Genomic DNA, 55,872 nt, shown 5'->3' on the forward strand with positions numbered 1-55,872 from the left:
CCACCCACGCGCCCGAGTAGCGCGAGAGCGCCCAGCCGTACAGGCCGAATTCGAGCATGTCCGCGATGTTCGACGGATTCACGACCGGCATATGCCACGACATCATCGCGAAGTCGCTCTGGTGCGGCATGGACGACGACACGCAGCCGTGATCGTCGCCGGCCACCACCAGCACGCCGCCATGCGGCGACGAGCCGTAGGCGTTGCCGTGCTTGAGCGCGTCGCCGGCGCGGTCCACGCCCGGGCCCTTGCCGTACCACATCGCGTACACGCCTTCGACGGTGCGCTCGGGGTCGGCTTCCACGCGCTGCGTGCCGAGCACGGCCGTGCCGCCCAGTTCCTCGTTGATGGCGGGCAGGAAGCGCACGTCGGCGGCTTCGAGCAGTTTCTTCGCCTTCCACGCCTGCTGGTCGACCATGCCGAGCGGCGAGCCGCGATAGCCGCTGATGAAGCCTGCCGTGTTCAGGCCATGCGCGCGGTCGAGCGCGCGCTGCATGAGCGGCAGACGGATCAACGCCTGCGTGCCGGTCAGGAAGATGCGGCCGCGCGTGGCGGTGAGGTTGTCGGTGAGCTTGTAATCGGCGAGAGGCGGCGTGTCGCCAAACGCGGGGCGCGCGGTCATTGGGGGAGTCTCCGTTTCTAGTGCATTCGCATGGCCCCGATCACAGAGCGGCGAAAGAGACTCTATTTTTTCTCGCCAATGACGGAAATTTTTTGCTAACTCTCCGGCGCTGCCGGTTATTCGCGCGAGAGCCTGCCCACGCCGGGCGAATTTGGAGAGAGATCTTCCCGGCCCCGGCGCGATCCCGTTTGCATCGGCCTTCGGGGAAGTCTGTCAGATCACGCGGGGCCCGAAGGCTCTCGCCCCGTCGAACGGCACGACATCGTGAAAGTGCGTGTAGTCCATCGTGCTCACGCCGTCCGCGTCGCTCATCAGGTCGACGTAGCGGTACTGCCAGCGGATCTGCCGGTCCGACCAGCTAAAGCGTGCCTGCATGGTCTGCGCGGTGGACTCGTCGGAGCCCTCGATCACGACATGGAGCGTGGCGTGCTGCTCGGCCAGCATCTCGGGCGTCGCGCCGTAAAGCGGGCTCGACTCGTCGATCACGTGCATGAGATTCCAGCCCAGTGTGAAGAGCGGATGCTGGTCGCGCACGAGCTTGAGGTCGTGAATGCGCCGCGCGCGAAAGCCGTCCGACGAGGTTTCGATGCGAATGAGCCGCAGCTTCGCCCCCGCTTCGGCGATCACGTTCTGACGCGCGTTGGCGGCGCGCACCATCAGCGTCATGCGGCCTTCGATGGGGTGCACCACCACCTGGCGCGCGAACATGATCTTCGCGCGCGGACGCGAGAAGCGCGCGAACACGAGACCCGTGGCCAAGGCGATGCCCGACATGCCGACGAAGATTTCAAGCGTGGCGACGATGTGCGCGTAGATCGTTTGCGGATGCATGTCGCCGTAGCCGACGGTCGCAAGCGTCTCCACGCTGAAGAAGAACGCGCCGAGAAAGCCCTTCGGGTACTGGTTGGCGATGGGCGCGGTGCCGAGCTGGTAGAGGCACGCGAACACGCCGTTCATGAACAGGAAGAGGGCCGCGAGCGAGGCGAAGAAGGTGGGCCAGCGCATGGTGAGCGCCGAGTGATAGAAGTCGCCCCAGGCCTGCGGCATGCCGTAGACGAGCACCTCGCGCGAGCCGACCATCAGTTTGCGCGGCGTGCCGCGCCGCGCTTTCTGCTTTGGTCCCGCAGGCGTTTCGGACGTGCAGGCGGCCATGTCCACACCCGGCGAATCCTGCGGCGCCGCCTCGGCTTGCTGGGCCGCTTCCTGGTTTGCGACGCGCTCCGGCGTTTCGGGCGTCATGGTGTTCCTGCGGTTCTGAATCGGGATAGGGAGCGTAGCCATGCCAAAGCGACGCGACAACGACGCGACACGTCAAGCGTACCGCAAGACGGTATGGGGGAAGCGATGCTGGGACGATGCGCTAGCGCCTCACGCCCGCAGCGCGGGCGGGAGTGAGCGTTAGTGGCGCGCGGCGCGCGTTGGGTTTACGGAAATCCGTGCGGCTTGGGAATGCCCGCGCCGTGTTCGATATCGGCGATAGCCTGGCGGCGTGCGGCGTCCACGGCTTGCGTGGGCGCGTCGAAGCCCGCGTTGCCGCCGACCGTGACCCACGGTTGCACGGCCTTGTCGCGATGCGTGATTTGATACTCGGCGTCCCAGCGAGCGCCCTGCAGTTCGAGCGGATGCACGTGGATGGCGTAGACGCCGTATAGAAAGAGCTGTTCGGACATGGCTAACCTCCTGTCGATCCGGAGTGAGCGCTTTAGCACTGACTCCGGTCCCATGCAGGGCTGTCGACCGCACACTACGCGGCCCCATGCAGAGCACCCCCGTCTCATCCAGCGCTGCCAGCCGTCCCTGGGCGGGCGCCGGCCTCAACGCGCGACCTACAGTTCGAGTTCGCCGAGAATGCGATGCGCCAGTGCCTTGGCTTCTTCGAGAGCCTCTTCCGGCGTGCCCGATGCGGCTTCGACTTCATACACCGCGTTTTCGAGTTCCTCGCCGTCGTCGCGCGCCAGGGAGACCAGGCCCTGGTACTGGCCGGCGTTCATGGGCCGTACTGAGGCGACGGCCGTGTAGATCCCCTTGGTGTAGCTGACGTCTTCCATAACGTGCTCCTCGTGGAAGGAAACCCCTCGACGGGCCGCTCGGATCGGGCCGCGCAGGGTGAAGCGCGCAAGTGTCGCGCCTCGCCCGCAACAAGAGGGAAATTCCATGCTAGCACGTTGCCCGCGCGGCTGCGGGACATGCAAATGACGGCGGCGCGGCGCTTTCGTGTCAGCGCCGCGCCGTGTCCTCGGCGTGTGCCTCGCAGTTCGCCTCGCAGTTCACCTTGCCGTGCGCCTTCAGTCGGCGAGCAGCGCGACGACTTCGTCGAGCGTCGGCGAATACGCGCCGGGCCGGCGGCACGCGGCCGCGCCCGCGGCGAGCGCGAAGCCGAGATGCTGGCGCCAGTTGCGCTGCGGCGTGCTCATGAGGCTGAACAGCAGGCCGCCGATGGAAGCGTCGCCCGCCCCCACCGTATCGGCCACTTCGACGCGCGGCGGCGCTGCCTCAATTACGTCGTTGCCCGCGTAGAGCGTGGCCGCCTGCGCGCCGCGCGTGACAAGCAGCGTGGCGGCCGGATTGAGCGCGCGCACGGCTTCGATGGCTTGCGCTTCGCTCTTGCCGGCGAACAGCATGCGCAGGTCTTCGTCGGAGACCTTGATGAGATCGGCGAGCGCGGCCATGCGGCGCAGGATCGGCTCGTAGCCGTGCGCCATGAGGTTGCGGTAGTTCGGATCGAAGCTGATCTTCACGCCGGCCGCGCGCAGTTCGGCGGCAAGCGTGGCGAGCGTTTCGCCGAGCGGCTGGCGCACGAGGCTGATGCAGCCGAAGTGCGCCCACTTCGCATGCGCGCGCCAGCCTTCAGGCAGCTTCGCGGGATCGAAGGCAAGGTCGGCGCTGTTGTCGCCGATGAAGTAGTACGCGGGCGGATGCGTCTGATGCACGATCGCGAGCAGCGGCGCGCGCTCCACGCGTTGCATGAAGCGCATGTCGAGCCCGGCGGCCACGCTTGCGTTCCAGAGCTCGTCAGAGAAGTTGTCCACGCCGAGCGCGCCCACGCTTGCCGTGGGCAGCCCGAGGCGCGCGACCGCGCGCGCAACGTTCCAGCCCGCGCCGCCAGGGTGCGCGCGCCAGTGCGAGTCCATGCCCGGCGCGCCCGGCGGCGAACTGTGCGGCGCGCCTTCGGGCGCAGGCGTGCGCACGAGATCGGTGAGGATGTCGCCGGCCGAGATGAAGGCCGGGAAGCCGGATGAGAAGTCCGGGCCGGTGCTGCAGGTGCTCATCGTCGTCTTCCTCTGTTTAGTTCTGGCCGCTTGTGCCCGTCATGCCGGCATCGGCGGCGGTCGCTTCCTCGCGGCCCACGACCGGCGCCATGCCGCGTCCGGGCAGCGCGTTCAGCGCTTCGTAGCACGCGCCCATGGTGTGATAGTCGGTCTTGCCCGCGGGGCTCTTCTCGTCACTGTACTTGCGGTTGTCGCAGGTGAGGATGCGATACCACGCACCGTAGCGATGATCGACGAAATTCGCCCAGCTGTAGCGCCAGATCTCGTCGTACCAGTCCCAGAAGCGCTCGTTGCCGGTGCGCTTGCCAAGCAGCGCAGCCGTGGCGAAGGTTTCCGCCTGCACCCAGAAGTACTTGTCGTGATCGCACACGGTGCCGTCCGGCCCGAAGCCGTAATAAAGGCCGCCGTGATCGTTGTCCCAGGCGTGCGCCATGGCGGCGTCGAAGAGCTCGATCGCGCGCGGCAGCAGCCAGGGCAGCGGGCGGTGACGCTCGAGCAGCAACAGCAGCTTCGCCCATTCCGTTTGATGGCCCGGCTGGAAGCCCCACGGGCGGAAGATATTCGAGCTGTCTTCCTCGTTGTAATGCCAGTCCACCGACCAGTCCGCGTGAAAGTGCTCCCACACGAGCCCTTGCGAGAGCTTCGCCTGGCGCAGCGTGATGTTCGACGCGACGCGCTCGGCGCGGTCGAGATACACGAGATGGCCCGTCGCCTCGTAGGCCGCGAGCAGCGCCTCGGTCGTGTGCATGTTGGCGTTCTGGCCGCGATAGCCCGAGACGATCCAGTCGGCGCTCGCCTCGTCCGCGTAGAGGCCCGCCGCGCCGTCCCAGAAGCGGTGTTCCATCAGATCGAAGGTCGCGCCGATCATCGGCCGCGCTTCCTCGATGCCGGCCATTGCCGCATGCGCGTACGCGAGCAGCACGAACGCGAGGCCGTAGCAGTGGCGCGTGGCGTCGAGCACGCGCTTCTTGCCGTCGCGCCAGTCGATCTCCCAGTCGTAGCCTTGCAGTTGCGGGTCCCAGTGGCCTTCGCGCAGGAACTGCAAGCCGTGGCGCGCGTATTCCAGGTGCTGCGGATCGCCGAACTCGCGATACGCCATCGCGTAGTTGAAGACGTAGCGGCAGCTGCTCACGAGGTGGCGCGAATGCGCGTTGTAGATCGAGCCGTCGTCGCGGAAGTAGTGGAAGAAGCCGCCCGACGGATCGAGCACGTTCGGCGCGTAGAAGCGCAGGGTGTCCTGCACGTGGCCGAGCAGGAAGCCGCGGTCGCGAAAGCTCGCGACGGCGGGCGCGGCAACGGGATGTGCGGTGGCGGAGGAGGCGGTGTCGGCGGTCGTCGTCATGGCGTTCTCTTCTGGCTTGGACGTGGCTTCAGCGTTGTTTCAACGTGTTTTCAGCGGAGCGCCTCAGGCGCTCTGCGGCGTGCTTGCAGTGTGACGGACAGCGTGCGCGGCGACGAGATTCGATGACGCCGCACCCAGGGTGCTCGCGCGCGCGACGAGCTGCACCGGCAAGCGGATCTCGCTCGTGGCAGGCGCTTCTTCGAGCAGCAGTTCGACGCCGCGCCGCCCGAGCGCTTCCTTGTCGACGGCGATCGTCGAGAGCGGCGGCGTGGCGTGCGTGGCGCCCGCGATATCGTCGAAACCGATGATCGCGATGTCCTCGGGCACGCGCAGGCCGTTGGCGAGGCACACGCGCATGGCGGCGAGCGCGGCGGCGTCGTTGTAGGCGAACAGGGCGTCGGGCGGCGGGCGCGGGGTTGGGTATCCGGCGCGCGCCGCATCGATCAGGCGCTGCATGGCGAGCGACGCGCCCGTGTCGGGGTCGAGGCCGCCGTCGATCGTCGTTTCGAGCGACGGGTCGAACAGCAGGCCCGCCTCGAAGAACGCGCGCCGGTAGCCGAGCGCGCGCTGCGCGATGCTGTAGTGCGCGAGCGACCCGCCGATGAACGCAATGCGCCGCCGCCCGAGTTCGAACAGATGCTGCATGGCGAGCGCGGCGCCCGCCGCATTGTCGATGTTCACCGAGCGCAGGCCAGGCGCCCACAGGTCGATCAGCACGAGCGGCCGCTGCAGCGCGACGAGCGCGGCGAGCATTTCCGGCTCGACGAAACCGGCCACGGCGATGGCGTCGGGCGCGTGCAGGCGCAACTGCTGGACGGTGTCGTCGGCGGGGCCGGCCGTGAGCAGCGCGGGCACGATGCCGTGTTCGCGGCAGGCGTCTTCCACGCCGTGCAGCACGTGCGAGAAGAACGGGCTTGCCGCGAAGTTGTTGTGCTGGCGATGGAGCAGGAAGGTGAGCCGGCGAATGCGCGGGCGCAGTTGCGCGCAGTCATAGCCGAGCGCGCGCGCGACTTCGACAATGCGTTCGCGCGTGGCTTCGGAAAGGCCTGGCTGGTTTTTCAACGCGCGCGACACGGTGCCGATCGACACGTTGGCGGCCTGCGCGACGTCACGAATGGTTGTCCCCATGGTTCCTGGCTTGCGGTGAACGCGGTGAGCGTTCCGGGAGTGGTCAGGTGTGCGGCGATTGTATAGTAAAAATTGGTCCAAAAAACCCGGATCTACGCCTCAAATTCCAGGTAAATACCAGTAAACAATGAAATAAACGCAAACTTGTGTGTTTAGTAAAAATAACTAAACGGTTGCGGGTACGGCGATTGCGGAAGCTCGGGCATTCACATTCGACGTACGGAGGCATCATGCTCGGCACCCTGCTTCTGGTCATTCTGATCCTGCTGCTCATTGGCGCGTTTCCAGCGTGGCCGCACAGCCGCTCGTGGGGCTACGCGCCTTCGGGCACGCTCGGCATCGTCGTTATCGTGGTGGTCGTGCTGGTGTTGATGGGGACGATCTAGCGACGGCGTAGCGGCGAGGAAACGAAAGCAGAACGGGCCGGCGCGCGGCATGAGCCGCGCGGCCGGCCCGCGCTTTTTTGGGGCTGCCACCGGGGAAAATTCCGGCCGTTATGACGCGTTGGCGCCTTCGCCTGCCGTCGGGCCAAGCGTGGGGAGGAGGTCGGCGCTCGTGCTGCCGTCGATCACAACGAGTCCGCTGGCTTCCTGTTTCGCGCGGCGCTTGGCGAGGGCCGCGAGCGAAGCGATGGCGTCGCTGCTGTGCTGCGCGCCTTCGCCCGGCGCGACGCGCACGCAGCCTATCGCCATCGTCACGAAGGTAAAGAAGGTCGCGTTGCCATAGCGATCCTCGCCGTGAATGCCGCCCGCGAGCCGGTCGCCCGGCGCGTAGAAGCGCTGCGCGCCTTCGTTGAACGCTTCGATCGCCTGGCGCGCGCGCTCGCGCCACGTCTCGCTCTGGAACAGGATCAGGAAGTCGTCGCCGCCCACATGGCCGAGGAAGTCGCGTGTGGGGTCGCAGGCGTCGGCGAGCACCGTCGCGGCGAACTTGAGCACCTCGTCGCCTTGCCAGTAGCCGTACTGATCGTTGAAGGGCTTGAACAGGTTCAGGTCGACGTAGCACGCGTGAAAGCCCGCGTCGTGCGAGAGCAGGCGCTCGATATGAGAGCTGATCGGAATGTTGCCCGGCAGGAAGGTGAGCGGATTCGCGTAACGCGCGGCCTGGATGCGCACCTCCGTCACCGCGCGCACGAGGCTTTCGCCCGTGCCGAGTCCGGCATAGCGGCCGTTGTCGGTGATCACGAAGCCATCGGCGAGATAGCGCTGGTCGTCGCTCGCGAGGAGCGTGGCCATCTGCTCGACGCTCATCGACTGCTCGATCAGCACCGGCTGCGCGTTGGCGAATTGCAGGCAGGCCTTTTTGCCGAACAGCTCGCGGTGGTAGGGCAGCGCATAGCGGTCCATGAACGCGCGCCGGTTGATGAGCGCAACGGGCGCTTCATCTTCCACCACGGCCACCGCGTGCAGATCGGGCTGGCCGCTGAACAGTTCGAGCACGTCGTTGTTGGTCGCGTGGCGCGGCAGCGCGGGCGCGCGCACGAGCATCTTGCTGGCGGGCGCGCCGCCGCCCGCGGGCTGCGTGGCGGCGCTGCGCGTGGCCTCGGGGAACACGGCGATATGGTCCGCGCGAATCGCCTCGCGCGCTTCGCGTGCGAGCACGCGCAGCGGCTCACCGTTGGGGCGGCCAAAGAAAAAGCCCTGGCCGCAGTCGATGCCCATGTCGCGCAGCACGATCAGGTCGGCGGCGTTCTCGATGCCCTCCGCCACGAGGCGCGCGCCGCTTGCCTGCGCGAAATGCTGCATGGCGCGCACGGCTTCGAACTTGAGCGCGTCGTGGGCGATGTCATGGATGAAGAAGCGGTCGATCTTCACGACGTCCGGCTGCAGCTGCACCCAGAGGTTCAGGCTCGCGTTGGCCGTGCCGTAGTCGTCGAGCGCGAACTGGGCGCCCGCCGCGCGCAACGTTTCGACCACGGGCGAGAAGTTGCGCAGGTCGTGGATGGCGCTCTGCTCGGTGAGTTCGATCACAAAGCGCGTCGGGTCGATCGGGCCGTCGAAGAGGGCGAGCGCGGCGTCGCCGGCAGCGGTGAGCTGGCGCAGCGCGTCGGCGCTGAAATTGAGGAACAGCTTGCCGGGGCAGTCGAGCCGGGCGAAGGTCTCGATGCAGGTGCGTGCTGCGGCGCGTTCGAGCGCGGCGGTGCAGTGTTCGTCGCCTGCGCGCGCGAAGAGGGCGGCGGGCGTTTCGAGCGGCGAGCCGGCCGGCCCGCGAATGAGGCCCTCGTAGCCGAGGATCGCGCCGCCGTCGAAATCGACGATGGGCTGGAAGACCGCGCGTAGCTGGCGCTGGGCGATCAGTGCCCCGACGCCGGGCGTGGCGTGATGGAGTGGCGCGCGAGCAGACGCAGACATGGACAGGCCAGAACGGGCGAAGACGTTGAACTTAACGGCATATCATCGGATGAATTAAATGAAATTTTGGTGACAGGGCAGCGAAGCCCACGTTTTGAACGTGTGGCGCATGCGGGCGGAGCGCGGGGGAGGGGCGGGAGGCAGAGATGGGTGCGCCGCGCACTGGCCGCGGCGTTTGCTGCAGCAGGGCGACGATTTCTCGCCGCCCTGAACGAAGAAGCGCAGAGGCGCTTACCGGCGCGCGGCCGTGGCAGTCGTCGTGCGCTCACCCGCGCCGGCGCGCGATTCATCGCCCGCGCTGGCGGCGCGCTCGGCGCTCATGTCGCGAGCGCCCCAGCGCTGGGCGAGCGCCGCGCACACCATGAGCTGGATCTGGTGGAACAGCATGAGCGGCAGCACGACCGCGCCCACGGCGTTCGAGGCGAAGATCACCTTCGCCATCGGCACGCCGGCCGCGAGGCTCTTTTTCGAGCCGCAGAAAATGATGGTGATCTGGTCGGCGCGCGAGAACCCGAGCTTCTTGCTCGTGTAAATCGTGATGCCAAGCGCGAGCGCGAGCAGCACCGCGTTCACGACGAGCAGCCCGCCGAGCGCGGCGAGCGGGATGTGATGCCAAAGCCCTTCGTTCACGGCCTCGGAAAATGCGCCGAACACCACGAGCAGGATCGAGCCCTGATCGACGAACTTGAGCACACCCTTGTTGCGCTCGATCCAGCGGCCGATCACCGGGCGCAGCAACTGGCCCGCCACGAACGGCACGAGCAGTTGCAGCACGATGTTCCACACGGTGTGCCAGGCCGAGCCGCCGCCCGCGTTCTGGTTCGTGACGATCAGGCTCACGAGCGCGGGCGTGACGAAGATCCCGATCAGGCTCGACGCCGAAGCGCTGCAAACGGCGGCGGGCACGTTGCCGCGCGCCATCGAGGTGAAGGCGATGGACGACTGCACCGTGGAAGGCAGCGTGCAGAGGAACAGCACGCCCGCGTAGAGCGCCGGGGTGACGAGCGGCGAAAGCACGGGCTTGAGCGCGAGCCCTAGCGCGGGAAAGAGCACGAAGGTGCTGAGCAGGACGACGATGTGCAGGCGCCAGTGCGTCGCACCGGCGACGATCGCCTCGCGCGAAAGCTTGGCGCCGTGCAGGAAGAACAGCAGGCCGACCGCTACATTGGTCAGCCAGTTGAAACCGGTGGCGGCCTGGCCGTGCACCGGGAACAGGCTCGCAAGAACCACCGTGCCGACAAGGCAAAGGGTGAAGTTATCGGGCAGGAATTTCGGACGTGCCATCGGACAATCTCTAGTGCGCGCCTGGGCGCTGGCTGCGCGCAATCGGTGTGCGTGCAACGAGTGAATCGGAACGCCTATTGTCGGCGCAAGCCGATTGAAAAAGCAAATTCATTTGAAGCATCGATTGATGACGGATACGCATGGATCGTCAAGATCGATGACTCCTTTATGCCGGATTCCTCATCGACGTGCGAGGAGCATTCGCGCGCCGCAAAAGTCGTCAGGAGTCCGCGCATTCTTCAGATGTTGAGCCCTTGCTCAAGCATCAAGCGGAGCGCTCCCCTGGCTGCCCGAAGAGCCTTGCCGGACGGCCTTCCCGGGCCGCGTCCGGAGCCAGAAAACCCAGCAGTAACATGGTGTTACAACCCTTCGGGCGGCATAACATCTTTTGGCTCGACACCCATTCGGCACGCCCATAAATTACCGTCAAAGGGACGCCCGGAATCGTTGTGGCGGCAATCGTTACGCGCTGCGCGGCGTGCGTCCCGGGACTGGCCCGCCATGGCCCGAGTGGCGGGTTGCCAAGCGCAAACGTCGGGCAGGCGAAACGTCACAATGCACGCAGGGTTGTCAAAACTGGGACAGTGGATCTTGGGGGCCGGATTAGCGGCCCTCGTTGCGCTCGCCCATGCTCAGCCCGGTTTTTCGGGGCACGGCGGCGGCGGCGGCTTTGCGCGCGCGCCTTCCATGCCCGCCATGCATTCGATGCCTGCCATGCATTCGATGCCCGCGCCGCGGGCCGGCATGTCGTGGGGCGGCGGCTACCACGGCGCTCCCGAGCGCGCCCGCGGCCCCGCCGCAGCGCCCATGCGCGTGGCCGATCAGGGCGGCCGCTATGAACGCGGCGGCAACCGTGCGCCGAACCAGTGGCAAGGGCAAGTCCAGCAACAGGCTCCCCGCCGCGACTACAGCTATGGCACGCCGTTCGGCGGCTACGGCGGCTATCCCCGCGGCAACCCCATCACGCCCGTGAGCGCGGAAACGCGCCAGGTGCCGCATCCGCCGGCGGACTCGCCGGTGCGCGCGGGCTCGATCCGCGAAGACGTTGCCCGGTACAACGAAGAGCGCGGCGGTACCTACCGGCCGTTCCCGCGCAACGGCGGCGAGGTCCCGCGCCCGCCCATGCCCTCGCCTTACCGCAATTGAGCGCTGCCCTCGCGGCCGCTTTCGCTTTCTCCCCGCCTCACGCTTTCTGCGCTTTTCTCCCGTTTTCTACCGTTGATTCGCTTCAGGCACTGACCTGCTAGCGCCGCCGAAACACGTCCAAAACAAGCCCGGTTTGTCCACGTTACGAAAACTGACGCGTGGATACCACACTTTTTTGGAAATCTCTCGTCATACAGATCCCTTTCGTCTGAAATCTCGCTTTCGTTTCGGCGGCGCGTCACCGGCAGCCCCCGCGCGTGCGGGAGCGCCCCGCTGGGCGCGGCCCGGCAGGCTGCGCGTCGCGGTGATGCAGCGCAGCGCAAGGCAGAGTCGACAGCGATTAAACAGGTCTTTTGGACGGCAAACTAATCCGCCCGATATACCGGCAATAACACCGTTTATTTTTGACCACATAAATGGTCCGCAAAGATGGATCCGCCCAGAACGGCCACGCCTGCGAACGACGAAAAAACAAAGCTTTGCGCGAGCGCCTCAGCCGCCCGACACCTTTTTTTGACAAAGACTGGAGAACCCATGAATACAACGGTCAGCCGCGTGCTGCGCACCACCCTCAAGGCGAGCGCGCTCGCCGCTGTTCTTGCCGCCGCGTCCTCGTCGGCGTTTGCGCAGTCGAGCGTCCAGCTCTATGGCCAGGTTGACGAATGGGTCGGGGCGACGAAATTTCCGGGCGGCCAGACCGCCTGGAACGTGGGCGGCGGCGGCATGTCCACGTCGTACTGGGGCATGAAGGGCTCTGAGGATCTGGGTGGCGGCTACAAGGCGATCTTCACGCTGGAAAGCTTCTTCCGCGCACAGAACGGCCAGTTCGGCCGCTTCGAAGGCGACACGTTCTTCGCGCGCAACGCGTACGTCGGCCTCGAGTCGCCGTACGGCACGGTCACGGCAGGGCGCCTGACGACGCAACTGTTCGTCTCGACGATTCTCTTCAACCCGTTTGGCGATTCGTACACCTTCTCGCCGATGGTGTACCACGTGTACCTCGGCCTCTCGACGTTCCCGACCTACACGACGGACCAGGGCGTGGTGGGCGACTCGGGCTGGAACAACGCGGTCCAGTACTCCACGCCGAACTTCAACGGCCTCTCGGGCTCGGCGATGTACGCGTTCGGCAACCAGGCCGGCTCGAACGGCTCGAAGAAGTGGAGCGTGCAGGGTCTGTACTTCCATGGCCCGTTTGCTGCCACCGCCGTTTATCAGTACGTGAACTTCAACAACACGCCGGGCGACATTGGCAGCATCGTGAGCGGCGACACGACCATCGTCGGCCTGAAGAGCCAGGGCGTCGCACAGCTCGGTCTCTCGTACGATCTCAAGTTCGTGAAGTTCTTCGGTCAGTACATGTACACGGCGAACTGGCAGCAGGAAGGCAGCTGGCACGTGAACACGGCGCAGGGTGGCGTGACGGCGCCCGTCGGCCCGGGCACGGTCATGGCTTCGTACGCCTACTCGCGCAACGGCGGCGGCCTGAACCAGACGCGCCAGACGGCGGCCATCGGTTACGACTATCCGCTCTCGAAGCGCACCGACGTCTACGCGGCGTACATGTACGACCACTTCGACAACATGTCGAGCGGCCAGACCTACGGCGTGGGTCTGCGCGCGAAGTTCTGACCGGCGCTGCCGCTCAGGTCGACGTTCAAGGTTCGACAGCCAAACCCCGCGCTGCGTGCAGCGCGGGGTTTTTTGCTTTCTGGGCCGCCAGATGCCAGGCGTACCTGCGCGTTTCAACACCCGCAATTGATAAAACGAGGAAAATATCGACGATTGATTCCCGTTTATTTATGTTCGAGTTGAAGGCCGCACCATGGATACCCTCGTCAGCATGAAAGTGTTCCGCCAGGTGGTGGAGGCGGGCAGCTTCGTCGCGGCGGCCGAGCGCATGGACATGTCCGCCGCGATGGCGAGCAAGCATGTGATGCATCTGGAGCAGCAGCTTGGCGCGCGTTTGCTGAACCGCACCACGCGCCGCGTCGCGCCCACCGAGGCGGGGCGCGAGTATTACGAGCGCGTGGCGCTGGCGCTCACGGAGCTCGACGAAGCCGGCCAGGCGGTGGGCGCGGCGAGCGTCGTGCCGCAGGGGCGGCTGCGCGTGTCGTCGCTCACGGCGTTCGGGCTGCGTCATGTGATGGGCGCGGTTGCCGACTACGCAGCCGGATTCCCGCAGGTGACCGTCGACATCACGCTCTCCGACCGCGTGGTCGAGCTGATCGACGAGGGTTTCGACGTGGCGATCCGCGCCGCGCCTTCGGGGCTCAAGTCTTCGTCGTTGATCGCGCGGCCGCTCGCCACCGCGCACATCGTGCTGTGCGCGTCGCCGGAGTACTTGCGCCGCCACGGCGTGCCGAAGACCGTGGCCGATCTCGCCCGGCACAACTTCGTTCAGTACGCGGGGGCGTCGGCCCAGGAACTCGCGCCGTTCGCGGAGGGCGCGGGCGGCGTGAAGCCGAAGCCGGGCGGCAACCTCATCGTCAATCACCTGGAGGCGCTGCGCGTGGTGGTGTTGCAGGGCGGCGGGCTCTCGATGCTCGGCACCGAGGTGGTGGGCGACGATATCGCCGAAGGGCGCCTCGTGCCGCTGCTCGTCGACGCGCTGCCGCCGCGCGAGCTGCCGATCTACGCCGTGTACGCGAGCCGCCGCCATCTTTCGGCGAAGGTGCGCTCGTTCGTCGACTTCCTGGCCGCGCGCTTTTCGGAGCGCGAACTGTGGCCGGGCGTGGAGGCGATCCGCGCGGCGGCGGTCAATGCCGACGCCGCACGAAGCGCCGCCACCGCGCGCTGACGTCAGCCCTCGCTATGCCGAGCGGCTCACGCCGAGCCGCGCTTTCGTCTCTTCGTACTCACGCCTCAGGCGCTCGATGAGATCGGCCACGGAGGGCACGTCATCCATCAGGCCCACGCCCTGGCCTGCGCCCCACACGTCTTTCCAGGCTTTCGCCTTCGAGGTGCCCGCGCCGAAATCCATCTTCGTTTTGTCCGACTCGGGCAGCGCATCCGGATCGAGCCCGGCGTTCACGATGCTCTCGCGGATGTAGTTGCCGTGCACGCCCGTGAAGAGGTTCGTATAGACGATGTCGGCGGCCTTCGCTTCGAGAATGGCGTGCTTGTAGTCCTCCACCGCGTGCGCCTCTTTGGTCGCGATGAAGCGCGTGCCCATGTAGGCGAGATCCGCGCCCATGGCCTGGGCGGCCAGGATCGAGCCGCCGTTGGCGATCGCGCCCGACAGCACGATCGGGCCGTCGAAGATGCGCCGCACTTCGCCCACCAGCGCGAACGGCGAGATTGTGCCCGCATGGCCGCCCGCGCCCGCGGCCACGAGGATCAGGCCGTCCACGCCCGCTTCGAGCGCTTTGGCGGCATGGCGCAGGTTGATGACGTCGTGCAGCACGATGCCGCCGTAGCTGTGCACGGCGTCGAGCAGTTCGCGCGGCGGCGCGCGCAGGCTCGTGATAAAGATCGGCACGTGGTGCTCGACGCACACGCGCACGTCGTGCTCGAGCCGCGCATTCGACTGATGCACGATCTGGTTCACGGCGACCGGCCCGATGACGGCTTCGGGGTTCGCGGCCTTGTACGCGGTGAGTTCCTCCCGGATCTGCGTGAGCCAGACACCCAGCTCCTCGGCAGGTCGCGCGTTGAGCGCCGGAAACGACCCGACGATGCCCGCCTTGCACTGCGCGAGCACCAGCTGCGGGTAGCTGACGATGAACATCGGCGAGCCCACGACGGGCAGCGAGAGGTTTTGCAGGACGGCGGGGAGTGCCATGGGGAGGTCTCCTTGCGGCGCTTCGGCAGGTGGCGCGGCGGGCGCACGCGAACGGGGTGCCGGTATCGACTGGGCGCGATTTAACTTGATCAGGCGCAATCGCACAGGAAATCGCGACGTGATTCGATCGCGAAAACGGCCGTTCGATTATAGGCTTGGGGTCGTTCGGGCATCTCTCGCGCGGCATTCGAGGGAGTGTTCGGTTTCTACCGTTGTGGGCCCAAAAGCACGTTTGCGAGTTGTGCTCGCCTCATACAATGACCGCAGACCAACAAACACAAGAGACGAGCCCCATGCCCTTCGACGGATTCCAGCCTTTCACCGTTCGCACTGCGGGCGGCGTAGACATCTGCGGCGTGAAGGGCGGCGACGGACCGCCGCTATTGCTGCTGCACGGCCATCCGCAAACTCACATGATCTGGCACCGGTGCGCCACGGCGCTCGCACAGCATTTCACCGTCATCGCGACGGATCTGCGCGGCTACGGCGCCTCCTCGAAACCGGCCAGCGACGACACACACGCCGCCTATTCGAAACGCACGATGGCGGCCGACCAGGTCGAGGTGATGCGCCACTTCGGTCACGAGCGTTTTCTGGTCTGCGCACACGACCGCGGCGCGCGCGTCGCGCATCGCATGGCGCTTGACCACCCGAACGCGGTCGAGCGGCTCATGCTGCTCGACATCGCACCCACGCTCGCCATGTACGAGCAAACCGACCGCGAATTCGCCACGCTCTACTTCCACTGGTTCTTCCTGATCCAGCCCGAGCCGTTGCCGGAAACGCTCATCGAAGCGAACCCCGACGTCTATATCGAGCGCGTCATGGGCAGCCGCCACGCGGGCCTCGCACCCTTCGCGCCGAAGGCGCTCGGCGCCTACCGCGCGGCGCTGCGCCAGCCGGGCGCGGTGCACGCGATGTGCGAGGACTACCGCGCCTCCGCGACCATCGACCTCGAGCACGACCGCGCCGACCTCGAGCGCGGCAACAAGGTGGCGTGTCCGCTGCGTGTGCTGTGGGGCGCGGAAGGCGTGATCGAGCGCTGCTTCGACCCGCTCGCCGAATGGCGCAAGGTGGCGCGCGACGTGAGTGGGCGCGCGCTGCCGTGCGGCCACTACATTCCCGAGGAGGCGAGCGAGGCGCTGGTCGAGGAGATGCTGGCGTTCTTCGAGACTACGGAGCAATGAGCGGCGGCGGCGCCTGGCCGCCGCACCACTGCATCAGCTCAGCGGCGGCAGTCGGCGCGGCACTGGTGTGGACTTGACGATGGCCGTGCTGGTTTCGGCGCGCTCGGTGACTTTCGCGAGAATCTCGTCGAGCTGTTCGATCGAGTGCAGATAAAGCCGGGCGATGAAGCAGTCGTCGCCCGTGACCTTGTCGCACTCCACGAATTCGGGAATGCGCCGCAGTACCTCTTCCACCAGATGCAATTGCCCGGGCAGCGGCTTCACGCGCACGATGGCCTGCAGCGTGTAGCCAAGCGCGCGCGGATCGATCTGCACCGTATAGCCGCCGATCACACCTTGCGCTTCGAGCCGGCGCAGCCGCTCGGACGTGCTCGGCGCCGAAAGCCCCACGTGCTTGGCCAGTTCGGCGACGCTCGCCCGGGCGTCCTCGGCGAGCGCCGCGAGCAGCATGCGGTCGATGTCGTCGAGCGGCGCGGCGGCGGGCGTCGGGTTGGGACGTCGGTTCATGATCGCGCGGGTGCTCCGCCAAGTTAGCCTTTCAATCGAAGGCAAGTGTAGCCTTTCGCCTAAGTTTAGCCATGTATTCCCCGCCTTGCAGCCGATAAACTGGCTGGCAGATGCGAAGGGCTGCGCGCCCTTTGTCCGCCATATAGAGGATGCAAGTTCATGTCTTCCACCACTCCCGAAATTCGCCGCGGCGCGGCCGAGATGATCGTCGCGATGCTGATGTCCGGCACCATCGGCTGGCTCGTGGTCGCCTCGCGGCAGGCCCCGATCAATATCGCCTTCTTGCGCTGCGTGCTCGGCGGCGCGACGCTCACGCTCGTGTGCGCCGCGCTCGGCCTGCTGCGCCGCAAGCACCTGCCGCCGCGCACGCTTGCGCTCGCCGTGCTGGGGGGCGCAGCTATCGTCGCGAACTGGGTGCTGCTGTTCGCCGCCTATTCGCGTGCATCGATTTCCATGGCTACGGCCGTCTACAACACGCAGCCCTTCATGCTCGTCGGCCTCGGCGTGGTCATTTTGCGCGAGCGCGTGAGCGCCTCGACGCTCGCGTGGCTCGCGGTGGCCTTCCTTGGCCTCGTGTGCGTGGTCGAGGTGCAGCCCGCCGTGCTCGCGGTACCCGGCGAGTATCTGCAAGGCGTGGCCTACGCGGCGGGCGCGGCGTTTCTCTACGCGATTTCGTCGATCATTACGCGGCATCTGAAGGGCACGCCGCCGCATCTCCTCGCGCTCGTGCAACTCGCCTTCGGCGCGCTCGCGCTCGCGCCGTTCATCCACTACGGCACGCTGCCGGCCACGCCGCTGCACTGGGCGCAGCTCGTCACGCTCGGCGTCGTGCACACGGGCATCATGTACGTGCTGCTTTACGGCGCGATCCAGAAGCTGCCCACAGCGATGACAGGCGCGCTCTCGTTCATCTACCCGGTGGTCGCGATCCTCGTGGACTGGTTCGCGTTCGGTCAGCGCCTCGCGTGGATCCAGGTGGTGGGCGCCGCGCTGATCCTGGTCGCGGCGGCAGGCGTGAATCTCGGCTGGCGGATCGTGCCGCAACGGCGCGACACGCGTTCGGCGTGACCGGCGCCTGAGGCGCGCCTGACGCACCTGTGCTTCGTCATGTGGGGGTGGCCGCCCTGGCCGCATAATGGCGCGGTTCGAACCCGCGACCTTTTCCCCGCATGACGCAATTTCCCGCCAACCAGGACGAAGCCGAACTCGCGCGCGCCAAGCGCCGCGCGCTGCTGCTGCTGCTCGGTGCGGCGGCCGTGTTCGTCGGCACGGCGCTGTCGCCGCCCGGCATCGTGATCGATGGCGTGAAGGCCGTGAGCGAAGCCGCCATGGTCGGCGCGCTCGCCGACTGGTTCGCCGTAGTCGCGCTGTTTCGCCGCGTGCCGATTCCGTTCGTTTCGGCGCGCACGGGCGTGATTCCGCGCAACAAGGACCGCATTGCCGACGAGCTCGCCAACTTCGTGCGCGACAAATTTCTCGACGTGGGCTCGCTCGTCGGTCTGATCCGCCGTCACGACCCGGTCGAGCGGCTTGCCACGTGGCTGAGCGCGCCGCACAACGCGCAGCGCCTGGGCAAGTACGCGGTGCGCATGATGTCGGGCGTGCTCGGCCTCACCGACGACGCGCGCATCCAGAACTTCATCCGCGAGGGCCTGCATGCCGCACTCGAGCGCGTCGATCTCTCGAAGTCGGCGGGCGCGATTCTCGACACGCTCACCAAAGACGGCCGCCACCAGGAACTGCTTGACCAGGTGCTCGACCAGCTCGGCGCGCTGCTGCGCGACGAGGGCACGCGCGCGTTCGTCGCAACGGCCATCGTCGACTGGCTCAAGAGCGACTATCCGACGACCGAGAAGTTTCTGCCAACGGAGTGGATTGGCGAGAGCGGCGCGCGCGTGGTGGAGAGCGCGGTGAACCGGCTGCTGCTGCAGGTGAGCGGGGATCGCGAGCATCATCTGCGTCGCAAGTTCGATGAAGTGGTGGAAAAGCTGATCGTGCAGCTCAAGAGCGATCCGGCTTTCCTGCGCAAAGGCGAGGAGCTGAAGGCGAGCCTGCGCGAGGGCAGCGCGCTCAACGAGTACACGCGCGCGCTGTGGGACAGTCTGCGCGCGTGGCTGCGCGACGATCTCGCGCGAGAGGACTCCGAACTGCACGCGAAGGTGGCCGCAACGGGCCGGTGGCTAGGCGAGACGCTCGCCGCCGACGCCGAGCTGCGCGCCTCGCTCAACGGTCACCTCGAGGACGCCGCGCGCGCCATGGCGCCCGACTTCGCGCGCTATCTCACGCATCACATCCGCGACACCGTGCAGAACTGGGACACGCGCGAAACGGCGCGGCTCATCGAGCTCAAAATCGGCAAGGATCTGCAAGAAATTCGCGTGAACGGCACGGTGATCGGCGGCGCAATCGGCTTGGGGCTCTATCTGTGCTCGCATCTGTTCGAGCTTGCGCGGCTGAAGATGGGTTACTGATTTGATTCGTATTCCAGATCAATCACCCGGGCAGAGGCGCGCGAAACCGCAGCCGTAGGTCATCTGTAGGGAAATCACCGATGCTTCGGGATTTTTGGCGCGAGTATCATGGTTTGACAGTTTGATCACGTCAGAGCTAATTCAAACGCTCGTTCGGAAACGGACGAGCGTTTTTTTTCGCCTTTTTATGCGGCCCGGCTAGACCGCTGCCGCCGGGGTTTCGAGTCGCTCGCCATTCGCGATCAGCGCGCCGCTCTTCGCCAGCTCCCCGGCCAGCTCGCGCAGCAGCGCCGGCCACGCGCTGCGCGGGGCGAGCTGCTGCGCCGCGGCGCGCAGGGAGGCGGCACTTTCGAGCATCGTCATGAGCGAGTCGAAAGTCATCGCACGTACCTCGAGCAGCTTGAAGACGATCAGCACCTTGAGCGCGTTCTTCGCGTTGCGTGTCGGGTCGGCGCGCAGCCACGCAAGGCGCGAAAACGCGCGCTCGAGCGCCGCTTCGACGTTAGCGAACGGCTTGCCGTGGCCGGGAATGACCGTGCGCACGTCGAGCTTCGCAATGGCTTCCAGCACCGCTTGCTGCTCGGCGAAACCGCTTGCGCCGTCGAGCTCGGGAAAAATCACGCCGAAGCCGTGCTCCCAAAGCGCATCGGCGCTGATGAGCAGACGCGGCTCGGCGGCATAGAGCATCACCGAGTCGGGATCGTGCCCCGGCGCGCCGATCACCTCCCATTCGAAGCCGCCTAGCGTGAGCCGTTCGCCTGCCGCGAGTGTGCCTGTGAACGCGAATCGCTCGCAGGTCTGACCGGTGGCGAGAAAGCTCAAACGCGTTTCGTCCCAGTCGCGCACGATCGCCGCGCTCGCAGCCGGGATCAGCGTTGCGCAGGGCCAGTGCGCCTGCAGCCGCGCGTTGCCGCCGCAATGGTCCGAATGCAGGTGCGTGTTGACGATCAGGTCGAGCGCTCGTGGGCCCAGCGCGTGGCGCACGAGCGCGAGGGTTTGTTCGGCGTGCGTGGCGTAGCCGGTATCGACGAGTGCGGCGCGCGCCTCGTCGATGAGCAGCACGTTGTTCGACGAGAGCCAGCCGCGCTCGAAAACGCGGATCGATTCAGGGAGTGCGGGCGTTGCACTCATGCTTGCGCGTGCTCCGGTTTCGGCATGACGAGGATCGTCGCGCGGCCCACCACGAGCAGTTCGCCTTTCTGGTTCACAGCCTCGCCCGCAAGCTTCACGAGGTCGCCATTCAGGCTCGGCTTCCACCACGCTTCTTCCACGCGCCATTCGAACGTGATCGTGTCGTGCGCGTGTGCGGCGCGCTTGAGCTTCATGTCGAATTCGAGCCCGAGCGGCTGCGCGTACTGCGAGTAGTGCGTGGCGAGCAGCGCCATGAAATGCGCGGTGGGTTGCGTGCCCGAAGCGATCAGGCCGCCAAAGCGGCTTTGTGCGGCGTACGCTTCGTCGTGGTGCAGCGGGTTCAGGTCGTTCACGAGCAGTCCGAACGATTTCACCGATTCGGGCGTGAGCTGCAGCGTCGAGCGAAACGTTTCCCCGAGCGTGACGACGCGGGCGGGCGCGTTCATTGTTTTTCTCCTTGCGCTCGCCCTTGCGATTCGAAGCGCTGCGCAACCCATTCGGCGTGCCGCGCGTCGATCGCGTCCCAGACGGCGCGCTTTGCCGCTTCGTCGAGCGTGGACCAGCTGGCAATTTCGTCGATGGTGCGCAGGCACCCCTCGCACAAGCCGCTGCGCTCATCCATGCGGCAGATGTTGATGCAAGGCGAGGGCGGCGGCACTACGTTGTCCAGGCTGTCGCGAGTCGCGGTCATGCTCACGCGTCGCGCAGCGCGACGTCCACCACGGGCGCGCCGGTCAGCGCTTCCAGCTCCTGCGGCGAGAGGTTGAACACCGCATGCGGATGGCCTGCAGCGGCCCACAGGCTTTCGAGTTCGAACAGATCGGCGTCGATCAGCGTGACGGGCGTCGTGGCGTGGCCGATCGGGCACACGCCGCCAATCGCGTAGCCGGTTTTCTCGCGCACGAACTTCGCGTCGGCGCGGCCGATTTCGCCCACGTGCGCAGCCACTTTCTTTTCGTCCACGCGGTTTGCGCCGCTCGCGATCACGAGCACGGGCGCATCGTCTTTGCGGCGGCGGAACAGGATCGACTTGGCGATCTGCGCGACTTCGCAGCCAAGGCCCGCGGCGGCTTCGGCGGAAGTCTTGCCGGTTTCCGGCAGCATCACGACCGGCTTGGCGTGGCCGCGCTCGCGCAGCATCAGGGCCACACGGCGCGCGGAGTCGGGCAGGGCGTCGAGGTTGTCGAGGGTTTCCGTCATGAGTTGATTTCCTTCGTACTGCGATTCGATAGTCGATGCATCGCGCTTCACGAGCAGGCGGCTTCGCTGCGCGCCTTCGCGAGCAACGCCTTGCCCGCGCGCGAGACGTTCGCCCGGCCGATAGCCGTCGAGATGAAGTCGCCCGCCGCCACCACCTGGTTCAGGTCGATGCCGGTTTGAATGCCGAGGCCGTTCATGAGGTACAGCACGTCTTCGGTCGCGACGTTGCCCGTGGCGCCCTTCGCGTACGGGCAGCCGCCAAGCCCCGCGACCGACGCGTGGAAAATCGCGATGCCTTCTTCGAGCGCCGCGTAGATGTTGGCGAGCGCCTGGCCGTAGGTGTCGTGGAAGTGGCCCGAGAGCCGCTCGCGCGGAAACACCTTCGTCACCGCTTCGAACACTTCGTGCACGCGCCTGGCCGTGCCCACGCCGATGGTGTCGGCAATGTCGATCTCATCGCAGCCGAGCGCCGCGAAGCGCTCCACCACGTCGACGACCGAAGCGACCGGTACTTCGCCCTGGTACGGGCAACCGAGCGAGCACGACACGCTGCCGCGAATGCGCACGCCGTGTTCCTTCGCGGCTTGGGCCACGGGCGCAAAGCGCTCGATGCTTTCCGCGATCGAGCAGTTGATGTTCTTCTGCGAGAACGCCTCGCTCGCTGCGCCGAAGATCACGATTTCGTCCGCACGCGCGGCGAGCGCGCCTTCGAAGCCGCGCAAATTCGGCGTGAGGACCGAGTAGATCGCGCCCGCGCGGCGCTCGATGCCGGCCATGACTTCGGCGCCGTCGGCCATCTGCGGGACCCACTTGGGCGAGACGAACGAGGCGGCTTCGATGTTCGGAAAGCCAGCGGCCGATAGCCGGTTGATGAGCTCGATCTTCGTGGCGGTGGGAACGAATTCCTTCTCGTTTTGCAGGCCGTCGCGCGGCCCGACTTCGACGATCTTCACTGCGGTGGGTAATGCCATTGCCGTGTCTCCAACGAATATTTGAAATGCCTTGCGATGCTTCGATGTTCTCGCGTTCAGTAACCGCGCCCGACGTGCACCACGCCGCTCACGGTTTCGCCGCGAGCGAGCGCGCCGATCTTGTCGGCGACCTGCGAAATCGCTTCGTCGCGCAACGTGAGCGCCGAACTGTGCGGCGTGATCGTGATGCGCGGCTCGCGCCAGAAGAGATGATCGGGCGGTAGCGGCTCTTCGCGGAACACGTCGAGCGTGGCCGCCGCGAGCGTGCCGTTGGCGAGCGCGTCGAGCAGGTCCTGTTCGTCCAGATGCGTGCCGCGCGCCACGTTCACCAGATACGCGCCGCGCGGGAGCTTGCCGAAGGTGCGCGCGTTGAGCACGCTTTCGGTGTCGGGCGTGGCGGGCAGCAGGTTCACGAGCACCTTGACGCCGTCGAGGAAAGCGTCGAACTGCTCGCCATGCAGCTCGCCCGAAAACGTTTCGATGCCCTCTATCGTCTTCGCGCTGCGCGAAAAGCCGCGCACCGGCACGCCGAGCGCGGCGACCGCGTGCGCGACCTGCGCGCCCAGCACGCCAAGGCCGAGCACGCCGACCGTGAAGGTTTCGTGCGGATGCGGCGCGAGCACGTGCCATTCGCGGCGCGCCTGCGCGAGCGCGTATTCGTCGAAGCGGCGCAGGTAGCGCAGCACGGCGTGCTGCACGTACTCGCTCATTTGCCGGCCCATGCCCGAGTCTTCGAGCCGCACGAGCATGGCGGTGCCCGGCAGTGTGCCCGGCCGCTCGCGTTCGTGGGCGAGGATCGCGTCGACGCCCGCGCCCAGATTGAAGATGGCGCGCAGGCCCGGCACGCCGAAAAGCTCGCGCGGCGGGTGCCAGACGACTGCGTAATCGGCGGGATCGGTGTCGCCGGGCTGCCACTCGCGCAACTCGGCGTCGGGCAGGGCGCGCGCGAGGCCGTGCAGCCATGTGGAGGCGTCGGTCTGCGGGAACCAGAAAATGATCTTCATGATGGGTGAACCTGTCCCTGGTATGCGGGTGTGGCTGCCAACGGCACGGTAGCGCCGCGTGCACTGGCACCATTCTACTTTTTCGGGCCTGCGGCCGCCGGGCAAATCGCGGCGCGGCGTGCCTCCCGCCGGGCCGCTGCGAGGGCGCGGAAAAGCTAAGCAAAAAAAATTGGTTCGGCGCGCGCGGCTTGCAAGCCACAATCCCTTCACGCCGTGTTCCAGCGAGGAAAAAATCATGCTTTCGTGCGCGCAAATGCGTTGGCCGCCCCGCCTCGTCACCGTGCCGGGCCTGCACGGCAGCGACGGCGCTCACTGGCAGAGCTGGCTCGAACGGCAGTTCGCGCGCTCGCTGCGCGCGGAGCAGGACGATTGGGACGCGCCGGATCTCGCGGTTTGGGGTGCGGCGCTCGCGCGGCGGCTCGCCGGGGAGCGCGGGCCGTTCCTGCTGGCCGCGCACAGCTTCGGCTGCCTTGTGACGGCGCATGCGCTGCATACGGGGGTGCTGGGGGAAAACGGCGCCGACATTGCGGGCGTGCTGTTCGTCGCGCCCGCGAGTCCTGAGAAGTTCCGCTTTGCCGGCGCATTCGAGGCGCGGCAGCTTCCCGTGCCGTCCATCCTCATCGGCAGCGAAACCGATCCGTGGATGCCGCTCGAAGGCGCCCGCGCGCTTGCGCAGCAGTTGGGCAGCACGTTCGTGAACCTCGGCGATGCAGGACACATCAACACGGCGGCAGGCTTCGGCCCATGGCCGCGCGCCAAGTATTTCGTCGATACGCTGATCCACGGCGCAGCACCAGGGCGGCTGCGCGACGAGGCGTTCGACCAGAGCGGTCCGGCGTACGCCTGAGCCGAGCCGCAGCAAACTGCGGTTCAGCGTTCCTTGCGCTCAGTGCTTGAGCGCTGAGCGCAACAACCGCGCCGTGTGGAGTGCGATCATCCCTTCTTCGTCGGTGCGGATCGCGAATACCGGCACGCGGCTTTCGCGCGCGCTCACCCGTTCATTGCCCTGACTGCTGCCCACCTCGTTGGCTTGCGCGTCGAGCACGGTGCCGAAAATCGGCGCGAGCCGTTCGCACACCTGCGCGCGTATGGGCGCGGCGTGTTCGCCAATGCCCGCCGTGAACACGAGGCCATCGAGGCCGCCCAGCACCACCGCGAGCTTGCCCACCTCCTGTGCGATGCGATACGTATAGAAGTCGATCGCGAGCTTCGCCCGGTCGCTGCCGCTCGCGAGCAGCTCACGCATGTCGCTGCTCAGTCCCGACAAGCCCTTGAGGCCCGACTCCTGATACAGCACCTTCTCGATGGCGTGGTAATCCATGCCCTTCGCGATCATCCAGAGCACGGCGCCCGCGTCGAGCGCGCCGCAGCGCGTGCCCATGGGCAGGCCGTCGAGCGCGGTGAGGCCCATGGTCGTCTCCACGCTCTTGCCGTCCTTCATCGCGCACAGGCTCGCGCCGTTGCCCAGGTGCGCGACGATCACGCGCCCGCGCGCAATGTCGGGCGCGACCTGATGCATGTGCTTGGCGATGTACTCGTATGAGAGGCCATGAAAGCCGTAGCGCCGCACGCCCTCGCCGTAATAGCTGTAGGGCAGTGCGAAAAGCTGCGCCATGATGTCGTTGCCGGCGTGGAACGCGGTGTCGAAGCATGCGACCTGCGGCAGTTCGGGCGCGGCCTGGCGCACCGCGCGAATCGCGGCGAGATTGTGCGGCTGATGCAGGGGGGCGAGCGGCGTGAGCGCGTCGAGTTCCTGGATCACTTCGTCGTTGATGAGCACGGCGTCGGCGTAGCGTGCACCGCCGTGCACCACGCGGTGACCGATCGCGGCGGGCGGCGTGTCGCGCAGGCCCACGGCGAGCACGAGGCGCAGAAGCCGAAACGCGGCGTCGTGATCGGCGACCTGGGCGACCGGAAACTTCTCGTCGACGATCAGGCGACCGTCGGCCATATGCGCGACCACGCGCGGCGCGACGCCGATGCCCTCGATCTGCCCGCCCGCGCCATGCAGCGCGCGCGCACCGCCTTCCACATGGTCGTCTTCGATCACGCGATACACCGAACACTTGATGCTCGACGAACCCGCATTCACGACGAGCACGACATGGCCTTGATCGGCCGGCTGGGCTTGGACGCTGCTCACAGGATCTCCGTCGCTTTGCGCGCGCGCCGTGCGTGTGCGAGCAGCACGGCGATCGCGCAGCTGCCGATGCGCGAGCGCACGCTGTCGGCGCGGCTCGTGAGGATGATCGGCACGCGCGCGCCGAGGACGATGCCGGCCGCTTCTGCACCGGCAAGGAAGGTGAGTTGCTTGGCGAGCATGTTGCCCGCTTCGAGGTCGGGCACGAGCAGGATGTCGGGGTCGCCGGCCACGGGCGAGGTGATGCCCTTGATGCGCGCGGCCTCGGTGCTGATCGCGTTGTCGAAGGCAAGCGGCCCGTCGAGCAGGCCGCCCGTGATCTGGCCGCGGTCGGCCATCTTGCAGAGCGCGGCGGCGTCGATGGTGGAGGGCATCTTTTCGGACACGGTTTCGACCGCGCCGAGAATGGCGACCTTGGGCGTGCCGACGCCCAGCGCCTGCACGAGATCGATCGCGTTGCGCACGATGTCGGCCTTGTCGGCGAGCTTCGGGAAGATGTTGACGGCCGCGTCCGTAATGAAGATCGGCTTGTGGTACGACGGCACGTCCATTGCGAACACGTGCGAGAGGCGGCGCTCGGTGCGCAGCCCGTTCGCGCCGAGCGCGACTTCGTGCAGCAGCTCGTCGCTGTGCAGGCTGCCCTTCATGAGCAGTTCGGCCTCGCCTTCGCGCACGGCGCGCACCGCGAGTTCGGCGGCGGCGTGGCTGTGCGGCGCGTCGATGATGGTGATGCCGTCGAGGCGCAGGTCGGCTTCCTCGGCCACCGCGCGGATCTTCGCTTCGGGGCCCACCAGGATCGGCACGATCAAGCCGAGGTTGGCGGCGTCGAGCGCGCCCGTGAGCGAGGACACGTCGCACGGATGCGCCACGGCGGTGGGCACGGGCGCGAGGCCGCCGCAACGGGCGAGCAGAACCGAATACTTGTCGGGCGATGACGTCATGGCGGTCTCCACGAGGACCTGCGTTTGAACCACTGCGTTCGAACCATGCTGCGGCGCGCAAAGCCGTAACAGTGTAGACCAGCGTGAGTGACGCAGTCGGCCAGATGCGCGCCAGCGTGCCGCGACATCGTGACACGCCACGCGAAGCGTTGTCCGGCGCGCCTGTCACGCTTCGTTCACAGCGCGGGGTGATCATGGAGCAGGCACTTGGGGCCGCGGTGTGCCTTGACTTTCGGCATGTCGCCGCCTAACTTTTTAGATGCCGCAGTGCAACATGATCTGGCTCTTTTCATGTCGCGGCCGCGAGGCGCAAGGAACGCGCGCGCGGCCGTGCATGTCCGCCGTGAATATCTTTGCCGGCCCCGTCGTCCGCAATGCCGCCCGCGCGAGGGCGGCGCGGGCAACGGTCAGGCCTCGCGCGCCATCCGTCGTGAAGGCGCGCGTCCACAACCCGCGCCGGCCTGGCGCTTGCTTGCCGCGAGGCGAGCAGGCGCTCCCTTAAAGGAGATTCGTCTCGTGGCAGTTTCCCCCTCCTCGCCGCAGCTTTCGTCGCCGTTTTCCTTTTTGCCCGCACTCGCATCGGGCGCGTCTTTCTGGCCCTTCGCGTCTTTCTGGCCCCTCGCGGGCGCGTCCGACGAGGCGTCATCGCCCCGCACGCCGCTGACCGAAGCGGCTTCGGCTGTCTCTTCGGTTGTCACCCAGGCCATCGAGTCGGCGCAGGCCACGCCTATGCCCGCGCAACCGCTCTACGACTACCTCTACGACGCCTGGCAGCGCAGCGTCCTGTTCCTCGACGTGCTGCGCGAGCGCGGCAACCAGACGTATGTGCACGAGCAGGCGGGCATGCCGCCCGTGCTCGCGTTCGACTACGAAGTGGTTGTCGACGGCCGCGAACTCGACGATCCCTGCAACTACGCTCTCCTGCGCATCAAGCCCGAAGAGGGCGTGCCGACCGACCCGCGCATGCGCCCGTTCGTCGTGATCGATCCGCGTGCGGGCCACGGCCCCGGCATTGCCGGGTTCAAGATGGACAGCGAAGTCGGCATCGCGCTGCGCAAGGGTCACCCGTGCTACTTCGTGACCTTCTTCCCGGTGCCCTGCGAAACGCAAACGATCCAGTCGGTCGCGCAGGCCGAGGGCGTGTTCGTGCAACGCGTGCGCGACCTGCATCCCGACGCGGACGGTCTGCCGTTCATCATCGGCAACTGCCAGGGCGGCTGGGCCGCGGCGCTGCTCGCGGCTTCCGCGCCCGCGCTGGTCGGCCCGCTCATGCTCGCCGGCTCGCCGCTGTCGTACTGGGCCGGCGTGCGCGGCAAGAACCCCATGCGCTATTCGGGCGGCATGCTGGGCGGCTCGTGGATGTCGTCGCTCGCGGCGGATCTCGGCGACGGCCGCTTCGACGGCGCGTATCTCGTGCAGAACTTCGAGTACCTGAATCCGGCCAACACGTACTGGGGCAAGCTCTACAACCTCTATTCGAGGGTCGATTCCGAGCGCGAGCGCTTCCTCGAATTCGAGCGCTGGTGGGGCGGCCATTTCCAGTTGAACCGCGCCGAGATCGACTGGATCGTGCAAAACCTGTTCGTGGGCAATCACCTCACGCGCAACGAAGTGTTCGCGAAGAACGCGCGTTCGCCGGTGGACCTGCGCAACATCCGCACGCCGATCATCGTGCTCGCCTCCTGGGGCGACAACATCACGCCGCCGCAGCAGGCGCTGAACTGGATTCCCGACCTGTATGCGAGCGTCGACGAGATCGTCGCCAACGAGCAGGTGATCGTGTACTGCCTGCACGACAAGGTGGGGCACCTCGGCATCTTCGTTTCGGCGAGCGTGGCCAATAAGGAGCACACCGAACTATTCTCGGCGCTCGACCTGATCGACGTGCTGCCACCGGGCCTTTACGAAGCGAAGATCACCGACTCGACGCCGGAAGCCGGGCGGCTCGAAGCGCTCGAAGGGCGCTACGAGATCCGCTTCGAGCGCCGCACGATCGAAGACATTCTCTCGCTCGACGACGGCCGCGACGACGAGCAGCCTTTCGAAGTGGTGCGCCGTTTTGCGGAGAACAACCAGCGTCTCTATGACCTGGTCGTTTCACCGTTCGTGCGCGCGTCAAGCAATGCGTACAGCGCGCATGCGCTGCGCGAATCGCACCCCTCGCGCGTGGAGCGCAGTGTGATCAGCGACGCGAACCCCGCGCTGGGCGTGCTGCCTGCCGTCGCGCAAGCGGTGCGGGAACATCGCAAGCCGGTCGCCCCCGACAATCCGTTTACGCTGCTCGAAAAGCAGGCTTCGGCCACCATCGAGGCGTCGTTGGATGCGTACCGCGACGCGCGCGACGCCTGGATCGAAAGCACCTTCTACAACGTCTACACCGCGCCGTGGGTGCAGGCCTGGGTGGGCGTGACGCCGAACCAGCCGCTCGAGCCGATTGCGCCGCCGCTCATGGCGCTGCGCAAGGAACTTGCGCAGTACCGCCTGCGCGCGGCGCGCGCGCACCTCACGAAGGGCACGCTCGTCGACGCGTTCATGCGCATTGCCGCGTACATCGTCGACGAAATGCATACCGTGCAGTACCGGCCGTTCCAGCGCATGCGTGAACTCGCGCGCGAGTATCTCGGGGATCGTCAGCCGAGCATTGCCGAGCTCAAGGAAGCGGCGCGCCGCCAGGGCGCGATCGTGCAACTCGACCCGCAGGCGGCGATCGAGGCCTTGCCCGAGATCGTGCCCGACATGAAGTTGCGCCGCGCGCTGCTCGCGGCCGTGTACCGCATCGCGACCGTGTCCGGGCCGCTCGAAGGCGAGCGGCGCGAGCGCTATCGCGACGTGCAGCGCGCGCTGGGCGTCGAGCCGGGCAGCGAGAAGACGGGCTTGCCGCCGCTCGATGGCGGCGGGTCGTCGTCGGATGGCGGCGGCGTTTCCGGCGCTGGCGGCGGTGCGGCGGGCGACACTAGCCTGGAGCCGGGCGTCAAGGCATCCGCCGCCGCACAAGCTGATGAACTTGAAGCCCCGGCGGGTCCCGCGAGGGCCTCCCGCGCGAAGGCCGCCGCAGCGAGCGAAAGCGCGGCCCCGGCAAAACACATTCGTGCGGCGCGCGCCGGCGTGAAGGTGAAGGCGGCGGAACCGGCCGAAGCGAAGAAGGCGCCGGCTGCCGCCAAATCGGCGGCGCGCCGCTCGCGCGCGGCGTCTACGCCCACCGCTACGCGCGCCGCGGGCGCGACGGCCACGCGCCGCCGCGCGCCGCGCAGCGCGGGTGAATAAGGAAGAGGAAAGAGCAGTCCATTCCAGTGTCACCTCGACGCGCCGCATCCCCGCCGATGCGGCGCGTCGTTTTGATGCCGGCACATCGGCCGCCAGATCGGCAACTGCATCCGCGGCCGTCACTGGCCGTCATCCACTGCGAGGTCAGCCATGCATACCCCTCCCGAACGGCCGCTTGCCGGCATGCGCGCGCTCGTCACCGGCATCGCGAACGCGGATTCAATCGCTTACGGCTGCGCCCGCGCATTTGCCGATCTTGGCGCGCAACTCGCCATCACCTATCTCAACGACAAGGCCAGGCCCTACGTCGAACCGCTCGCCAACGAACTGGGTGCGCAGTTGCTGCTGCCGCTGAACGTCGAGGAGGACGGGCAACTGGATGCCGTGTTCGATGCCGTGCGCGACACGTGGGGCGCGCTCGACATCGTGCTGCACTCCATCGCCTATGCGCCGAAGGAAGATCTGCAGGGCGGTTTGCTCGATTCGTCGGCGCAGGGCTTCGCCTATGCGATGGACGTGTCGTGCCACTCGTTCATCCGTATGGCCAGGCGCGCCGCACCGCTCATGCCGCACGGCGGCACACTGTTCGCCATGAGCTACGACGGCGCGAACCGCGTCGTGCCCAACTACAACCTCATGGGCCCGGTGAAGGCGGCGCTCGAAGCGTCGTGCCGCTATCTCGCGTTTGAACTCGGGCCGCTCGGCATTCGCGTGCACGCCATCTCGCCGGGGCCGCTCAAGACGCGCGCGGCCTCGGGCCTGCCCGACTTCGACCGCATGCTCGCGGAGGCCGTGGACCGCGCGCCACTCGGCGAACTCGTCGACATCATGGACGTGGGTTATGCCACCGCGTATCTGGCCACGCGCTACGCGCGCCGCATGAGCGGCAACACCGTGTACATCGACGGCGGCGCGCACATCATGGCGTGACAGCGCATTAAGCACACTTCGCACGCTTAGCACGAAAGCCGAATAGCAAAGCTCGCATCGGTATAAGCCGTGCGTCCCGGCTCGCTAGAATCGAGCGTTCGGCCTGCTTACGAAAATCACGCAAGCAGGCCGAAACGCCTTTCAACGACAGACGGGGATCACCATGGCAGGTTTGGGACGCACGGCGCGCTGGCTCGGCGCGGGCATCATCGCATTGAGCGCAGCGGCGGCGCATGCCGAAACGTCGCTCTTGAACGTCTCGTACGACGTGACGCGCGAGCTGTACAAGGACATCAACGCGAGCTTCATCGCCGACTATCAGAAGAAGACCGGCGAGACCCTGTCGATCAAGCAGTCGCACGGCGCTTCGAGCGCGCAGGCGCTCTCGGTGCTGCAAGGTCTGCAAGCCGATGTCGTGACGATGAACCAGCCCAACGACATCGACCTGCTCGCGCAGCAGGGCCATCTCGTGCCCGCGAACTGGCGTACGCGTCTGCCCGACGCGAGCGCGCCCTATACGACGACGATGGTGTTCCTCGTGCGCAAGGGCAATCCCAAACACATCAAGGACTGGGACGATCTCGCGAAGCCCGGCGTGCAGGTCGTGATCGCCAACCCGAAGACCTCGGGCAATGGCCGCTACGCGTATCTGGCCGCGTGGGGCTACCGCAAGCAACAAGGCGCAAGCGACGCGCAGGCGCTCGACTTCGAGCGCGCCCTGCTGAAGAACGTGCCGGTGCTCGACGCGGGCGGCCGGGGCGCGACGACGACGTTCACGCAGCGCGGCATCGGCGACGTGCTCGTGACCTTCGAAAACGAAGTGGCGCTCATCGATACGGGGGTGGGTGCGAAGGACTTCGAAGCGGTCTATCCCTCGGTGAGCTTGCTGGCGGAGCCGCCGGTGACGATCGTCGACAAGGTCGTGGACAAGCGCGGCACGCGCAAGACCGCGCAGGCATATCTCGACTATCTGTATTCGCCCGCCGCGCAGGAGATCATCGCGCAGCACCATCTGCGTCCGCGCGATGCCGCCGTGCTCGCGAAGCACGCAAGCGAGTTCAAGCCGATCAAGACATTCACGGTCGAGCAGGTGTTCGGCAGCTGGCAGAACGCGCAGGCCACGCATTTCGCCGATGGCGGCACGTTCGATCAGATCGTGGCGGACCGCAAGTAACTTTCTTCCCCCGCGCACGAAAAAACGCCTCGCAAATCATCTGCGAGGCGTTTTCGTTTGTGGCGCCGGTTGCGGCGCTAAACCGGCTTAGTACCAGCCGCGACGGCCGTACCCTTCGCGGTGGCCGTACCAGCGATGGCCGTCCCAGTAGCGGTCGCCGTGCCAGCCGACCACGATAGTCGGCGGCGCGTAGCCCACGCGCACGGGCGGCGCGACGTAGACCGGGCGCGGCGCGACATAAACCGGCTGTGGCGCGACATACACCGGTGCGGGGGCAACATAAACCGGAGCGGGCACGCCGACATTCAGGCCGACAACCACACCGGCCATCGCAGTTTGCGAGGCGGCCAGGACGAGTGCTCCAGCACCCAGTGCGGCAAAGAGTTTGGTTTTCATTTTGAGCCCCTTCGGTTGAAGATTCGATGGCTTCAATGTAGCCGGGGGCTCGCCCGCTTGAGTTACCAAACTGCAACAAACTGCGCGCGAATTTTACGGGCGGTAATGGGAGGAAAGGTCGCGCGCCCGCCTGTGGCGGGGCTCTCGCATGTTTCGCGCAGGCGGCGGTGTTTCAATTCGTGATCGTCAGGGCAGGTCTGTAATCGGCGAGCCGGGCGCGAAACGCCCGGCTCGCACTCGCAGTGAATGCTGCCGTTACTGCACCGCGACGCTCGCGAAGTTCTGGCGGCCGAACGGGCTCACCTGATAGCCGCTCACGTTCGTACGCGTGATCGCGGCGGCGGTCGGGTAGCCAAGCGGAATCCACAGCGCCTGGTCGTGGATGATCTGCTGGGCGGTTTCGTAGAGCTTCACGCGCTTGGCCTGATCGGCGGTGGCCTTGCCGTCGGCGATCAGCTTGTCGAGCTGCGGATCGCAAAAGCGCGCGAAGTTGATGCCCGACTGCACCGCATTGCAGCTAAAGAGCGGCGAGAGATAGTTGTCGGGGTCGCCGTTGTCGCCGGCCCAGCCCATGAAAAGCGTGTCGTGCTGGCCCTGCTTCGCTTGCTTGATCAGCTCGCCCCACTCGATCACCTTGATCTCGGCCTTCACGCCGATCTTCGCGAAATCGGCCTGCAGCAGCTCGGCGCCCGCGCGCGGGTTCGGGTTCAGCACGCTGCCGTTCGGGCGCACCCAGAGCGTCGTCGAGAAGCCGCCCGCCAGGCCCGCGTCGGCGAGCAGTTGCTTCGCCTTCGCCGGGTCATACGGGTACGGCTGGATCGACTTGTCGTATCCCCAGGTGATGGGCGGCCACGGGTTCGTTGCGGGCGTGGCCGTGTTGTCGAACACCGTCTTCAGGTAGGTGGTGCGGTCGAACGCCATGTTCAGCGCCTGGCGCACCTTCTGGTTGTCGAGCGGCTTCTTTTGCGTGTTGAGCGCAACGAATGCCGTCATGAACGCGGGCGTTTCCACCACCTTGAGCGCGCTGTCCTGCTTCGCCGCGCTCACGTCCTGGGGCTTGGGCGAGAGCGCGATCTGGCATTCGCCGGCCTTCACCTTCTGCGCGCGCACGGCGGCGTCGGGCGTGATCGCGTAGATCAGGCGGTCTACCTTCGGCTTCGGCCCCCAGTAGGCCGGGTTCACGTCGTAGCGGATCAGAGCGTCTTTCGTGTAGCTCTTGAGCACGAACGGGCCCGTGCCCACCGGCTTCGCGTTGAGGTCGACCTGCTTGCCGGCCTTGAGCAACTGGTCGGCGTACTCGGACGAATAGATCGACGCGAAGCCCATCGTGAGGATCGAGAGGAACGTGGCGTTCGGCTCGTTGAGCTCGAACTTCACCGTGTTCGCATCGACCTTCGTGACCGACTTCACGAGCTTCACGAGGCCCATCGACTGCGCGTGCGGGAAGCCGCTCGCGCCAGCCACCTTGTGCCACGGATTGTTCGCGTCGAGCATGCGCTCGAACGTGAAGACCACGTCGTCGGCGTCGAGCGCGCGCGTGGGCTTGAACCATTCGGTCGTCTGGAACGCCACGTTGGGCCGCAGATGGAACGTGTAGGTCAGGCCGTCGGCGCTCACATCCCACTTGTCCGCGAGCGAGGGCACGACCTTCTTTTGCGCTTCGTCGTAGGCCACGAGCGAATTGAAGATGACGTCGGCGGAAGCGTTGGTCGTGACGAGCGAGTTGAACTGCACGACGTCGAAGCCATCAGGGCTCGACTCGGTGCAGACCGTCAGCGGCTTGGCGAGCGCGGGCGTGGCCGCGAACGCGCAGGCGGCGCCAAGCGCGGCTGCGAGCACGAGTCCAGATACTCCAGGTACGCCTGGTACAAGCGCGCGCGCGGTGGGCGAGGTAAAGCGCATGGGATCTCCGTGGTTCTTCGGTGGCGGGCGGCGCCCCGTTTTGTTTGCGGCTTGGTTTGATTCGGGAGAGACGGGAAGGCCAGGAAGGGCGCCCGGACGAGGCAAGCTTATCGAAGGGAAAATGCCGAGACAACAATTTAATCCACATACCCATATGGCATGGGCTCGCCGTGCGAGTGTCCGGCGCGCGGGCCAGGAGGCGGCCCGCGCCATGAGACGAGCCTCAGTGGCTCGCCGTGCGCGGCTTGCGCGGCGCCTTTTCGAACACGCGGTCGTAGACCCAGCGCGGCAGCGCGCGCAGCATCGTGGCGGCCACGCGCATCGGCCAGGGGAACACCGCGAACGCGGTGCCGCGCGCGATGGCTTGCGCGGCCTTTGCCGCGAACTGGTCCGCATCCATCAGGAAGGGCATGCGGTAGGGGTTCTTCGCCGTCATGGGCGTGCGGATATAGCCGGGCGCGATCGTGACCACCGGCACGCCGAACGGACGCATTTCCACACGCAGCGCTTCGAGATAAGCGAGTGCTGCGGCCTTCGAGGCGCTGTATGCGCCCGAGCCCGGCAGCCCGCGCACGCCCGCCACGCTCGCAATGCCCACCAGCGTGCCGCGTTTCGCTTTCGCCATGGCGGAGGCGAACGGCTCGAAGGTGGCGACCATGCCGAAGTAGTTGGTGTCCATCACATCGCGGAACGTGGCGAGGTCGCCTTCGCCCGTCAGCACGCCGCGGCTCACGCCCGCGTTGGCGATGACGATGTCGGGCATGCCGTGCTGTGCGATGAAGTCGCGCGCGGCGGCGGCGAGCGCATCGGCGTCGCGCACGTCGGCGGGATAGATGGAGATGGGGTGATCGGGGTGGGACTGCCGGAAGCCGGCAAGGGCTTCGCCGCGGCGCGCGACGAGCCCGAGTACGGCGCCCTGCCGCGCGTATTCGGCGGCGAGCGCGGCGCCAATGCCGCTCGACGCGCCGGTGATGAAGACCTTCAGTGGCGCGTCTTGCATGGCGCTGTGCATTACATCTTCTTCGAACGGACCTGCGAGACGATGAAGTCCATCACCTGCAGCGTGCCCGGCAGCGCCTTGTCTTCCGGACCCTGGACCATGGCCGGACCGGTTTCGTACTTGCCCTGGATGGCGATGGTCGGCACGCCGTCGATCTTGTACGAATCGAGCAGGGCCTTGTCACGCTGCAGCGCGCTCTGCGTCGAGAACGAGTTGTACGCTTCCATGTACTTCTTCGAATCGACGCCCTGCGTGGCGAGGAACTTCGCCTGCTCTTCCGGCGTGAGCAGGTAGTTCTTGTTCACGTGGATTTCGTGGAACACGACCGGCGTGAGCTTCTGGGCGAGGCCGAGCGCGTCGAGCGCGTAGTACATCTTCGAATGCGGGATGAAATCGTCACGGAATGCCACCGGCACGCGCTTGAACACGACGTCCGGTCCTTGCTTCTTGATCCACGATTCGAGGAACGGGTCGAACGCGTTGCAGTGCGGGCAGCCGTACCAGAAGAACTCGATCACCTCGATCTTGCCCGCGGGCACGTCGAGCGCCTGAGGCGTTTTCAGGACCGTGTAGTCCTTGCCGGCCACGGGGGCGTCGGCGGAGGCGTGTGCGACGCCGGCGATCAGCGAAAGCGAGAGAAAAAGCGTACCGAGAAGTCGTTTCATGGCGTAGGAATCCACTGTTCTTGGACCGGCGGCGGCCGGTTGTTTGCCGCAGGACGCCGTTCGCGCGAACGAGGCGCGGGCGGGTGCTGCGCGAGTTTTGCCTGGGTTTTGCCTGGTTGTTGCCGGGTTGTTGCCGGGGTGCTGCCGGGGTGCTGCTCGTAGAGGACGCCGCGCCGCGGGCTGCGCGGCGCGGAACGGCGATTACTGCTTCGTGAAGCGGATGACGGCGGTATCGATACCGGCATCGGACAGGCGCTGACGCGTCGAGTTCATGTCGTCGAACTTCGTGAACGGACCGATGCGCACGCGATAGTACGTCACACCGCCGGCGTCGCGCTGCGTCACCTTCGACTCGAACCCCTGGAACGCGAGGCGTGCGCGCTGCTGCTCGGCGTCGCCGGAAGTCTTGTACGCGCCCACTTGCAGGAAGTAGCCGGTGTTGGCGTCGCCCGGTGCGGGCGTGGCGCTGCCGGGCTTGGCGGCCGGGGGCGTCGGCACCGCGTTGGCGGGCTTCTGCGGCTGGTTGCCCGCGAGAATCTGCGCCGGGTTGGTCGCGCTGTTCGAGTTGCTGGCCGACTGCGGCTTCTTCGCGATGGCCGTGCCGCCCGTGACGGTTTCACCCGTCGACGGCTGCGGCGCGACGGCCACGCCATTGGCGCTGTTGTTGTTCGCACCCGAGGGCGGCACTTCGACGATTTGCGGCTCTTCGAGCATGCCCGAGGACTGCGACTGGTTCGTGGTCTGGCCCGGCGCCGTGTTGGGCGGCGTGCTTTGCGCGGCCTGCGGCACCGGCTGGCCAGGCGACTTGCCCTGCAGCGCGCGGTTCGGGTCGACCTGCTCGTTGTTCTGGCTGACGTCGGAGGCGGCCGGCGGCGCGACCTTCGAGACGAACGGCGTGGGCGCGCGCGTGATGTAGAGCGCCACCACCACCGCGATCGCAAGGCCGACGATCAGGCCCAGCACGATGCCGAGAAAGGTTCCCCCGGACTGCTTCGACTGCTGTTTTGTAGTGCGGCGCGGTTTTGCCATCGTCTGAATCACCTGCAAACAAGAGAATCCTGGAATGGCCGTCCGCGCGAGGCGGCGGCCCCAAACATGTTTCTGTGCGCGGGTCTCGCGCGTCTCGTTACATGCGCTCCGGCGCGGATACGCCGATCACGGCCAGGCCGTTCGCGAGCACCCGGCGCGTGGCCGCGAGGAGGGCGACGCGGGCGTCGCGCTCGGCGGCGTCGTCGACGAGAACGCGTTCGGCATTGTAGAACGAGTGAAACTCAGCGGCGAGTTCGCGCAGGTAGAACGCCACCGCGTGCGGCGCGAGTTCGCTGGCGGCATGCGTGAGCATGTCGGGGAACTCGCCGAGTTTCGCGATGAGCGCGAGCGCGCGCTCGCTCGACAGCGGCGCGAGATCGACCTTGGGCAGCGCGGCCAGATTGCCGCCGAACTTGCCCTGCCAGTCGCCGAGAATCGACGAGATGCGCGCATGCGCGTACTGCACGTAATACACCGGGTTTTCGTCGTTTTCCTTCAGCGCGAGGTCGATGTCGAACACGAATTCGGTGTCGGCCTTGCGCGAGATCAGGAAGAACCGCACCGCGTCGCGGCCGCGGCGGATGGTGGCCTCGTCGAGCAGGTCCGGCGAAACTTCGCTGCCGGGGTTCGCGCCGCCCGACCATTCGATCAGGTCGCGCACCGTCACGTAGCTGCCCGCGCGCTTGGAGATCTTCACCTCCTGGCCGTCGCGCATCACCGTCACCATCTTGTGCAGCACGTAGTCGGGGTATCCCTTCGGAATGCCGATGCCGAGCGCCTGCAGGCCCGCGCGCACGCGTGCAATCGTGCCGTGGTGATCGGAGCCCTGGATATTGATGACCTTCGTGAAGCCGCGCTCCCACTTCGTGACGTGGTAGGCCACATCCGGCAGGAAGTAGGTGTAGGTGCCGTCGGACTTGCGCATCACGCGGTCCTTGTCGTCGCCGTAGTCCGTGGTCTTGAGCCACAGCGCGCCTTCCTGCTCGTAGGTCTCGCCCGACGCGACCAGCGCCTCGACGGTCTTCTCGACGCGGCCTTCCGTGTACAGCGACGACTCGAGGTAGTAGCGATCGAACTTCACGCCGAACGCCTGCAAATCGAGATCCTGCTCGTGGCGCAGATAGGCCACGGCGAAGCGGCGGATCGCTTCGAGGTTCTCCGGATCCTTCTCGCCCGTGACGGGCTCGCCGTCCTTGGCCGCGACGGTTTCGCCCGCGAGATAGTCGCGCGCGATGTCGGCGATGTATTCGCCGTTGTAGGCGGCTTCGGGCCACTCGGCGTCGCCGGGCTTGAAACCGCGTGCGCGCGCCTGGGTGGAGACGGCGAGGTTGCCGATCTGCACGCCCGCGTCGTTGTAGTAGAACTCGCGATGCACGCCATAGCCCTGCGAGGCGAGCACGTTCGAGATGGCGTCGCCAAGCGCGGCCTGACGGCCGTGGCCTACGTGCAGCGGGCCCGTGGGATTGGCCGAGACGAACTCGACGAGCACGTGCCGGCCGGCTTCGCGCTGCGAGCGGCCGAATGCCTCGCCCTGCTCGAACACGGCGCCGATCACGGCGCGCTTCGCGTTCGCGGTGAGACGCAGGTTGATGAAGCCGGGGCCGGCCACTTCGGCCGCCTCGACGAGGCCTGCGGCCTCGGGCTGGGCGAGCACGGCGTCGACGATCTGCTGGGCGAGCTGGCGCGGGTTCGCGCGCATGGGCTTGGCGAGCTGCATCGCGACGTTGCAGGCGACGTCGCCGTGCGCGGCGACTTTCGGGCGCTCGAGCGTGATCGCGGGCACGACGAATGCGGCTTCGCTCGCGCCTTCGGTGGCCTTCGCCACCTGGGCTACGGCTTGCGCGAGCAGGGTCTCCAGGGTGTGTTTCTGTGCGGGCAGCATGCTGGTTGCAAGTCCTGTGCGGGTAATGGGATGCGGGGCCGGCGCTTCAGGCATGTGGCCTCTGGCTGCCGGCGTGGACCGCCGAATACGGGTGAGGGCGCGTCAGCCTTGCGGCAGGCCGCCTACCGTGCGCCAATGCGCGGGCGGCCTCGTTGCGGCAGGCGGCGTGGCGGCGTCTTCGACGCCAGAACGTCCGGGTGCCGCGCCCTGCGGGTAATTCCGTCCTGACGGATTTTAGCAGGTGCTAATATGTGAAATGAGGTAGCGCGACACGGGCCGCCTTGGCCCATCAGGCTTCGCAGGGCTGAACGTCACGCGCAGATCCGAAAAAATCATAAAGGGAACAGACATGCTGGTTACTTTCAAATGTCACGCGGCGCCTGACGTCACGATGCTGGAGAACCTCGCACAGTACCTTCTCGGCATCATTGGCAAGCGGCTCGGTCCGCGCGGGGTGATTACCCACGACGAACTCGACACCGCCATCAGCAAGCTCGAAGCGGCTATCGCCACGGACAAGAAAGAGCGCCACGAGCAGGAAGGCCACTTTCACGAAGGCGAGGACGACCACGCCCATCACGAACTGCCGGTCGGCCTCGCGCAACGCGCCTTTCCTTTCCTCGACATGCTGCGCGCCGCGAAGAAGGAAGACAACGACGTTCTGTGGGGCATTTGAGCTTCCTGTTCGATGTCCCTGAGCGTGGAAGCGCGTGGTCGCGCTGCGTCCAATACGCGCGCTGGCTAGCTTGTGGTGCCCGCCTGGGCACCCCCGCCTGATCCGATGCTCCAAAAGCAAAGAGCCCGCAATGTTGCGGGCTCTTTGCTTTTGTTCACCTTAGGCGCACGTTACTCGCTGGCGGCCGCCGGCTCGGCAGCGGAGGCCTCCGACTTCTTCACCTTCTTTTTCTTCGGCTTCTTCACGTGCTTTTCGGTGGGCGCCGAATACGACGTTACCGGGCTCGCCTGCTCCGGCGCGGCCGGCTGGGCGAACGACGGCTGCGCAAGCGCCGCCACGCCGAAGGCGGTCAACATCAACATCAGCTTCTTCATACGATTTCTCCGTCGAGGTTGCTTCGATTTTGCGTTTTAAGGATTTGCTGATGATCGAGCCGGCGCGGCGTTGCCGCGTGTGGCCGGGCGTCATGCAGGTGCTGCCGGGTCATACGAGGGTCTTGCCGGGCCATCTTACAAAGCCGAAAAATTGCGCGCGCGTAATTTTCACCTTGCCGGATGGCGTATGTCGGGCGGTGACAACGGGGGTAGTGAAGCGGAGGGGCGCAGCAGGAAGAAGCGCGCCGCACAAGGGCGGCGCGCAGTACCGTCTGTGAATTGAAGCTTAAAGCTGCGGCGCGAGCGCGCGGCGGGCGTCCTCGTCGGAGAGCGACATGCGGCGCGCGTAGTCGGCGAGCTGGTCCTGGCCGATCTTGCCCACCGAGAAGTACGTGCTGTCCGGGTGCGCGAGGTAGAAGCCCGAAACGCTCGCAGCCGGCAGCATGGCGAGCGATTCCGTCACGCTCATGCCGACTTCGCCCGCCTGCAGGAAGTCGAACATGTCGCGCTTCACGAGGTGGTCCGGGCAGGCCGGGTAGCCGGGAGCCGGGCGAATGCCCGCGTACTTCTCGGCGATCAGCGCGTCGTTGTCGAGCGTTTCGCTGGCCGCATAGCCCCACAGGTCGCGGCGCACGCGCGCGTGCATCGCTTCGGCGTACGCTTCCGCGAAGCGGTCGGCGAGCGCCTTGAGCATGATCGCGCTGTAGTCGTCGTGGTCCTTCTCGAACTGCGCTTCCTTCACGTCCACGCCAATGCCCGCCGTGACCGCGAACATGCCGATGTAGTCGGCCACGCCCGAGTCCTTCGGCGCGATGAAATCGGCAAGCGACCGGTTCGGGCGCATCACGCCGTCCACCACGGGGCGCACCGACTGCTGGCGCAGATTGCGCCACGTGAGCGCGACTTCGCTGCGCGATTCGTCGGTATAGATTTCGATGTCATCGTCGTTGACCGTGTTGGCGGGCAGCAGCGCGATCACGCCGTTGGCCTGCAGCCAGCGGCCCTGGATCAGGCGCGCAAGCATCGACTTCGCGTCGGAAAACACGCGGCGCGCCGACTCGCCCACGATCTCGTCGTTGAGGATCTGCGGATAGGGACCTGCGAGATCCCACGTCTGGAAGAACGGACCCCAGTCGATATAGTTCGCCAGTTCGTTCAGGTCGAAGTTCTTGAACACGCGGCGGCCGATGAACTTCGGCTTCACGGGCTGGAAGTTCGCCCAGTCGATCTTCGTCTTGTTCGCGCGCGCCTCTTCGAGCGTCACGAGCGGCTGCGCCTTCTTGTTGGCGTGCTGCTCGCGAATGCGCTCGTAGTCGGTCTTCAGTTCGTCGATGTACTTCGTCGCGCCTTCGTCCGAAAGCAGGCTCGACGCCACGGAAACCGAGCGCGACGCGTCCGGCACGTACACGACCGGGCCTTCGTAGTGCGGCGCGATCTTCACCGCGGTATGCACGCGCGAGGTGGTCGCGCCGCCGATCAGCAGCGGAATCTTCTTCACGCGGAAATAGTCGTCGCGTTGCATTTCGCTCGCGACGTAGGCCATTTCCTCGAGCGAGGGCGTAATGAGCCCCGAGAGGCCGACGATATCCGCGCCTTCGACCTTCGCCTTCGCGAGAATCTCGTTGCACGGGACCATCACGCCCATGTTGACCACTTCGAAGTTATTGCACTGGAGCACCACCGACACGATGTTCTTGCCGATGTCGTGCACGTCGCCCTTCACGGTCGCGATGACGATCTTGCCCTTCGCCCGCACGTCGCCGCCCGCTTCGGCGAGCTTGCGCTTTTCTTCCTCGATGAACGGAATCAGGTGCGCCACGGCCTGCTTCATCACGCGCGCCGACTTCACCACCTGCGGCAGGAACATCTTGCCCTGACCGAACAGGTCGCCGACGACGTTCATGCCGTCCATCAGCGGGCCTTCGATCACATTGATCGGCCGGCCGCCGGCGCCCATGATCTTCTCGCGCGCTTCTTCGGTGTCCTCGACGATGAAGTTCGTGATGCCGTGCACGAGCGCGTGCGCGAGACGCTTCTCGACGGGCTGGTTGCGCCACTCGAGGTTCTCTTCCTTCTTCGCGGCGCCGGCCTTGAACTTGTCGGCGATTTCGAGCAGACGGTCGGTCGCGTCGTCGCGGCGGTTGAGCACCACGTCTTCCACGCGTTCGCGCAACTCGGCGTCGAGGTCGGCGTACACGCCGAGCTGGCCCGCGTTGACGATGCCCATGTCCATGCCCGCCTGGATGGCGTGATAGAGGAACACCGTGTGGATGGCCTCGCGCACCGGGTCGTTGCCGCGGAACGAGAACGACACGTTCGACACGCCGCCGCTCACCTTCGCGTAGGGCAGGTTCTGCTTGATCCAGCGCGTGGCTTCGATGAAGTCCACCGCGTAGTTGTTGTGCTCTTCGATGCCCGTTGCCACCGCGAAGATGTTCGGGTCGAAGATGATGTCCTCGGGTGCGAAGCCCGCTTCGTTCACGAGGATGTCGTAGGAGCGCTTGCAGATCTCGGTCTTGCGCGCGAACGTGTCGGCCTGGCCCTGCTCGTCGAACGCCATCACCACGCTCGCCGCGCCGTAGCGGCGAATCAGCTTCGCGTGATGCACGAACTGCTCCTTGCCTTCCTTGAGCGAGATCGAGTTGACGATGGCCTTGCCCTGCACGCACTGCAGGCCCGCCTCGATCACGTCCCACTTCGACGAGTCGATCATGATCGGCACGCGCGCGATGTCGGGCTCGGAGGCGATGAGGTTCATGAAGCGCACCATCGCCGCCTTCGAGTCGAGCATGGCTTCGTCCATGTTGACGTCGATGACCTGCGCGCCGTTTTCGACCTGCTGGCGCGCAACCGCGAGCGCCTCGTCGAACTGGCCGTTGAGGATCATCCGCGCGAAGGCCTTCGAGCCGGTCACGTTGGTGCGCTCGCCCACGTTGATGAACAGCGTGCCTTCGGTCACGTTGAAGGGTTCGAGGCCGGAAAGGCGCAGGGTATGGTCAGTCATGGCGTGGGACCGGATCGTATGTTGTTTGGAGCGGGACTCGGAAGCAGCGGTCGAACGTGTTCTCAGGCGGCGTCGCGGTACTGGCCGGGCCAGCGGCGCGGCTTGATTTCAGCGAGCGCCCGGGCGATGGCCGCGATGTGCTCGGGCGTCGTGCCGCAGCAGCCACCCGCCACGTTCACGAGACCGGCGCTTGCGAACTCCTTGAGCAGCGTCGAGGTGTCGGCGGGCGTTTCGTCGAAGCCCGTGTCGCTCATCGGATTGGGCAGGCCCGCGTTCGGATAGCACGAGACGTACGTGTCGCACAGCTTCGCAAGCTCGGCGATGTACGGACGCATGAGCGCCGCGCCCAGCGCGCAGTTCAGGCCGAACGTGAGCGGCTTCGCGTGGCGCAGCGAGTTCCAGAACGCCTCGACGGTCTGGCCCGAGAGAATACGGCCCGAGGCGTCGGTGACGGTGCCCGAGATCATGATCGGCAGATTCTCGCCCGTGTCTTCGAAGAGCTGGTCGAGCGCGAAGAGCGCGGCCTTGGCGTTGAGCGTGTCGAAGATCGTCTCGACGAGAAAGAGGTCGCAGCCGCCATCCATGAGCGCCTTCGCCTGTTCGTAGTACGCGCGGCGAAGCTCTTCGAACGTGACGTTGCGCGCGCCCGGATCGTTCACGTCGGGCGAGATGCTCGCCGTTTTCGGCGTCGGCCCGATTGCGCCTGCGGCGAAGCGCGGCTTGTCCGGCGTCGAATACTTCTCGCATGCGGCGCGCGCGAGTTTCGCCGACTCGATGTTCATCTCGACGGCCAGCTCGCCCATGCCGTAGTCGTCCTGAGCCACCGTGGTCGCGCCGAACGTGTTGGTCTCGATGATGTCCGCGCCCGCCGCGAGATACTGCTCGTGAATCTCGCTGATGATCTGCGGTTGCGTAAGTGAGAGCAGCTCGTTGTTGCCCTTGATGTCGCGCGGGTAGTCCTTGAAGCGCTCGCCGCGGTATGCCGCTTCGTCGAGCTTGTAGCGCTGGATCATCGTGCCCATTGCGCCGTCGAGGATCACGATACGCGAGGCGAGCAGCGCGGGAAGCGCTGCGCCGCGCGTGTATTTGGCGTCCCCGGCGGGGCGCGAGGCAAGGGCTGCGGGCTGGTTCATGGATCGCGGGCGGGCGTGGTGCCGGTTGAACTGGGAAACCTCATATTGTAGCCGCTGCGGCAATGGGCCGCTGCCCGCGGCGTCGCGCGCGAGCAACCGTGGCGGCGTGCGCGCAAGGGCAAACGAAGCGGCCAAAAGAAAACCCCGCCAGGCAAGCCGGGCGGGGTTTCGTGTGAAGGACGCTGCGCGTTGAGTGCCGCGGGGTGCGCTAGCGTCAGTGAAGCACAACGGGTTGCTGCATGAGGCTGTCGAACTGTCCGAGGAATTCGTCGACTTCGTCGAGCGACTGGTCTGCGTCCATCAGTTTTTGCACGTCTTCGCGAAAACGTGCCGCCATCACGCCGTCGATGAAGATCTCGCGGCGTGCGTTTTTGTCGACGATCTCGTAGCCGCCTGCGCGCATGGCGCTGTGGCCGTCCTGCGGTGGGAACTCGACGACGCAATAGTTGGGACTGTTGTAGATCATTTGCATGGCGACACTCCTTTTTCCTGTGCTCCCTGACCTTCTCGGTCAATACTTGGAGCGTTCGTTCTGGAATTCAAGGGGTGGGTCCCGCATCACCTCTTATGTGGACTGCTCTCCCTTTTTATACTTCACTTCTCAACTGCGTCTGCTGCCACTGCCATGATGCATTTGCTTCGAACTATTACTTCGAACTGCTTAGACCAACTGCTTGAGAAACGTTTCGAGCAACGCGGTGAAACGGTGAGACTCCTCTACCGGGGCCAGATGCGCGGCATCGAGCACCACGAAATGCGACCCTTCTATCGCTCTTGCCAGCGCCTGCGTCATGGCCATCGGCGTGCCGCTGTCATGGCGGCCTGCCACGGCGAGCGTCGGCACGCGCAGTTGCGCGAGCCTCTTTTCCACGTCGAAATCGCGTAGCGCCTCGCAGGCCATCGCATAGCCTTCTGCAGGGGTCCGTAATAAAACGTCACAAATTCGCTCGACAGTCGGCGCATGCGTGTGCCGGAAGTCGGCGGTGAACCAGCGCGCCATCGTCGCGTCGACGAGCGCGCCAAGACCGTCGCTGCGCACGGTGGCGGCGCGCTCGTTCCACGTTTCGCGCGCTTGTGCCGGCGTATGGCTCGCCGTGTCGCAAAGCGTGAGCGTCGTTACGCGTTCGGGGTAATCGAGCGCGAACTGCTGCGCGATCATGCCGCCCATCGACATGCCAACGAGATGGGCATGCTCGACACCCGTTGCGTCGAAAAGCGCATCGAGGTCGGCGGCGAGATCCACGAAGCCGAAGGGCTCGCTTGCGACCGCACTTGCGCCATGCCCACGCACGTCATAGCGCAGCACGCTGTGACGATGGCGGAAATGTCCGGCGAGCGTGTCCCACACGCCAAGGTCGCCGCCCAGTTGATGAATGAACGCCAGCGCGGGCCCACCGCTCCTGTCGTCGAAGACATAGTGCGTATCGATGCCGTTGACAGTCACTTGCATGGGTTCCTCCTTCGCCTTCCAGGCTGGGAGTCAAGCCGTTTGCGAGGTACTGCATGCACGCGATGCTGGTGGAGCAATCCGCGCGCCTGGGGCGCGCAGACGATGCGCGATGCGATGTTCGTTAGCTTGTGTGTCGCGTCCCTGTTTGCTGCGCTGTTTATTGTGTTGTGCCGATTTTGTCCGTCTTTTGCAGCGTTGTATCGGTTTGCTGGTGCTGGTCCGTTCGTTGATTCGCTAGTTGCGCGCGGTGTCGTGTTGCCGTGTTTCGTCTGCTTGTTTTTGGCCCTTCATGCTGCGCGCAACGCCTTGCGATCCTTGACGCATGGCTCGATTCCAGTATGCGCCATTTCACGCGTTTGTGTCGTGAAGCGGGCCGGCTGGATCGGGCGATGCGTGCGTTTGCGTGCGGTGGCGCGCTCAGGGATGCTCGGGCGCGGCGCCCGGCGAGGCGGGGGACGGTTCGTCATCCGCGGACGGTTGCGACGTTGATTCTGTCTGCGCATTGGCGGGTGGCGCCGGTTGCTCTGGCGATTGCGGCTGCGGCGCAGAGTCTGGCGCAGTCTGCGGTGTTGCGGATTGTGGCGATGTTGTGTCGGGTGTGGCGTTGGGCGTCGCGGCGGTCGTGGGCGCGGCCGTCGAGGGCTCGGACGTCGGCGCGTTCGCAGCGCTCGGCACCGTCAGCGCGCCACGCCACACCAGTTCGAACTGGTTGCCACTCGGCTCGGTCTGCACGAGGCGCACGGGCAGCCAGCCGAGCGCTGGCGCGAGCCACACGTCGATGCGCCGCTTGTCGCCCTCGCGGCGCGGCAGGCGCATGAAGTGGCGAGCCGTGACGTAGCCATGATCCGTGCTCACGGTTTCGTCGCCGATCGTGGTGATGGGCCAGGTCTCGCCGCTGTCGTTGTCCGCGACATAGAACTCGCGCGTGACGCCCGGTTTGTACGCGTCGGGGTCGCCGCGCACGAGGCTCGCGAGCTGCATCACCATGCTGAAGCGGTCCTGCGCGCCGTCGGTCAGCGCGAGCGAGTTGGGCGTGCGCGTGAACACGATCTGCTTGTCGGTGCGATTGAAAATCGTCACGTCCGAAGGGCGATGGCCGCGCTTTTCGATGTACTGATCGGGCGCGAGGCCGAAGGCGTCCACGCGGCCCTTGCTCGTCCAGCTGAACTCGCCGACGAAGGGCAGGGGCACGCGCACGACCATCTCGTAGGCTTGCCCGTCGCTTGACCAGTGGATCGTGCCGGGCTGATTGCGCACGCCGTTATAGAACGTGTCGTACTGCAGTTCGCCCGATGGGGGCACCGAAAACTTCAGCCCATGCGAGGCCTGCGTGGCTTGCGCCGAAGGCTGCTTGCCGTTGCCGGGCGCGGTGCTTGCCGTGCCGTTTTTGTCACTCGAGCCGTCGGCGCTCGCGGCGGCTTCTGAAGCGGCTGCGGGCGTAGGCGCCGCTTGCGTATCCGGCGGCGAGGCAGGCGCTTTGGGGTGCGGTTTCGGCGGCGCGACAGCATGCAGCGTATGCGGCTCGGCAGGCTTTGGCGCGGGTTTGGGCGCGGCATGCGCGGGCGCCGCCGCCGGGCCCGCGGGCCGTGCCTCGCGCTCGATGCGCTCGGGCTTGAGAAGCGCCACCTGCACCGGCACACGCACGTGCGCGACCGGCGGCGGCGCGCCGTGATGCCGCTCGAACCATTCGGCCGCGAGCCAATGGAGCGCCGTGACCGCGACGAACACGCCGACCCAGCGCCACGCGCGCGAGCGCTGCGAGCTGCGTGAGTCGGTGTCGAGGCGGCGAGCCTCGCGCGGGGCGGCGGGGGTGGACATCGGCGGTTCGTCAGTCTGTATCTGTCGGACGTTACTGTGACACAACGTGCCGGGGACGCGCAGAAACCCAGACGCCGCGCGAGGCGGGGTCACATGCAGCCCGCCCGGGCTGTCCAGCGTTCAGCGCGGCGTCGGACTGTACCCCAATTCGTACGACAGTTTCTCGGCGCAACCGCGCAACGCAGTGTCCACGGCGCCGTTCCAGGCGATATCGAACGCGCCTTCGTGACCGAGCGCGATGAGCCCGAGCGCGAGTTCGCCGCTCGCGTCGAACACGGGTGTGCAGAACGCGTGGATGGTCGGCAGCAGCATGCCTTCCACGCGGGCGGCGCCATGCTCGCGCACTTGCGCGAGTGCGCGTTCGAGCGCTTCTGCCGTGCGCGGCGTGGAACCGTACGAGTAGTGCTGCGCGCCCGCGAGTTCGCGCTCGATCATCGGGGCGGTCTTGCTGCGCGGCAGGTAGGCGGCGAACAGCAGGCCCGTGGCGGAACTGAGCATCGGCATGACGTCGCCGAGCTTGAGCGACGCTTTCGCCGGGTGGCTCGACTCCAGCCAGTGCACGACGGTCGGCCCCTGGTTGCCCCACACGGCGATGCCCACGGTAATGTCGAGCGCGTCGCGCAATTCGGTGAGCGCGATGCGCGCGAGTTTGACGCCGTCCACGCGCGCCAGACGGGCAAGGCCGAGCTGCAAGGCGAAGCCGCCCAGTTCGTAGCGGCCCGAAAGCGGGTCCTGCGCAACGACGCCGAGGCGCATGAAGCTCACGAGATAGCGATGCGCCTTCGCCGGGCTCATGCCCGCACGCTGCGCGAGGTCGCGCAGCATCATCGCGCGCGGCTCGCTGGTAAGTACTTCGAGCAGGCGAAAGCCCACTTCGATCGACTGGATGCCCGAGCGCAGCTTTTCTTCGCCGGCTTCGGGGCCTTCAGAGCCTTCCGGGGCTTCGGCGGTGTCGAGGGCGTCGGCGAGATCTTCGGCGTTCGTGGCGTCTGTGGCGCTCGCGCGTGGCGAGGCGGATCGGACGGTAGGCGGCATGGAGGCGTTGTGGTGTTCGATGTACGGCAACTGAGGGCGTGCGGCGCGCCCCGCTTGGGCACCGCCGATTCACCATCGTAGAATACATTTCCCTTATCGTCACTCACGTCTGATTCCATGAAACTTGCCACGCTGAAGGACGGCACCCGCGACGGGCAACTGATCGTCGTTTCCCGCGACCTGCGCAGCGCCGCCATCGCCGACGCGATCGCGCCCACGCTGCAGCGCGTGCTCGACGACTGGCGCTTCTACGCGCCGCAGCTCGCCGAGCTGTATGACGCGTTGAACTACGGGCGCGCGCGCAACGCGTTCAGCTTCGACGCGCGCGACTGCATGGCGCCGCTGCCGCGTGCGTACCAATGGGCGGATGGCTCGTCGTACGTGAATCACGTCGAACTCGTGCGCCGCGCGCGCGGTGCCGAAATGCCCGCCGAGTTCTGGACCGACCCGCTCATGTACCAGGGCGGCAGCGACGACTTCATCGGACCGTGCGACGACATCGTGTGCGCATCCGAGGCGTTCGGCATCGACTTCGAGGCCGAAGTCGCCGTCGTGACGGGCGACGTGCCGATGGGCGCGAGCCCCGACGAAGCGCTCAGGGCCGTGCGGCTCGTCACGCTCGTCAACGACGTCTCGCTGCGCAACCTCATTCCGGCGGAACTCGCGAAGGGCTTCGGCTTTTTCCAGAGCAAGCCGGCCAGCGCGTTCGCCCCGGTGATGGTTACGCCCGACGAACTCGGCGAACACTGGCGCGAAGGGCGCGTGCATCTGCCGCTCATCGTGCACTGGAACGGCAAGAAGGTCGGTCAGCCCGATGCGGGCACGGACATGGTGTTCCACTTCGGCCAGTTGATCGCTCACGCCGCGAAAACGCGCAATCTGCGCGCGGGCGCCATCGTGGGTTCGGGCACGGTCTCGAACAAGGACGCCAAGCGCGGCTACTGCTGCATCGCCGAGAAGCGTTGCCTCGAAATGATCGAAAGCGGCCAGGCGAACACCGAATTCATGAAGTTCGGCGACAGCGTGAAGATCGAAATGCTCGACGAAGCGGGCAAGTCGATTTTCGGTGCGATCGATCAGGCGGTGGCGTCGCTCCACGGCGAGCAGTGACGCAGCAGTGACACGCAAGCGCTGAAGGGTTTCGCCGGATGCCGCGCGCCACGCGTGCGGCTACACTGGCGAACGCCCTTTTTTCTTCGAGAGAAGTCGGGGAGACCAGTCAAGGTACGAGCCGTAGAAGCACGCAGCATCCGCATGCAGAAAAAAACGCAAAACGAATGCATAACGACAAGGAGACATCGTGAACGCTTCTCGCCCCAGCCGTCTTGCTGCACGCATCGCCCTGCTGTTCAGTATCGGTGTGCCTACGCTTGCGCTCGCGCAGGTCAAGATCGGCCTCGTGCTGTCGCTCACGGGCCCGGCCGCCTCGCTCGGCATTCCTGCGCGCGACACCGCCACGATGTTCCCCACCGAGATCGCGGGCCAGAAAGTCCAGTACATCGTGCTCGACGACGCCTCCGACACGACCCAGGCCGTGCAGGACACGAAGAAGCTCATCGACGAACAGCATGTCGATGCGATCATCGGCTCGTCGATCACGCCCAATTCGCTCGCGATGCTCGACGTGATCGCGCAGGGCGAGACGCCCACCATATCGCTGGCTTCGTCGGCGAAGATCATCGAGCCCGTCGATGACAAGCGTCACTGGATGTTCAAGACGCCCCAAACCGACGCGATGATGGCCGGCGCGATCATGGAGCACGCCGCCGCGCACAACGTGAAGACGCTCGCCTATATCGGCCAGGCCGACGCGCTCGGCGAGACGTTCTATGCGGAGATCGCGAAGGCCGCGCAGCAGCGCAACATCAAGCTCGTCGCTAACGAGCGCTTCAATCGCACCGACCCGAGCGTGACGGGGCAGGTGCTCAAGATCGTCGCGGCCCACCCCGACGCCGTCGTGGTGGGCGCCGCCGGCACGCCTGCCGCGTTGCCGCCGAAGGCGCTCAAGGAGCGTGGCTACAAGGGCGTCATCTATCACAACCACGGCGTGGGCAATCGCGACTTCCTGCGCGTGTGCGGCGCCGACTGCAACGGCACGTTCCTGCCCGCGAGCCAGGTGCTCGTGGCCGCGCAGCTGCCCGAAGATGCGCCTGGCCGTCGCCTCGCGCTCGACTATATTTCGCGCTACGAAGCACGCAACGGCGCGGGCACGGTGTCGGCGTTCGGTGCATACACGTGGGACGCGGGCCTCCTGCTGCAGAACGCAATACCCGTTGCGCTCAAGGCGGCGGCGCCCGGCACGCCCGCGTTTCGCCACGCGCTGCGCGACGCGCTCGAAGCGACGCACGATCTGCACGACACCAATGGCGTCGTCAACATGAGCGCCACCGATCACCTCGGCCTCGATGCGCGAGCGCGCGTGATGGTCGAGATCCGCGATGGCAAGTGGGTGTATCAGCCGCATTGATGAGCCGCACGGTCATCGCATTCATGTAATCAGCAATCCGAAGCAAAGGAGGTCCGCCGATGAACGATCCTTTTTACGCCCACTATCATGCGCTGCGCGTGCGGCGGCATGAACACGGCATCGTCGAGATCGTGATGAGCGGCGAGGGCGCGAACAAGAGCGGCCTCGCGACCGCCGACGCGAATATGCACCGCGAACTCGCCGAAATCTGGCGCGACGTGGACCGCGATCCCGACGCGCGCGTCGCCGTGATTCGCGGCGAGGGCAAGGGCTTTTCGGCGGGCGGCGACCTGCAGCTCGTCGAAGACATGGCCACGCATTTCGACGTGCGCGCGCGCGTGTGGCGCGAGGCGCGCGACCTCGTCTACAACGTGATCAACTGCGGCAAGCCGATCGTCTCGGCCATGCACGGCCCGGCAGTGGGCGCGGGGCTCGTCGCGGGGCTGCTGGCCGACATTTCCATTGCGACGAAAACGGCGCGCATCATCGACGGCCATACGCGCCTCGGCGTCGCGGCGGGCGATCATGCCGCGATCGTGTGGCCGTTGCTGTGCGGCATGGCGAAGGCGAAGTACTACCTGCTGCTGTGCGAGCCGGTGAGCGGCGAGGAAGCGGAGCGCATCGGCCTCGTCTCGCTGGCCGTGGACGAAAACGACTTGCTGCCGAAGGCGTTCGAAGTGGCGAAACGTCTTGCGGGTGGTTCGCAAACCGCGGTGCGCTGGACCAAGTACGCGCTCAACAACTGGCTGCGCATGGCGGGGCCGACCTTCGACACGTCGCTCGCGCTCGAATTCATGGGTTTCGCGGGACCGGACGTGCGCGAGGGCGTGCAGTCGCTGCGCGAGCGCCGCGCGCCCGATTTTCCAGGCGGCGATCCGTTCTGACGCGCGTTGGTTCGTGCGTTGGTTGGCGCTTTATACCGATTTCTACTTTTGCGCGCGCTATCATCGAAGAGATCGTTTTGCGCCGCCGCCGCGTGCGCATTTGACCACCTATCTATGCGAGGGAGATCCGCATGACCGACCCAGCAGGCACCTTGCCGCCGTTCCCGGGCTTTCCCGGCTTTCCGCCGGCCGAAATGCTCGACCGCATGTGGGGGATGATGCGCCTCACGCCGTTCGGCGGCGCATTTCCGGGTACTGAACCGGGCGTGGCGCAAGCCTTCGGCCCGTCGCTTTCGATGATGTCCGACATGATGACGCCGCTCACCAACATCGAGGAACTCGACAAGCGCATCACCGATCTGCGCGCCGTTGAGCAGTGGCTCAAGCTCAATCTCGGCATGCTGCAGTCCGCCATCCAGGCGCTCGAAGTGCAACGCGCGACGCTTTCCACGCTGCGCGCGTTCGGCGCATTCGCGCAGGCGCAGATGACGCCAACGCACGCCGAGTCCGAAGCGCCGAGAGCGGGCGCCTCGCGCGAGCGAGCCGCCGAGCCGGAAGGCGCGAGCGCCGGCGATGCGGCCGAGGGCACCGCATCCGCGCCGCCGGGCTTCGACGCGGGTTCGTGGTGGAATCTCGTGCAGGCGCAGTTCAACCAGCTCGCGCAGTTCGCGATGGCGCAGCCGGCCGCCGCCGCGGAGGCGGCGCAAGCCGCAGCCGAAGCGGTGAGCGAGGCGCAAGCGAAGACCGCGGCCGCGGCAGCCAAGCGTAGCAGCGGCAGCGCCAAACGCGCCGGCAGCGCCAGCGGCGGCAACGGCAACAGCAGCGGGGCGGCCCGCAGCGCGCCGCGCGGCGCGAAGAAGGCACCGGCGCAGCCGGAATAAGGCGCGCGGCGTCACGTTACGAAGAACGGTCCCGGGGGACGCAGCAGAAAGGCAACGCCGGGACAAAAGCTGCACAACAGCGGGGAGCGTCGGCATCATGCGGCTTGCGCTCGTGATGATGGGCGGCGGCGCGCGTGCGGCCTACCAGGCCGGCGCGTTGCGCGCGCTAGCCGAACTGGCCAGCCACGCCGAGCCGGCGCGCCGCGCCATGCCCTTCACCGTAATCTGCGGCACATCGGCGGGCGCGATCAACGCCACCTCGATCGCGAGTCACGCCGACCAGTTCACGCAGGGCGCAGCGCACCTCGTCGAGATCTGGTCGGACATGCGCGCAAGCCAGATCTATCGCACCGACTGGCCGGGCGTCGCGGCCGCGGGCGCGCGCTGGCTGGCCGCGCTCGCGTTTGGCTGGGCCGCCTCCAGCGTGGGCGCGCGCACCGCGCCGCGCACCTTGTTCGACAGCACGCCGCTCGCGCGGATGCTCCCGCACTCGCTCAACTTCCACCGCATCGAGCAGATGCTCGACGAGCGGCGGCTCCATGCGCTCGCCGTCACCGCGCTCAGCTATTCGTCGGGGCGGCACGTCACGTTCTACCAGGCGAGTGAGCCGATCACCGCCTGGCGGCGCGCGCAGCGTACCGCGCGCATGGTCGCGCTCACGCCCGCTCATCTGCTCGCATCGGCGGCGATTCCGTTCCTCTTTCCGGCTGTGCGCCTCGAACTCGACGGCCGCCACGAATATTTCGGCGACGGCTCGATCCGTCAGATCGCGCCGCTCTCGCCCGCCATCCATTTCGGCGCGCAGCGCATCGTCGTGCTCGGCGCGGCCACGCCTACGCCGGAAGTGCCCGCGGCGCGGGGCGATAAAGACACGTATCCCACGCTCGCGCAGATCGGCCAGCAGGTGCTCGCAAGCGTGTTCCTCGACGCGCTCGGCGCCGATATCGAGCGCATCGAGCACGTGAACCGCATGGTGCTGCAGCTGCCGCATGCGGTGGAGCCGGAAAGCGGCTGGCGGCATGTCGAGGTGCTCGCGATCGCGCCGAGCGAGCGCATCGAGCTGGTCGCCGCGCGCCATTTGCAGCAGTTGCCGCGCTCGGTGCGCATGCTGCTGGGTGCGATGGGCGGCAACCGCGCATCCGGCGCGGCATTCGCGAGCTATTTGCTGTTCGAGCGCGAATTCACGCGCGAATTGATTGAACTGGGTTATCGCGACACGCTAGCGCAAAGCGATGTTCTTTTGACTTGGCTCAAAGCTCCGACGGACGGCGCGATCGCGGATTTGGCGGCGCGGCGGAACTGAAAGACCGGCATGCTATTATTGTGTAAGGTTTTTCTGGTCATTTGTGGGAATTGCGGGCGGCGATGCGCTGCTTCGCCGTACAAGGTCCACGGCCTTGACGGGCGGGGTGTTCGTCCGTTGAAAAATCAGCCGGCAAGGTGCGGCAAAGGGACGTCGAGCGCGGGGCACCAGAGTGCGACATTGTGTCGCATGACCCGCGGCGATGGTTCGCACGCCTCGCGGGCATCGGAAGTGATCAGCGGTATCAGGCGGCCGGGTTCGAGGCACGGAGCAGCTACCCAGAATCCACGACGGCGCCTTCATTCCGGTTGGCTGGATTGTCGTGGGGCAACGCGTATTGCGTTCGCCGGTCTGCGATTGCGTCCAGAGGGCCGGATACCGCGTAAAATTAAATGCTTTTTGCCTGCGCGACCGCGTTTATGCGGGCACGCGGCACGCTACGAATTCGTCATGCGCGCGTTTTGCGCAGATCAGGGGCGGGACTATGAACACGATGCTTTATCCGGAACTTTACAAATCGCTCGAATCGGTCCGATGGGACATGGAAAAGGACATTCCATGGGACAAGTTCGATGCGTCGCTCCTCACCGACGAGCAGGCCGCGACCATCAAGATGAACGCGATCACCGAATGGTCGGCGCTGCCGGCCACGGAAATGTTCCTGCGCGACAACCACCACGACAGCGACTTTTCGGCGTTCATGAGCGTGTGGTTCTTCGAGGAGCAAAAGCATTCGCTCGTGCTCATGGAATACCTGCGCCGCTTCAAGCCGGAAATGGTGCCGACCGAAGAAGAGCTGCACGCCGTGCGCTTCGAGTTCGATCCGGCGCCGCCGCTCGAAACGCTTATGCTGCACTTCTGCGGTGAAATCCGCCTGAACCACTGGTATCGCCGCGCTGCCGAATGGCACACGGAGCCGGTCATCAAGGCCATCTACGAAACGATTTCGCGCGATGAAGCGCGCCATGGCGGCGCGTATCTGCGCTACATGAAGAAGGCGCTCAACAATTTCGGCGACGTCGCGCGCGCGGCGTTCGCGAAGATCGGCGTGCTGATGGCGTCGGCGCGCCGCACCGAAAAGCCGCTGCACCCCACGAACCTGCACGTGAACCAGGCGCTGTTCCCGCGCGACACCGTGCAGTCGCGCCTGCCCGACCCGGAATGGCTCGAGCGCTGGCTCGACGAGCAGATCCGTTTCGACGACGGCTGGGAAAAGAAGGTCATCGAGCGTATCCTGCACAACCTCTCGATCCTGTTCGAGCGCACGTTCACCACGGCGCAGGAACTGAACCGCTATCGCAAGGAAGTGGTGCAGCGCCTGCAGGCCGAGCAAGGCACGCAACAGCCGGCCTGATGCGCCGGGACATCTCGCGTGCGCGCCTTTCGTGGCGCGCCGCGATCGGGACGGCCCGAAGCGCTTTTCGCGTGACGGGCCGTTTTCATTGGGGCGTTCGGTAACGGCCTTGCCTGAACCGACTCACGCCCGTTTTCTTAGCCGAGCCTCATTCCATGCCCGCTTCCTTCGAACGCAAGATCACGACCCGCGACGCGCTCGCGCAACTGCGCGCCTCGCTGCCGGGCCCCGTGGTGTTCACCAACGGCGTCTTCGACATCCTGCATCGCGGACACGTGACCTATCTCGCCGATGCCAAGGCGCTCGGCGCCACGCTGATCGTCGGCGTGAATAGCGATGCTTCGGTGAAGAGGCTCGGCAAGGGCGACGACCGCCCCATCAACAACGAGAACGACCGCATGGCGCTGCTCGCGGCGCTGGAGAGCGTGGACTGGGTGGTGCAGTTCGGTGAGCAAACACCCGTCGAACTGATCGAGGCCGTGCGTCCGGACATTCTCGTGAAGGGCGGCGACTACGACATGGACGCGCTGCCCGAGTCGGCACTGGTGCGCGGGTGGGGCGGGCGCGCGCTCGCGATCGCCTTCGAGCACGACCGCTCCACGACGAAGCTGCTGCAGAAAGTGCGCGCGCAGGAAGGATCGAAGTAAGTTCTGGCGTCCGGGTGCACGTTCACACCGTGCGCTCGGCAGATGCAAAACCGGCCGGAGGCCGGGCCGCCCGAGGCTTGGGCGCGCCCGGCCTCCGGCCAGTTGCGTTTGAAGCGCTGCTTACTG

At 66.4% G+C, this 55,872-nt stretch carries 52 protein-coding genes (2 of these 52 only partly in view); 19 read left to right on the forward strand and 33 right to left on the reverse strand.

All coding sequences use genetic code 11. The annotated features are described in order from the left end of the window. The 7 genes from U5A65_RS16430 to U5A65_RS16460 form a co-directional block, all read right to left on the reverse strand. Positions 1-622 carry the beginning of an indolepyruvate ferredoxin oxidoreductase family protein gene (locus U5A65_RS16430; protein WP_321934396.1) on the reverse strand. It extends 2,984 nt beyond the left edge of the window, so 622 of the gene's 3,606 nt are visible here — the first part of the coding sequence; the start codon lies at positions 620-622; the stop codon falls past the left edge of the window. 213 nt (positions 623-835) lie between these two features. Further along, entirely contained in the window at positions 836-1,774 is a 939-nt protein-coding gene (locus U5A65_RS16435) for an ion channel (RefSeq protein ID WP_321907809.1), read from the reverse strand. 272 nt (positions 1,775-2,046) lie between these two features. Then, positions 2,047-2,292, reverse strand: coding sequence for a hypothetical protein (locus tag U5A65_RS16440; protein ID WP_042265602.1), 246 nt, complete (start codon positions 2,290-2,292; stop codon positions 2,047-2,049). Positions 2,293-2,448: 156 nt separating this feature from the next. Further along, positions 2,449-2,670 (reverse strand): hypothetical protein, encoded by a 222-nt coding sequence (locus U5A65_RS16445; RefSeq protein ID WP_028201740.1) that lies wholly within the window; start codon positions 2,668-2,670, stop codon positions 2,449-2,451. A 237-nt stretch (positions 2,671-2,907) separates the two neighbouring features. Continuing rightward, on the reverse strand, positions 2,908-3,891 hold the full coding sequence (locus U5A65_RS16450; protein ID WP_321934395.1) for a carbohydrate kinase: 984 nt from the start codon (positions 3,889-3,891) through the stop codon (positions 2,908-2,910). Between the two features lie 16 nt (positions 3,892-3,907). Continuing rightward, positions 3,908-5,233: an AGE family epimerase/isomerase gene (locus U5A65_RS16455; RefSeq protein WP_321934394.1), complete on the reverse strand. Its 1,326-nt coding sequence runs from the start codon at positions 5,231-5,233 to the stop codon at positions 3,908-3,910. Positions 5,234-5,296: 63 nt separating this feature from the next. Then, positions 5,297-6,361: a LacI family DNA-binding transcriptional regulator gene (locus U5A65_RS16460; protein ID WP_321907485.1), complete on the reverse strand. Its 1,065-nt coding sequence runs from the start codon at positions 6,359-6,361 to the stop codon at positions 5,297-5,299. Positions 6,362-6,591: 230 nt separating this feature from the next. Here U5A65_RS16460 and U5A65_RS16465 point away from each other — a divergent pair, with 230 nt between their 5' ends. Then, positions 6,592-6,747, forward strand: coding sequence for a DUF3309 family protein (locus U5A65_RS16465; protein ID WP_042296285.1), 156 nt, complete (start codon positions 6,592-6,594; stop codon positions 6,745-6,747). Positions 6,748-6,855: 108 nt separating this feature from the next. On the opposite strand, the gene U5A65_RS16470 is transcribed toward U5A65_RS16465, so the two are convergent. Both U5A65_RS16470 and U5A65_RS16475 read right to left on the reverse strand, forming a co-directional pair. After that, a complete protein-coding gene (locus U5A65_RS16470; protein WP_321946822.1) occupies positions 6,856-8,712 on the reverse strand; it encodes a phosphodiesterase in 1,857 nt (618 codons plus the stop codon). 231 nt (positions 8,713-8,943) lie between these two features. Continuing rightward, positions 8,944-9,996, reverse strand: coding sequence for a bile acid:sodium symporter family protein (locus U5A65_RS16475; protein WP_321907487.1), 1,053 nt, complete (start codon positions 9,994-9,996; stop codon positions 8,944-8,946). Between the two features lie 591 nt (positions 9,997-10,587). On the opposite strand from U5A65_RS16475, the gene U5A65_RS16480 reads away from it, so the two are divergent. The 3 genes from U5A65_RS16480 (at position 10,588) to U5A65_RS16490 (ending at position 13,942) form a co-directional block, all read left to right on the forward strand. Continuing rightward, positions 10,588-11,142, forward strand: a complete 555-nt coding sequence (locus U5A65_RS16480) for a hypothetical protein (RefSeq protein ID WP_321907488.1) — start codon at positions 10,588-10,590, stop codon at positions 11,140-11,142. 534 nt (positions 11,143-11,676) lie between these two features. Beyond that, positions 11,677-12,774, forward strand: a complete 1,098-nt coding sequence (locus U5A65_RS16485; protein WP_321907490.1) for a porin — start codon at positions 11,677-11,679, stop codon at positions 12,772-12,774. A 193-nt stretch (positions 12,775-12,967) separates the two neighbouring features. Next, the gene (locus U5A65_RS16490; RefSeq protein ID WP_321907491.1) at positions 12,968-13,942 is read left to right on the forward strand and encodes a LysR family transcriptional regulator; all 975 of its coding nucleotides are present in this window, start codon (positions 12,968-12,970) and stop codon (positions 13,940-13,942) included. Between the two features lie 12 nt (positions 13,943-13,954). Here the strand turns inward: U5A65_RS16490 and U5A65_RS16495 are convergent, their stop codons facing one another. Continuing rightward, positions 13,955-14,926: a nitronate monooxygenase family protein gene (locus U5A65_RS16495; RefSeq protein WP_321907492.1), complete on the reverse strand. Its 972-nt coding sequence runs from the start codon at positions 14,924-14,926 to the stop codon at positions 13,955-13,957. Between the two features lie 293 nt (positions 14,927-15,219). On the opposite strand from U5A65_RS16495, the gene U5A65_RS16500 reads away from it, so the two are divergent. Next, positions 15,220-16,113 carry an alpha/beta hydrolase gene (locus tag U5A65_RS16500; protein ID WP_321934392.1) on the forward strand — a complete coding sequence of 298 codons (894 nt, stop codon included), beginning with the start codon at positions 15,220-15,222 and terminating at the stop codon, positions 16,111-16,113. A 33-nt stretch (positions 16,114-16,146) separates the two neighbouring features. On the opposite strand, the gene U5A65_RS16505 is transcribed toward U5A65_RS16500, so the two are convergent. Next, positions 16,147-16,620, reverse strand: a complete 474-nt coding sequence (locus U5A65_RS16505) for an Lrp/AsnC family transcriptional regulator (protein WP_321907495.1) — start codon at positions 16,618-16,620, stop codon at positions 16,147-16,149. Positions 16,621-16,779: 159 nt separating this feature from the next. On the opposite strand from U5A65_RS16505, the gene U5A65_RS16510 reads away from it, so the two are divergent. Together U5A65_RS16510 and U5A65_RS16515 are read left to right on the forward strand one after the other, a co-directional pair. Continuing rightward, the gene (locus tag U5A65_RS16510; RefSeq protein ID WP_321934391.1) at positions 16,780-17,688 is read left to right on the forward strand and encodes a DMT family transporter; all 909 of its coding nucleotides are present in this window, start codon (positions 16,780-16,782) and stop codon (positions 17,686-17,688) included. Positions 17,689-17,789: 101 nt separating this feature from the next. Further along, positions 17,790-19,091: a DUF445 domain-containing protein gene (locus tag U5A65_RS16515; RefSeq protein WP_321934390.1), complete on the forward strand. Its 1,302-nt coding sequence runs from the start codon at positions 17,790-17,792 to the stop codon at positions 19,089-19,091. Positions 19,092-19,289: 198 nt separating this feature from the next. On the opposite strand, the gene U5A65_RS16520 is transcribed toward U5A65_RS16515, so the two are convergent. Genes U5A65_RS16520 through U5A65_RS16545 form a run of 6 tightly spaced genes read right to left on the reverse strand, consistent with a single transcriptional unit; the run spans position 19,290 to position 23,397 of the window. After that, on the reverse strand, positions 19,290-20,222 hold the full coding sequence (locus U5A65_RS16520) for an MBL fold metallo-hydrolase (protein WP_321934389.1): 933 nt from the start codon (positions 20,220-20,222) through the stop codon (positions 19,290-19,292). Continuing rightward, positions 20,219-20,668 (reverse strand): MaoC family dehydratase, encoded by a 450-nt coding sequence (locus U5A65_RS16525; RefSeq protein ID WP_321934388.1) that lies wholly within the window; start codon positions 20,666-20,668, stop codon positions 20,219-20,221. Before U5A65_RS16525 ends, U5A65_RS16520 begins: the two co-directional genes overlap by 4 nt. Then, positions 20,665-20,913: a DUF1289 domain-containing protein gene (locus U5A65_RS16530; RefSeq protein WP_321907500.1), complete on the reverse strand. Its 249-nt coding sequence runs from the start codon at positions 20,911-20,913 to the stop codon at positions 20,665-20,667. Before U5A65_RS16530 ends, U5A65_RS16525 begins: the two co-directional genes overlap by 4 nt. 2 nt (positions 20,914-20,915) lie before the next feature. Further along, positions 20,916-21,422, reverse strand: coding sequence for a YbaK/EbsC family protein (locus U5A65_RS16535; protein WP_321907503.1), 507 nt, complete (start codon positions 21,420-21,422; stop codon positions 20,916-20,918). A gap of 47 nt (positions 21,423-21,469) precedes the next feature. After that, positions 21,470-22,393, reverse strand: coding sequence for a hydroxymethylglutaryl-CoA lyase (locus tag U5A65_RS16540; RefSeq protein ID WP_321907504.1), 924 nt, complete (start codon positions 22,391-22,393; stop codon positions 21,470-21,472). 56 nt (positions 22,394-22,449) lie between these two features. Then, positions 22,450-23,397, reverse strand: coding sequence for a glyoxylate/hydroxypyruvate reductase A (locus U5A65_RS16545; RefSeq protein ID WP_321934386.1), 948 nt, complete (start codon positions 23,395-23,397; stop codon positions 22,450-22,452). Between the two features lie 235 nt (positions 23,398-23,632). Here U5A65_RS16545 and U5A65_RS16550 point away from each other — a divergent pair, with 235 nt between their 5' ends. Next, positions 23,633-24,244 carry an alpha/beta hydrolase gene (locus tag U5A65_RS16550; RefSeq protein WP_321907507.1) on the forward strand — a complete coding sequence of 204 codons (612 nt, stop codon included), beginning with the start codon at positions 23,633-23,635 and terminating at the stop codon, positions 24,242-24,244. 39 nt (positions 24,245-24,283) lie between these two features. Here the strand turns inward: U5A65_RS16550 and U5A65_RS16555 are convergent, their stop codons facing one another. Next, positions 24,284-25,540 carry an acetate/propionate family kinase gene (locus U5A65_RS16555; protein WP_321907509.1) on the reverse strand — a complete coding sequence of 419 codons (1,257 nt, stop codon included), beginning with the start codon at positions 25,538-25,540 and terminating at the stop codon, positions 24,284-24,286. Then, positions 25,537-26,478: a bifunctional enoyl-CoA hydratase/phosphate acetyltransferase gene (locus U5A65_RS16560; protein ID WP_321946823.1), complete on the reverse strand. Its 942-nt coding sequence runs from the start codon at positions 26,476-26,478 to the stop codon at positions 25,537-25,539. The genes U5A65_RS16555 and U5A65_RS16560 overlap by 4 nt, the downstream gene beginning before the upstream one ends. Positions 26,479-26,994: 516 nt before the next feature. On the opposite strand from U5A65_RS16560, the gene U5A65_RS16565 reads away from it, so the two are divergent. From U5A65_RS16565 to U5A65_RS16575, 3 genes are all read left to right on the forward strand, one after another. Next, the gene (locus tag U5A65_RS16565) at positions 26,995-29,742 is read left to right on the forward strand and encodes a DUF3141 domain-containing protein (RefSeq protein WP_321946824.1); all 2,748 of its coding nucleotides are present in this window, start codon (positions 26,995-26,997) and stop codon (positions 29,740-29,742) included. A 150-nt stretch (positions 29,743-29,892) separates the two neighbouring features. Further along, on the forward strand, positions 29,893-30,672 hold the full coding sequence (gene fabI, locus U5A65_RS16570) for an enoyl-ACP reductase FabI (RefSeq protein ID WP_321934383.1): 780 nt from the start codon (positions 29,893-29,895) through the stop codon (positions 30,670-30,672). A gap of 163 nt (positions 30,673-30,835) precedes the next feature. Next, a complete protein-coding gene (locus U5A65_RS16575; RefSeq protein WP_321907516.1) occupies positions 30,836-31,846 on the forward strand; it encodes a sulfate ABC transporter substrate-binding protein in 1,011 nt (336 codons plus the stop codon). 87 nt (positions 31,847-31,933) lie between these two features. On the opposite strand, the gene U5A65_RS16580 is transcribed toward U5A65_RS16575, so the two are convergent. The 6 genes from U5A65_RS16580 to argS all read right to left on the reverse strand — a co-directional run bounded on the left by U5A65_RS16580 (position 31,934) and on the right by argS (position 38,720). Next, positions 31,934-32,242 (reverse strand): hypothetical protein, encoded by a 309-nt coding sequence (locus tag U5A65_RS16580; protein WP_321946825.1) that lies wholly within the window; start codon positions 32,240-32,242, stop codon positions 31,934-31,936. Positions 32,243-32,497: 255 nt separating this feature from the next. After that, positions 32,498-34,144 (reverse strand): ABC transporter substrate-binding protein, encoded by a 1,647-nt coding sequence (locus tag U5A65_RS16585; RefSeq protein ID WP_321934381.1) that lies wholly within the window; start codon positions 34,142-34,144, stop codon positions 32,498-32,500. 223 nt (positions 34,145-34,367) lie between these two features. Next, positions 34,368-35,144 (reverse strand): SDR family oxidoreductase, encoded by a 777-nt coding sequence (locus tag U5A65_RS16590; RefSeq protein WP_321907520.1) that lies wholly within the window; start codon positions 35,142-35,144, stop codon positions 34,368-34,370. Positions 35,145-35,155: 11 nt separating this feature from the next. Then, positions 35,156-35,809, reverse strand: coding sequence for a thiol:disulfide interchange protein DsbA/DsbL (locus U5A65_RS16595; RefSeq protein ID WP_321907522.1), 654 nt, complete (start codon positions 35,807-35,809; stop codon positions 35,156-35,158). Between the two features lie 201 nt (positions 35,810-36,010). Then, positions 36,011-36,856 carry an SPOR domain-containing protein gene (locus U5A65_RS16600; protein ID WP_321907523.1) on the reverse strand — a complete coding sequence of 282 codons (846 nt, stop codon included), beginning with the start codon at positions 36,854-36,856 and terminating at the stop codon, positions 36,011-36,013. Positions 36,857-36,935: 79 nt separating this feature from the next. Beyond that, the gene (argS, locus tag U5A65_RS16605) at positions 36,936-38,720 is read right to left on the reverse strand and encodes an arginine--tRNA ligase (protein ID WP_321934379.1); all 1,785 of its coding nucleotides are present in this window, start codon (positions 38,718-38,720) and stop codon (positions 36,936-36,938) included. A gap of 349 nt (positions 38,721-39,069) precedes the next feature. On the opposite strand from argS, the gene U5A65_RS16610 reads away from it, so the two are divergent. Next, positions 39,070-39,396 (forward strand): DUF1840 domain-containing protein, encoded by a 327-nt coding sequence (locus tag U5A65_RS16610; protein WP_321907526.1) that lies wholly within the window; start codon positions 39,070-39,072, stop codon positions 39,394-39,396. Between the two features lie 170 nt (positions 39,397-39,566). Here U5A65_RS16610 and U5A65_RS16615 read toward each other — a convergent pair whose 3' ends face one another. The 7 genes from U5A65_RS16615 to U5A65_RS16645 form a co-directional block, all read right to left on the reverse strand. Then, positions 39,567-39,770, reverse strand: coding sequence for an acid-shock protein (locus U5A65_RS16615; protein WP_321907527.1), 204 nt, complete (start codon positions 39,768-39,770; stop codon positions 39,567-39,569). A gap of 286 nt (positions 39,771-40,056) precedes the next feature. Beyond that, positions 40,057-42,867: a methionine synthase gene (metH, locus tag U5A65_RS16620; RefSeq protein ID WP_321946875.1), complete on the reverse strand. Its 2,811-nt coding sequence runs from the start codon at positions 42,865-42,867 to the stop codon at positions 40,057-40,059. Then, positions 42,837-43,907 (reverse strand): homocysteine S-methyltransferase family protein, encoded by a 1,071-nt coding sequence (locus U5A65_RS16625; protein WP_321907528.1) that lies wholly within the window; start codon positions 43,905-43,907, stop codon positions 42,837-42,839. The genes metH and U5A65_RS16625 overlap by 31 nt, the downstream gene beginning before the upstream one ends. A gap of 214 nt (positions 43,908-44,121) precedes the next feature. Then, positions 44,122-44,379, reverse strand: coding sequence for a DUF3567 domain-containing protein (locus U5A65_RS16630; protein WP_158756783.1), 258 nt, complete (start codon positions 44,377-44,379; stop codon positions 44,122-44,124). Between the two features lie 189 nt (positions 44,380-44,568). Then, positions 44,569-45,357, reverse strand: coding sequence for a 3-oxoadipate enol-lactonase (gene pcaD, locus U5A65_RS16635; protein WP_321907530.1), 789 nt, complete (start codon positions 45,355-45,357; stop codon positions 44,569-44,571). Positions 45,358-45,774: 417 nt separating this feature from the next. Then, entirely contained in the window at positions 45,775-47,175 is a 1,401-nt protein-coding gene (locus tag U5A65_RS16640) for a DUF3108 domain-containing protein (RefSeq protein ID WP_321907532.1), read from the reverse strand. Positions 47,176-47,295: 120 nt separating this feature from the next. Next, positions 47,296-48,210 carry an IclR family transcriptional regulator gene (locus U5A65_RS16645; RefSeq protein WP_321946826.1) on the reverse strand — a complete coding sequence of 305 codons (915 nt, stop codon included), beginning with the start codon at positions 48,208-48,210 and terminating at the stop codon, positions 47,296-47,298. Between the two features lie 117 nt (positions 48,211-48,327). Between U5A65_RS16645 and U5A65_RS16650 the strand changes: the two genes are divergently transcribed. The 7 genes from U5A65_RS16650 (at position 48,328) to rfaE2 (ending at position 55,746) form a co-directional block, all read left to right on the forward strand. Next, positions 48,328-49,320: a fumarylacetoacetate hydrolase family protein gene (locus tag U5A65_RS16650; RefSeq protein WP_321907535.1), complete on the forward strand. Its 993-nt coding sequence runs from the start codon at positions 48,328-48,330 to the stop codon at positions 49,318-49,320. Positions 49,321-49,546: 226 nt separating this feature from the next. Further along, positions 49,547-50,677 carry an ABC transporter substrate-binding protein gene (locus U5A65_RS16655; RefSeq protein ID WP_415765068.1) on the forward strand — a complete coding sequence of 377 codons (1,131 nt, stop codon included), beginning with the start codon at positions 49,547-49,549 and terminating at the stop codon, positions 50,675-50,677. A gap of 59 nt (positions 50,678-50,736) precedes the next feature. Then, a complete protein-coding gene (locus U5A65_RS16660) occupies positions 50,737-51,561 on the forward strand; it encodes an enoyl-CoA hydratase/isomerase family protein (protein WP_321907539.1) in 825 nt (274 codons plus the stop codon). 131 nt (positions 51,562-51,692) lie between these two features. Next, positions 51,693-52,442 (forward strand): PhaM family polyhydroxyalkanoate granule multifunctional regulatory protein, encoded by a 750-nt coding sequence (locus U5A65_RS16665; RefSeq protein WP_321934375.1) that lies wholly within the window; start codon positions 51,693-51,695, stop codon positions 52,440-52,442. A gap of 97 nt (positions 52,443-52,539) precedes the next feature. After that, complete coding sequence (locus U5A65_RS16670) at positions 52,540-53,745, forward strand: patatin-like phospholipase family protein (protein WP_321946828.1); 1,206 nt, start codon at positions 52,540-52,542, stop codon at positions 53,743-53,745. Between the two features lie 484 nt (positions 53,746-54,229). After that, entirely contained in the window at positions 54,230-55,099 is an 870-nt protein-coding gene (locus tag U5A65_RS16675; protein ID WP_028201777.1) for an acyl-ACP desaturase, read from the forward strand. A gap of 155 nt (positions 55,100-55,254) precedes the next feature. Beyond that, on the forward strand, positions 55,255-55,746 hold the full coding sequence (gene rfaE2 / locus U5A65_RS16680) for a D-glycero-beta-D-manno-heptose 1-phosphate adenylyltransferase (RefSeq protein WP_321907545.1): 492 nt from the start codon (positions 55,255-55,257) through the stop codon (positions 55,744-55,746). A 120-nt stretch (positions 55,747-55,866) separates the two neighbouring features. Here rfaE2 and U5A65_RS16685 read toward each other — a convergent pair whose 3' ends face one another. Then, positions 55,867-55,872: the end of a hypothetical protein gene (locus tag U5A65_RS16685; RefSeq protein ID WP_321934373.1), read on the reverse strand. 234 nt of this gene lie beyond the right edge of the window; 6 of the gene's 240 nt are visible here — the last part of the coding sequence; its start codon lies off the right edge, out of view; the stop codon is at positions 55,867-55,869.

This window comes from Paraburkholderia sp. J10-1 (assembly GCF_905220165.1).
GTDB lineage: Bacteria > Pseudomonadota > Gammaproteobacteria > Burkholderiales > Burkholderiaceae > Paraburkholderia.

What these genes read in the sequence shown, in the direction of transcription:
- U5A65_RS16435 (WP_321907809.1), bottom strand. Translation starts at nt 1,774, where the DNA reads ATGGCCGCCTGCACGTCCGAAACGCCTGCGGGACCAAAGCAGAAAGCG.
- U5A65_RS16440 (WP_042265602.1), bottom strand. Translation starts at nt 2,292, where the DNA reads ATGTCCGAACAGCTCTTTCTATACGGCGTCTACGCCATCCACGTGCAT.
- U5A65_RS16445 (WP_028201740.1), bottom strand. Translation starts at nt 2,670, where the DNA reads ATGGAAGACGTCAGCTACACCAAGGGGATCTACACGGCCGTCGCCTCA.
- U5A65_RS16450 (WP_321934395.1), bottom strand. Translation starts at nt 3,891, where the DNA reads ATGAGCACCTGCAGCACCGGCCCGGACTTCTCATCCGGCTTCCCGGCC.
- U5A65_RS16455 (WP_321934394.1), bottom strand. Translation starts at nt 5,233, where the DNA reads ATGACGACGACCGCCGACACCGCCTCCTCCGCCACCGCACATCCCGTT.
- U5A65_RS16460 (WP_321907485.1), bottom strand. Translation starts at nt 6,361, where the DNA reads ATGGGGACAACCATTCGTGACGTCGCGCAGGCCGCCAACGTGTCGATC.
- U5A65_RS16465 (WP_042296285.1), top strand. Translation starts at nt 6,592, where the DNA reads ATGCTCGGCACCCTGCTTCTGGTCATTCTGATCCTGCTGCTCATTGGC.
- U5A65_RS16470 (WP_321946822.1), bottom strand. Translation starts at nt 8,712, where the DNA reads ATGTCTGCGTCTGCTCGCGCGCCACTCCATCACGCCACGCCCGGCGTC.
- U5A65_RS16475 (WP_321907487.1), bottom strand. Translation starts at nt 9,996, where the DNA reads ATGGCACGTCCGAAATTCCTGCCCGATAACTTCACCCTTTGCCTTGTC.
- U5A65_RS16485 (WP_321907490.1), top strand. Translation starts at nt 11,677, where the DNA reads ATGAATACAACGGTCAGCCGCGTGCTGCGCACCACCCTCAAGGCGAGC.
- U5A65_RS16490 (WP_321907491.1), top strand. Translation starts at nt 12,968, where the DNA reads ATGGATACCCTCGTCAGCATGAAAGTGTTCCGCCAGGTGGTGGAGGCG.
- U5A65_RS16495 (WP_321907492.1), bottom strand. Translation starts at nt 14,926, where the DNA reads ATGGCACTCCCCGCCGTCCTGCAAAACCTCTCGCTGCCCGTCGTGGGC.
- U5A65_RS16500 (WP_321934392.1), top strand. Translation starts at nt 15,220, where the DNA reads ATGCCCTTCGACGGATTCCAGCCTTTCACCGTTCGCACTGCGGGCGGC.
- U5A65_RS16505 (WP_321907495.1), bottom strand. Translation starts at nt 16,620, where the DNA reads ATGAACCGACGTCCCAACCCGACGCCCGCCGCCGCGCCGCTCGACGAC.
- U5A65_RS16510 (WP_321934391.1), top strand. Translation starts at nt 16,780, where the DNA reads ATGTCTTCCACCACTCCCGAAATTCGCCGCGGCGCGGCCGAGATGATC.
- U5A65_RS16515 (WP_321934390.1), top strand. Translation starts at nt 17,790, where the DNA reads ATGACGCAATTTCCCGCCAACCAGGACGAAGCCGAACTCGCGCGCGCC.
- U5A65_RS16520 (WP_321934389.1), bottom strand. Translation starts at nt 20,222, where the DNA reads ATGAGTGCAACGCCCGCACTCCCTGAATCGATCCGCGTTTTCGAGCGC.
- U5A65_RS16525 (WP_321934388.1), bottom strand. Translation starts at nt 20,668, where the DNA reads ATGAACGCGCCCGCCCGCGTCGTCACGCTCGGGGAAACGTTTCGCTCG.
- U5A65_RS16530 (WP_321907500.1), bottom strand. Translation starts at nt 20,913, where the DNA reads ATGACCGCGACTCGCGACAGCCTGGACAACGTAGTGCCGCCGCCCTCG.
- U5A65_RS16535 (WP_321907503.1), bottom strand. Translation starts at nt 21,422, where the DNA reads ATGACGGAAACCCTCGACAACCTCGACGCCCTGCCCGACTCCGCGCGC.
- U5A65_RS16540 (WP_321907504.1), bottom strand. Translation starts at nt 22,393, where the DNA reads ATGGCATTACCCACCGCAGTGAAGATCGTCGAAGTCGGGCCGCGCGAC.
- U5A65_RS16545 (WP_321934386.1), bottom strand. Translation starts at nt 23,397, where the DNA reads ATGAAGATCATTTTCTGGTTCCCGCAGACCGACGCCTCCACATGGCTG.
- U5A65_RS16550 (WP_321907507.1), top strand. Translation starts at nt 23,633, where the DNA reads ATGCTTTCGTGCGCGCAAATGCGTTGGCCGCCCCGCCTCGTCACCGTG.
- U5A65_RS16560 (WP_321946823.1), bottom strand. Translation starts at nt 26,478, where the DNA reads ATGACGTCATCGCCCGACAAGTATTCGGTTCTGCTCGCCCGTTGCGGC.
- fabI (WP_321934383.1), top strand. Translation starts at nt 29,893, where the DNA reads ATGCATACCCCTCCCGAACGGCCGCTTGCCGGCATGCGCGCGCTCGTC.
- U5A65_RS16575 (WP_321907516.1), top strand. Translation starts at nt 30,836, where the DNA reads ATGGCAGGTTTGGGACGCACGGCGCGCTGGCTCGGCGCGGGCATCATC.
- U5A65_RS16580 (WP_321946825.1), bottom strand. Translation starts at nt 32,242, where the DNA reads ATGAAAACCAAACTCTTTGCCGCACTGGGTGCTGGAGCACTCGTCCTG.
- U5A65_RS16585 (WP_321934381.1), bottom strand. Translation starts at nt 34,144, where the DNA reads ATGCGCTTTACCTCGCCCACCGCGCGCGCGCTTGTACCAGGCGTACCT.
- U5A65_RS16590 (WP_321907520.1), bottom strand. Translation starts at nt 35,144, where the DNA reads ATGCAAGACGCGCCACTGAAGGTCTTCATCACCGGCGCGTCGAGCGGC.
- U5A65_RS16595 (WP_321907522.1), bottom strand. Translation starts at nt 35,809, where the DNA reads ATGAAACGACTTCTCGGTACGCTTTTTCTCTCGCTTTCGCTGATCGCC.
- argS (WP_321934379.1), bottom strand. Translation starts at nt 38,720, where the DNA reads ATGCTGCCCGCACAGAAACACACCCTGGAGACCCTGCTCGCGCAAGCC.
- U5A65_RS16610 (WP_321907526.1), top strand. Translation starts at nt 39,070, where the DNA reads ATGCTGGTTACTTTCAAATGTCACGCGGCGCCTGACGTCACGATGCTG.
- U5A65_RS16615 (WP_321907527.1), bottom strand. Translation starts at nt 39,770, where the DNA reads ATGAAGAAGCTGATGTTGATGTTGACCGCCTTCGGCGTGGCGGCGCTT.
- U5A65_RS16625 (WP_321907528.1), bottom strand. Translation starts at nt 43,907, where the DNA reads ATGAACCAGCCCGCAGCCCTTGCCTCGCGCCCCGCCGGGGACGCCAAA.
- U5A65_RS16630 (WP_158756783.1), bottom strand. Translation starts at nt 44,379, where the DNA reads ATGCAAATGATCTACAACAGTCCCAACTATTGCGTCGTCGAGTTCCCA.
- pcaD (WP_321907530.1), bottom strand. Translation starts at nt 45,357, where the DNA reads ATGCAAGTGACTGTCAACGGCATCGATACGCACTATGTCTTCGACGAC.
- U5A65_RS16640 (WP_321907532.1), bottom strand. Translation starts at nt 47,175, where the DNA reads ATGTCCACCCCCGCCGCCCCGCGCGAGGCTCGCCGCCTCGACACCGAC.
- U5A65_RS16645 (WP_321946826.1), bottom strand. Translation starts at nt 48,210, where the DNA reads ATGCCGCCTACCGTCCGATCCGCCTCGCCACGCGCGAGCGCCACAGAC.
- U5A65_RS16650 (WP_321907535.1), top strand. Translation starts at nt 48,328, where the DNA reads ATGAAACTTGCCACGCTGAAGGACGGCACCCGCGACGGGCAACTGATC.
- U5A65_RS16660 (WP_321907539.1), top strand. Translation starts at nt 50,737, where the DNA reads ATGAACGATCCTTTTTACGCCCACTATCATGCGCTGCGCGTGCGGCGG.
- U5A65_RS16665 (WP_321934375.1), top strand. Translation starts at nt 51,693, where the DNA reads ATGACCGACCCAGCAGGCACCTTGCCGCCGTTCCCGGGCTTTCCCGGC.
- U5A65_RS16670 (WP_321946828.1), top strand. Translation starts at nt 52,540, where the DNA reads ATGCGGCTTGCGCTCGTGATGATGGGCGGCGGCGCGCGTGCGGCCTAC.
- U5A65_RS16675 (WP_028201777.1), top strand. Translation starts at nt 54,230, where the DNA reads ATGAACACGATGCTTTATCCGGAACTTTACAAATCGCTCGAATCGGTC.
- rfaE2 (WP_321907545.1), top strand. Translation starts at nt 55,255, where the DNA reads ATGCCCGCTTCCTTCGAACGCAAGATCACGACCCGCGACGCGCTCGCG.